Annotated in this window: 40 protein-coding genes and 1 pseudogene; 18 read left to right on the forward strand and 23 right to left on the reverse strand. The window is 70.7% G+C overall.

Annotated features, from left to right (window positions below; genetic code table 11):
• Positions 1–90: 90 nt before the first annotated feature.
• From ABZ794_RS31795 to ABZ794_RS31805, 3 genes are all read right to left on the reverse strand, one after another.
• Positions 91–267, reverse strand: a complete 177-nt coding sequence (locus ABZ794_RS31795; RefSeq protein WP_210784065.1) for a hypothetical protein — start codon at positions 265–267, stop codon at positions 91–93.
• Positions 268–776: 509 nt separating this feature from the next.
• Positions 777–998, reverse strand: a complete 222-nt coding sequence (locus tag ABZ794_RS31800) for a hypothetical protein (protein WP_030335934.1) — start codon at positions 996–998, stop codon at positions 777–779.
• Between the two features lie 301 nt (positions 999–1,299).
• A complete protein-coding gene (locus tag ABZ794_RS31805) occupies positions 1,300–2,394 on the reverse strand; it encodes a PIN domain-containing protein (protein WP_210784064.1) in 1,095 nt (364 codons plus the stop codon).
• 219 nt (positions 2,395–2,613) lie between these two features.
• Here ABZ794_RS31805 and ABZ794_RS31810 point away from each other — a divergent pair, with 219 nt between their 5' ends.
• Complete coding sequence (locus ABZ794_RS31810; RefSeq protein WP_357519042.1) at positions 2,614–4,650, forward strand: glycosyl hydrolase family 28-related protein; 2,037 nt, start codon at positions 2,614–2,616, stop codon at positions 4,648–4,650.
• Positions 4,651–4,695: 45 nt separating this feature from the next.
• On the opposite strand, the gene ABZ794_RS31815 is transcribed toward ABZ794_RS31810, so the two are convergent.
• From ABZ794_RS31815 to ABZ794_RS31830, 4 genes are all read right to left on the reverse strand, one after another.
• Entirely contained in the window at positions 4,696–5,331 is a 636-nt protein-coding gene (locus tag ABZ794_RS31815) for a hypothetical protein (RefSeq protein ID WP_357519044.1), read from the reverse strand.
• Between the two features lie 13 nt (positions 5,332–5,344).
• Positions 5,345–6,439, reverse strand: coding sequence for an SRPBCC domain-containing protein (locus ABZ794_RS31820; RefSeq protein WP_238688093.1), 1,095 nt, complete (start codon positions 6,437–6,439; stop codon positions 5,345–5,347).
• Positions 6,440–6,510: 71 nt separating this feature from the next.
• Complete coding sequence (locus tag ABZ794_RS31825) at positions 6,511–7,560, reverse strand: nitronate monooxygenase (RefSeq protein ID WP_210784060.1); 1,050 nt, start codon at positions 7,558–7,560, stop codon at positions 6,511–6,513.
• Between the two features lie 29 nt (positions 7,561–7,589).
• A complete protein-coding gene (locus tag ABZ794_RS31830) occupies positions 7,590–8,705 on the reverse strand; it encodes a hypothetical protein (protein WP_247669420.1) in 1,116 nt (371 codons plus the stop codon).
• Positions 8,706–8,851: 146 nt separating this feature from the next.
• On the opposite strand from ABZ794_RS31830, the gene ABZ794_RS31835 reads away from it, so the two are divergent.
• Both ABZ794_RS31835 and ABZ794_RS31840 read left to right on the forward strand, forming a co-directional pair.
• Complete coding sequence (locus ABZ794_RS31835; RefSeq protein WP_357519047.1) at positions 8,852–9,223, forward strand: hypothetical protein; 372 nt, start codon at positions 8,852–8,854, stop codon at positions 9,221–9,223.
• A gap of 65 nt (positions 9,224–9,288) precedes the next feature.
• Positions 9,289–9,561: a hypothetical protein gene (locus ABZ794_RS31840; RefSeq protein ID WP_210784059.1), complete on the forward strand. Its 273-nt coding sequence runs from the start codon at positions 9,289–9,291 to the stop codon at positions 9,559–9,561.
• A gap of 363 nt (positions 9,562–9,924) precedes the next feature.
• Here ABZ794_RS31840 and ABZ794_RS31845 read toward each other — a convergent pair whose 3' ends face one another.
• The gene (locus ABZ794_RS31845) at positions 9,925–11,193 is read right to left on the reverse strand and encodes an Nramp family divalent metal transporter (protein WP_112624877.1); all 1,269 of its coding nucleotides are present in this window, start codon (positions 11,191–11,193) and stop codon (positions 9,925–9,927) included.
• A gap of 267 nt (positions 11,194–11,460) precedes the next feature.
• On the opposite strand from ABZ794_RS31845, the gene ABZ794_RS31850 reads away from it, so the two are divergent.
• From ABZ794_RS31850 to ABZ794_RS31860, 3 genes are all read left to right on the forward strand, one after another.
• A complete protein-coding gene (locus tag ABZ794_RS31850; protein WP_112678633.1) occupies positions 11,461–11,868 on the forward strand; it encodes a GntR family transcriptional regulator in 408 nt (135 codons plus the stop codon).
• 85 nt (positions 11,869–11,953) lie between these two features.
• Complete coding sequence (locus tag ABZ794_RS31855) at positions 11,954–12,844, forward strand: ABC transporter ATP-binding protein (RefSeq protein ID WP_210784058.1); 891 nt, start codon at positions 11,954–11,956, stop codon at positions 12,842–12,844.
• Entirely contained in the window at positions 12,841–13,830 is a 990-nt protein-coding gene (locus ABZ794_RS31860) for a transporter (protein WP_210784057.1), read from the forward strand. The genes ABZ794_RS31855 and ABZ794_RS31860 overlap by 4 nt, the downstream gene beginning before the upstream one ends.
• A 147-nt stretch (positions 13,831–13,977) precedes the next feature.
• Here ABZ794_RS31860 and ABZ794_RS31865 read toward each other — a convergent pair whose 3' ends face one another.
• From ABZ794_RS31865 to ABZ794_RS31895, 7 genes are all read right to left on the reverse strand, one after another.
• On the reverse strand, positions 13,978–14,808 hold the full coding sequence (locus ABZ794_RS31865; RefSeq protein ID WP_357519050.1) for an ABC transporter permease: 831 nt from the start codon (positions 14,806–14,808) through the stop codon (positions 13,978–13,980).
• Positions 14,805–15,773 carry an ATP-binding cassette domain-containing protein gene (locus ABZ794_RS31870; RefSeq protein ID WP_357519052.1) on the reverse strand — a complete coding sequence of 323 codons (969 nt, stop codon included), beginning with the start codon at positions 15,771–15,773 and terminating at the stop codon, positions 14,805–14,807. The genes ABZ794_RS31865 and ABZ794_RS31870 overlap by 4 nt, the downstream gene beginning before the upstream one ends.
• A 177-nt stretch (positions 15,774–15,950) precedes the next feature.
• Positions 15,951–17,213: an ROK family transcriptional regulator gene (locus ABZ794_RS31875; RefSeq protein ID WP_210784054.1), complete on the reverse strand. Its 1,263-nt coding sequence runs from the start codon at positions 17,211–17,213 to the stop codon at positions 15,951–15,953.
• Between the two features lie 112 nt (positions 17,214–17,325).
• The gene (locus tag ABZ794_RS31880; protein WP_210784053.1) at positions 17,326–18,429 is read right to left on the reverse strand and encodes a sugar-binding protein; all 1,104 of its coding nucleotides are present in this window, start codon (positions 18,427–18,429) and stop codon (positions 17,326–17,328) included.
• A gap of 52 nt (positions 18,430–18,481) precedes the next feature.
• The gene (gene mmsB, locus ABZ794_RS31885) at positions 18,482–19,780 is read right to left on the reverse strand and encodes a multiple monosaccharide ABC transporter permease (RefSeq protein ID WP_210784052.1); all 1,299 of its coding nucleotides are present in this window, start codon (positions 19,778–19,780) and stop codon (positions 18,482–18,484) included.
• A complete protein-coding gene (gene mmsA, locus ABZ794_RS31890) occupies positions 19,777–21,324 on the reverse strand; it encodes a multiple monosaccharide ABC transporter ATP-binding protein (protein WP_210784051.1) in 1,548 nt (515 codons plus the stop codon). Before mmsA ends, mmsB begins: the two co-directional genes overlap by 4 nt.
• Before the next feature lie 721 nt (positions 21,325–22,045).
• A complete protein-coding gene (locus ABZ794_RS31895; protein ID WP_357519055.1) occupies positions 22,046–22,762 on the reverse strand; it encodes an SDR family oxidoreductase in 717 nt (238 codons plus the stop codon).
• 68 nt (positions 22,763–22,830) lie between these two features.
• On the opposite strand from ABZ794_RS31895, the gene ABZ794_RS31900 reads away from it, so the two are divergent.
• From ABZ794_RS31900 to ABZ794_RS31910, 3 genes are all read left to right on the forward strand, one after another.
• Positions 22,831–23,451, forward strand: coding sequence for a TetR/AcrR family transcriptional regulator (locus ABZ794_RS31900; protein WP_357519057.1), 621 nt, complete (start codon positions 22,831–22,833; stop codon positions 23,449–23,451).
• 113 nt (positions 23,452–23,564) lie between these two features.
• Positions 23,565–25,250 carry an ATP-binding cassette domain-containing protein gene (locus ABZ794_RS31905; protein WP_357519059.1) on the forward strand — a complete coding sequence of 562 codons (1,686 nt, stop codon included), beginning with the start codon at positions 23,565–23,567 and terminating at the stop codon, positions 25,248–25,250.
• Complete coding sequence (locus ABZ794_RS31910) at positions 25,240–26,706, forward strand: aminotransferase class V-fold PLP-dependent enzyme (RefSeq protein ID WP_357519061.1); 1,467 nt, start codon at positions 25,240–25,242, stop codon at positions 26,704–26,706. The genes ABZ794_RS31905 and ABZ794_RS31910 overlap by 11 nt, the downstream gene beginning before the upstream one ends.
• 19 nt (positions 26,707–26,725) lie before the next feature.
• On the opposite strand, the gene ABZ794_RS31915 is transcribed toward ABZ794_RS31910, so the two are convergent.
• Positions 26,726–27,124 (reverse strand): hypothetical protein, encoded by a 399-nt coding sequence (locus ABZ794_RS31915; RefSeq protein ID WP_112585399.1) that lies wholly within the window; start codon positions 27,122–27,124, stop codon positions 26,726–26,728.
• Positions 27,125–27,502: 378 nt separating this feature from the next.
• On the opposite strand from ABZ794_RS31915, the gene ABZ794_RS31920 reads away from it, so the two are divergent.
• From ABZ794_RS31920 to ABZ794_RS31935, 4 genes are all read left to right on the forward strand, one after another.
• Entirely contained in the window at positions 27,503–28,762 is a 1,260-nt protein-coding gene (locus tag ABZ794_RS31920; protein ID WP_210784045.1) for a glycoside hydrolase family 16 protein, read from the forward strand.
• Positions 28,763–28,929: 167 nt separating this feature from the next.
• The gene (locus ABZ794_RS31925) at positions 28,930–29,952 is read left to right on the forward strand and encodes a DUF4331 family protein (protein WP_357519063.1); all 1,023 of its coding nucleotides are present in this window, start codon (positions 28,930–28,932) and stop codon (positions 29,950–29,952) included.
• Between the two features lie 271 nt (positions 29,953–30,223).
• Positions 30,224–30,769 carry a hypothetical protein gene (locus ABZ794_RS31930; protein ID WP_357519065.1) on the forward strand — a complete coding sequence of 182 codons (546 nt, stop codon included), beginning with the start codon at positions 30,224–30,226 and terminating at the stop codon, positions 30,767–30,769.
• Between the two features lie 16 nt (positions 30,770–30,785).
• Entirely contained in the window at positions 30,786–31,769 is a 984-nt protein-coding gene (locus ABZ794_RS31935; RefSeq protein WP_357519067.1) for a hypothetical protein, read from the forward strand.
• Positions 31,770–31,982: 213 nt separating this feature from the next.
• On the opposite strand, the gene ABZ794_RS31940 is transcribed toward ABZ794_RS31935, so the two are convergent.
• The 3 genes from ABZ794_RS31940 to ABZ794_RS31950 all read right to left on the reverse strand — a co-directional run bounded on the left by ABZ794_RS31940 (position 31,983) and on the right by ABZ794_RS31950 (position 36,117).
• Positions 31,983–34,991: a fibronectin type III domain-containing protein gene (locus tag ABZ794_RS31940; RefSeq protein WP_357519069.1), complete on the reverse strand. Its 3,009-nt coding sequence runs from the start codon at positions 34,989–34,991 to the stop codon at positions 31,983–31,985.
• Between the two features lie 161 nt (positions 34,992–35,152).
• The gene (locus ABZ794_RS31945; protein WP_210784040.1) at positions 35,153–35,383 is read right to left on the reverse strand and encodes a DUF2188 domain-containing protein; all 231 of its coding nucleotides are present in this window, start codon (positions 35,381–35,383) and stop codon (positions 35,153–35,155) included.
• Between the two features lie 74 nt (positions 35,384–35,457).
• Positions 35,458–36,117, reverse strand: coding sequence for a M23 family metallopeptidase (locus ABZ794_RS31950; protein ID WP_210784039.1), 660 nt, complete (start codon positions 36,115–36,117; stop codon positions 35,458–35,460).
• A 158-nt stretch (positions 36,118–36,275) separates the two neighbouring features.
• Between ABZ794_RS31950 and ABZ794_RS31955 the strand changes: the two are divergent.
• The 4 genes and pseudogenes from ABZ794_RS31955 to ABZ794_RS31970 form a co-directional block, all read left to right on the forward strand.
• Positions 36,276–36,692: pseudogene (locus ABZ794_RS31955) on the forward strand (PEP/pyruvate-binding domain-containing protein); the annotation flags it as partial.
• Between the two features lie 64 nt (positions 36,693–36,756).
• Complete coding sequence (locus ABZ794_RS31960; protein ID WP_357519072.1) at positions 36,757–38,688, forward strand: PEP-utilizing enzyme; 1,932 nt, start codon at positions 36,757–36,759, stop codon at positions 38,686–38,688.
• Complete coding sequence (locus tag ABZ794_RS31965; RefSeq protein WP_357519074.1) at positions 38,685–39,350, forward strand: hypothetical protein; 666 nt, start codon at positions 38,685–38,687, stop codon at positions 39,348–39,350. Before ABZ794_RS31960 ends, ABZ794_RS31965 begins: the two co-directional genes overlap by 4 nt.
• A gap of 51 nt (positions 39,351–39,401) precedes the next feature.
• The gene (locus ABZ794_RS31970) at positions 39,402–39,968 is read left to right on the forward strand and encodes a TetR/AcrR family transcriptional regulator (RefSeq protein WP_210784036.1); all 567 of its coding nucleotides are present in this window, start codon (positions 39,402–39,404) and stop codon (positions 39,966–39,968) included.
• A gap of 82 nt (positions 39,969–40,050) precedes the next feature.
• Here ABZ794_RS31970 and ABZ794_RS31975 read toward each other — a convergent pair whose 3' ends face one another.
• The 4 genes from ABZ794_RS31975 to ABZ794_RS31990 all read right to left on the reverse strand — a co-directional run bounded on the left by ABZ794_RS31975 (position 40,051) and on the right by ABZ794_RS31990 (position 45,335).
• Positions 40,051–41,367 (reverse strand): hypothetical protein, encoded by a 1,317-nt coding sequence (locus tag ABZ794_RS31975; RefSeq protein ID WP_357519076.1) that lies wholly within the window; start codon positions 41,365–41,367, stop codon positions 40,051–40,053.
• 14 nt (positions 41,368–41,381) lie between these two features.
• Complete coding sequence (locus ABZ794_RS31980; RefSeq protein ID WP_357519078.1) at positions 41,382–42,908, reverse strand: alkaline phosphatase D family protein; 1,527 nt, start codon at positions 42,906–42,908, stop codon at positions 41,382–41,384.
• 121 nt (positions 42,909–43,029) lie between these two features.
• The gene (locus ABZ794_RS31985; protein WP_357519080.1) at positions 43,030–44,013 is read right to left on the reverse strand and encodes a hypothetical protein; all 984 of its coding nucleotides are present in this window, start codon (positions 44,011–44,013) and stop codon (positions 43,030–43,032) included.
• Positions 44,010–45,335 (reverse strand): MFS transporter, encoded by a 1,326-nt coding sequence (locus ABZ794_RS31990; protein WP_357519082.1) that lies wholly within the window; start codon positions 45,333–45,335, stop codon positions 44,010–44,012. The genes ABZ794_RS31985 and ABZ794_RS31990 overlap by 4 nt, the downstream gene beginning before the upstream one ends.
• A gap of 220 nt (positions 45,336–45,555) precedes the next feature.
• Between ABZ794_RS31990 and ABZ794_RS31995 the strand changes: the two genes are divergently transcribed.
• Complete coding sequence (locus ABZ794_RS31995) at positions 45,556–46,935, forward strand: DNRLRE domain-containing protein (RefSeq protein ID WP_357519084.1); 1,380 nt, start codon at positions 45,556–45,558, stop codon at positions 46,933–46,935.
• Positions 46,936–47,124 lie beyond the last annotated feature (189 nt).

Here is a 47,124-nt window from a genome sequence, read left to right on the forward strand (position 1 = left end):
TCGACAGCGCATCCCACTCGACGTCAGACAACTCGTAGCGACGACCCACGCCCTACATCATCCGACACCAAGATCCTTTGAAGACACTGCCTAGCCGGCGCTCTCCTCGGAGAGGGCTTCGTCCGGCGTCCGGGCGTCGTCGTCGGTCAGCGCGTCATCGTCGGTCAGCCCGTCGTCCGACGAGGTGGCCAGGTCGGCGAGCCGCCGCTCGGCCTCCCGGACCTCCTCGTCGAGCCTGGGGTTCTCCTCGTCGGGACCCTGCGACATGGGACCTCCATCGGGCGCGACCGGCAGACCTCCGGGTACCCGACCTAAGGGCGGAGACACGGATGTCTGCCGCTGCCCTTTGATCAAGTGATGAAAAACAGCTGTATCTGCCCCTCGAGACCTACTTCTCATCACTTGATCAAGGAGATCCCACGTCTTCCGCGACCCAGAGGCCACGGCCCTGAAGACCCACCACCAAGCCGCGTGTCTGAAGGACGATGATCGCCCGCTGAACCGTTATCACACTGACGGGTGTTGGATACGCACTGGACTCGGGCTCTGGAGAGGCCGTGGCGAGCGGGCGGTTGCCTTGAGTGCCAAGGTCGCGACATCTGCCCGCAACTGGATTGGGCGTTAGCGCTTCTGGCAGATGCTGCTTCCGTCATGCTTCAGAAGCGGTGACGCGTGAGCTGAGCGGTTTCGGCGGACCAACGTACCGAGCGCCGGGCCGGTCGGCGGGCGCGCCGGGCTGGAGCCCGGGAGCGTTGCCGACCCGGCCCGGTGCCGGATCAGCGCTGCTTCAGCTCGCGCCAGGATGGGTGGGTGCCGCGCCAGGCGTCGGCGAGGATGGCCGCCGAGGCCCGGCTGGGGCACTGCTGCACCCGCTCACGACCCGACGCCCCACCGATCTGGGCGCGGACCTCCCAACCCTGCCCGTCAGTACGGATGTACACGTCCCGGCGCCCGCGCGGGGTCGTGTCTCCGTTCCACCAGTGTTCCTCCACCTTCATTCGCCGACCGTATAGCAATTCCCGCGCCGAGGGTACGGCGCAGGTATGCCCGGACCGGGGCAAGAGCGACATTCCAGGCGCATTTCAGCCCAACCGTTGACGGTTCGAAACCATAACGGGCGGTTCTCCCGCTCCTGACTTGCGAATCAGGAACCCCGCCCCACTCTGCACCCTCCCCGCAACTCCCACCCCCAACCCTTGTTGATCAAGAGGTTCGCGTCACGAATCCCGTTCCCGGTGACGCGAACCTCTTGATCAACACGCGGGAGACACGCGGGAGACACGAGAGGGGGCAGCGCGGTCAGGTTTGGGTTGTCAGGAGGTAGTCGTCGGCTTCGGGGCTCCAGCGCAGATCCAGTACGCCGGCGGTGGCGGCGGCCTTGCAGAACTGCAGGAAGCTGCGGTAGCCGAGCTTCTTCTCGCTGAAGTCGGGGCGGGCCCGGCGTACCTGGTTCTTCAACCCGGACAACGCCACCGGGTTGCCGCCGCTACCCAGGTCCGCCACGACGCCCCGGAGTAGGCCGAACGCCACCTCGCGGTCGCCGTGCTCGGGCAGCGAGACCTCGGGGTCACCCTTCGCCGGGCCTTCGGCCAGCTCGATCACGTTGCGCTCGGCGAGGTGGCGCAGCAGTTCGCCGAAGGTACGGAAGCCGTAGTCGGACTCGCTGAAGGTGGGGTCCTTGCGCAGCAGGGTGCGCTTGAGGCGGGAGGCGGTGACCTCACCGTTGGCGCTGCCCTGCAACCCGGCGACCGACTGGGCGACGAGCACGGCGAGGGCGTCCACGTCGCGGCCGGGCTCCTCCCCCGCCGGCCGGCGGTCAACCTCCGGCTCGTGCTCCCGCTCCGGCTCGGGTGGGCGTTGCTCCGCGCCGGCCTGCCGGGTGGCGGGACGAGCGCGCCGACCACGGGCCGGCGGGATGTCCACGCCCTCCAGCCGGTCGTAGTACAGGAACTCGTCGCACGCCGGGGGAAGCAGCCCCGAGGTGGACCCCTCGACCCCGACGCCGATGACCCGCTTGTTCAGCTCGCGCAGCTTGTGCACCAGCGGAGTGAAGTCGCTGTCACCACTACAGATCACGAAGGTGGAGATGTAGTCGCGCTCGAACGCCAACTCGATCGCGTCGACGGCCATCTTGATGTCCGCGGCGTTCTTACGGGACGCGCCCATCCGCTGCGGGATCTCGATCAGCTCGACGTGGGACCGGGTGAGCATCCGGCGGTCCTCGTCGAAGTAGGACCAGTCGGCGTACGCCCGGCGGACCACCACCCGACCTCGTTCGGCCAGCGCGTCGGCGATGGGCCGGAAGTCGAAGGCCGCGCCGCCGCGATGGTCGCGCGCGCCCAACGCGAGGTTCTCGTAATCGAGGAAGAGGGCAATCCGGTCTTCTTGATCCACGCGGATCAGCCTACGCCGGGCATGAGCTGGTCGGGGTAGGCGACGCGCGACACCTCAACTCGACGACCGTCCATTTCTTGCGGCCTCATAGTCGTTTATTTTCGTTGTTCGATAGACGTCTTGCAGTGCCCTGTCCGGTGCTGCATCATGACGATCAATGTCGGGCGTTGGGGGAACGCCGGGCGGACCTCCACCACCACCCACCCAGGAGGGTCACCGATGTTTCGCAGCCTCACGCCGGCGCGGGGACGCCCCGGCCGGCCCAGCGGCACCGCCGTCGCGCTCGCGGCCGGTCTCGCCGTGCTGGTCGCCGGGCCCACCGCGGCCGCCGCCAGTCCACCCGCGCCCGTCGGCGCGCAGCCGGTGGTCACCCGGGCCGCACTCGATCCGGCGCTGGTCGCCGGACGCGGCGCGGACGTCGACTTCCTTGAGCAGGAAGCGGAGAACGCCCACACCAACGGCGAGATCATCGGGCCCGACCGGACCGCCTACACGTTGCCCTCGGAGGCTTCCGGCCGCCGGGCGGTCCGGCTCACCCCCGGGGAGTACGTGGAGTTCGTCCTGCCCAACGCGGCGAACGGGATCACCGTGCGGTACAGCATCCCGGACGCGCCACAGGGCGGTGGGATCACCGCCCCGCTGCGGGTCGCCGTCAACGGCAAGCACCTGCGCACCATGACGCTCACGTCGCAGTACTCGTGGCTCTACAACCAGTACCCGTTCACCAACGACCCGCAGGCCGGGCTGCTGCACCCGGACTGGTGGATCACCGAGTGCCAGTGCGTGCCGTCGGCCACCACGCCGTACCCGAGCATCGACAAGCCGTTCCGGCCCACCCACTTCTACGACGAGCAGCGGCTGCTGCTCGGGCGTACCTACCGGGCCGGCGACAAGGTCCGGCTCACCGCGCCGCCCGGTAGCGCCGCCGCCTGGACCGTCATCGACCTGCTCGACTCCGAGTTGGTCGCGCCGCCACACGTCCGGCTGCTCGCCGCGAACGTGCTCGCCTTCGGCGCCGACCCCACCGGCCGGCGGGACTCCGCCGACGCGCTGGACCGGGCCATCGCCTTCGCTCGGCGCGCCCACCTCAAGGTGTACGTCCCACCGGGCACCTACCAGGTCAACCGGCACATCATCGTCGACGACGTGACCATCGAGGGCGCCGGCAACTGGTACACCACCATCAAGGGCCGCGAGGTCGCCCTGCCGACCCCCGCACCGGACGGCTCGATGCACACCGGAGTCGGGTTCTACGGCCGGGACGCCACCGACGGCGGCAGCCGTAACGTGCACCTCTCCGGCTTCGCCATCGAGGGCGACGTGCGGGAGCGCATCGACACCGACCAGGTCAACGCGATCGGTGGGGCGATGAGCGACTCCACCATCGACGGGCTCTACCTGCACCACACCAAGGCCGGCTTGTGGTTCGACGGCCCGATGCGCAACGTCCGGGTCACCAACAACATCATCGTCGACCAGATCGCCGACGCGCTCAACTTCCACACCGGCGTGACCGACTCCCTCGTGTCGCACAACTTCGTCCGCAACACCGGCGACGACGGCCTGGCGATGTGGTCGGAGAAGACCGCCAACGCGCGGAACACGTTCGACCACAACACAGTGCAGTCACCGACCCTGGCCAACGGCATCGCCATCTACGGCGGCACCGACACCACCGTCTCGCACAACCTGGTCGCCGACCCGGTACGCGAGGGCAGCGGCCTGCACGCCGGTGCCCGCTTCGGCGCGGAGCCGTTCACCGGGTACCTGCGGTTCACCAACAACACCACCGCCCGCGCCGGCACGTACGAGCTGAACTGGAACATCGGGCTGGGCGCGATCTGGGTCTTCGCCCTGGATCGCAGCATCGAGGCGCCCATCGAGGTGACCGGCGACGCGTACCTGGACAACACGTACAACGCGATCATGCTGGTCAGTGACTGGCCGGTGAAGGATCTCTACTCGATCTCCGATGCGCGGTTCCGGGACGTCCGGGTCGACGGCACCGGCACCTCGGTGGTCAGCGCCCGCGCGGCCGGCTCCGCCTCGTTCGCCAACGTGGACGCCCGCAACGTTGGCGCGGTCGGCGTCAACAACTGCGGATCGTTCCACTTCACCCCGGCCGGTTCGGAGTTCACACTGACCGACCTCGGCGGCAACGACGGCGGGTGGCTCGCACCGTGGCTGCTGCCCAACACCATCACCTGCGACGACCGGCCGCCCGTGTCGCCGCCCCCGCCTCCGGCGCAGTGGTGACAGCGGTGGGCGGCCCGAGCGATCGGGCCGCCCACCGCACACCGATCAGCGCGTCCTGGCGTACGCCAAAGGCACGGTCGTGGACTGACCGTGCCATCTGCCGCGCAGCGTGCCCCCGGCCGGCCCGTCGGCCCCGGCTCCCGGCCGGCGCACGACGACCAGCTCGACGGTGTCGGTGTCGATGAGCGTGCGGTCCTCGTCGACCACCCGCCTCACCGCGCCGACGACCGGCACATGGGCGTCGGCGGCGCCGTCGACGACGACAGTCACCGTCGGCTCACGCACCTCGCGCCGGCCGCCGACCTCGAAGTACTGCTCCGCCTGGCCGCTGCCGGTGAGGATCGCGTGGGCCAGCGCGGCCGCGTACACCGGGTCGACGCAGCCGTCGTACACCCAGCGCCGGCCGAGCACCGAGTGCTCGGTGGTGCCGACCAGCCAGCTGTCCGCACCCTCGAGGGGCGCGGCGCGGTAGGTGAGCGGAACATGGTGGACCGGCCCGTCGGCGGCACCGACCAGCATCGTCTCGATGCCGACCTCGCCGGCCGGGTCGTCAAAGCGGTAGGCGCCCCGGCTCACCACCTCGACGCCGGTCGGTCCGGCGAACCATTGTCGGTCGGGCAGCCAGGCCGTCAGCAGGTCCAGCTTCGTGGGGTGCAGGGTCGCCCTGTGCAGCAGTGCCATGACGGCAGCCTAGTCAGAGGCCCGCGCACTGTTGCCCGCCGATCGTGCAGCCCTCCGGCTCCCGGGCGTTCGGCCGGCTGTCGCGGACGTCGAAGCTGATCGTCTGCGATCCCCCGGCCGCCAGGGCGGCTCCGGTGAAGGTGATCACCTGTCTGTCCTGTCGCCAGTTCGCGCCGTCGACGTCGTCGACTGTGGTGCCTTCGGCGAGGGTGACCACCACTGCCCAGTCCGCCACCGGTGCGCCACCGGGGTTGCGGACCACGATCTCGCCGGTGTAGCCGAACAGTCGGTCGGAGTCGGTCTCGTATCGGGCCGTGACGGGCGCCGGTGGTGGAGGTGGCGGTGGCGCAGCCGACGCGGGTGTCCGCGAGGGCTTCGCCGACGGGGTCCGACTCGGCGAGGTGGTCGCCGACGCGGTGGTCCGGGAGGGGCGCGCCGAGGGGGTCGCCGTGGGGGCGACGGTCACCGTGCCGGCCGTCACGGTAGGCGACGCGGTCGCGGTCGGCGCGGGCGCGGCGGACGGCTTCGAGTCGGGCGGCAACGTCACCCATGCCGCCGTACCCGCCACCAACACGGCACCCGCGACCACGGCGACCAGCGTGCGACGCCGACGAGGGTTGCGGCCGGCCCTGCCGCGTACGCCGATCAGCGGCAGTTCCGCGGTCATCCCACCGTCGGCCCGGCGCAGGTCGACCTGCTGGAAGGCGAGCCAGTCGAGGATGGCCGGCAGCCGTACCGTCAGTGCCTGCCGGAGCTGTTGCTCGCGCGGCTCGTGCTGCTCGGCGGACCACGCGCCGTGCGTGCTGACCTCCCGTAGCTCCAGCCGGCAGCCCTGCTTCGTGGTCGTGACCGTGCAGGTCAGCTCGCTGAGCCGGCCTGCCTCGTCGCAGGCCAGCACGAGCAGGTCCGGTTCCTGCCGCTCGGTCACCTCGACCTCGACGTTGGCCTCGAAGCCGGGCAGGCCGGCGGTGTGCAGCAGCATCCGGTCCGGTACGCCCTCGACCATCTCGGCCTCGGCGAACCACCGGCCGAGCAACTCCCGATCGGTCAGGGCGCGCCAGACCCGCTCAGCCGGGTGGGAAAGCTCGACCTGCGCACCGATCTCCATCACGGCGAGACTCTAACGGGTTGCCCCGCCCGGCCTGTCCCGCCCGCCCGAGACGGTTGCCGGCGTCCTGGTCAGCCCCAGCGGCTGGACCGCTCGACCACTGTGGCCAGCGCGGCCCGGGCGTGGGCGCTCACCTCGGCGACCACCTGCGCCGCCGGCATGTCCCGAGCCAGCGGGTGTGCCTGCCCGGCCCACAGGTTGACCACCGATGCGTCCGCGTCGCGCCGGGCGGCGGCGAGCAGGGGACGCGTCAGGTGCAGCACCTGGGGGTAACCGCGCGGTGCCACCGCGTCGTGCTCGCGCAGGAAGTCGTTGGCCACGCCACGGGCCCGCTTACCGGTGTACGCCCGGGTCAACGCGGTCGGCGCGGCACCGGCCACCGCCGCCCGGTGCATCGGCGAACTGCCCGCCTCCGGACAGCGCAGGAAGGCCGTGCCGAGTTGCGCGGCGGCGGCGCCGGCAGCCAGCACGGCGGCCACCGAGGGCCCGTCGACGAGGCCACCCGCGGCCACCAACGGCCGGTCACAGCGAGCGGCGGTCAGCCGGAGCAGCGGCAGCAACCCGAAGTCGTCGTCGTCCGGCAGGCCGCCGCGATGCCCACCGGCCTCGGTGCCCTGCACCACCACCGCGTCCACACCCAGGTCGGCGGCGGCGGTCGCGGCGTCCGGGCGGGTGACGGTGGCCCACACCTCGGTGCCCCGCTCGCGCAGGGCGGTCACCGCCGCCCGGTCGGGCAGCCCGAACACGAAGGACACGACCGGGACCGGGTCCGCGAGCAACGCGGCCAGCTTCTCCGGGTACGCGTCGTCGCCGCCCACCGGCTCGCCCAGGCTCACGCCGCGTTGCGCGGCCTGCGGGGCGAGCCGTTCGGCGTACGCCCGAACGGCGGCCTCGTCGACGTCGCCAGGGTCGGGCAGGAAAAGGTTCACGCCGAACGGCCGATCGGTACGCGCGCGGACGTCGGCGACGTCGGCGACCAGCCGGCCGGTGTCGATCATCCCGGCGGCGAGGAAGCCCAGCCCACCCGCGGCGGACACGGCGGCCACCAGCGCGGGCGTGGACGGGCCACCAGCCATCGGGGCGGCGATGATCGGGTGGCGCAACGTGGACAGGACGGACATCCCCCCATCCTGCCGCAGGACCGACCCGCTCACCGGCGCGCGGTGTGCCTCCACCGCAGCACGCCGGCCAACCCGAGCAGGATCAGCAGTGTTCCCGCGCCGAGGGCCAGCGGCCAGGTCCGCGCGCCCTCTCCGCCGTCGACCTCTCCGGCGGCCGGACGGACCGCAGTGGGCGACACCGGGTCGACGGACTCCGTGGAGGGCGCGGCGGTGACCGTGGTGGCCGTGGCCGGATAGCGCAGGATCGTCGGGCGGGTGCCGGCTGGTTGACCGGCGGACTCGGAGACGGTCAGCAACGACCGCCCGTCCCGGCTGTAGGTGATCGACTCGCCCTGGGGCTCGTCCGGCAACGGGGTGATCCGCGGGGTGCCGGTGGTCAACGCGCGAACCACGTCGCCGTCGGGCACGTCGTACTCGAAGGCGTCGGCGTAGCTGCGCAGCGCCACCCGCCGTCCGTCCGGTGCGCTCGCCGCGCCGGTGATCACCCCGCGGCCCAGGAACGAGAACGGATTGCTGGTCGTGGTCGAGGGCACTGTCACCTGGCCGAGCGCGGTCAGCGGCGTCGGCGCGTCCGGCCGCAACGCGGTGGTCGGCGCGTACAGGAAGACCGTGCCACTGCCGCCCTTGGTGACGATCAGCGGCCGACCGGACGCGTCGAGCAGCAGCGCCTCGGCGTCGTGCGGACGGTCCGGGTAGGTCATCCGGTGCAGCACCGGCTGCTTCGCCCCCGGCGCGAGCCGCCACACGCCGACAGTCGTCCGGGTGCGGTCGTTGTCGCCGATGTCGGCGACCCAGACGGTGCCGTCCCGGCCGATGGCCATGTCCTCGGTGTCGCGGGGCCGGGACGGGAAGGAGACGGTGCGCACCACAGCGCAGCGCTGGTCGAGGAAGAAGATCCGGCGGCGGGCCTCGTCGTCGGCCCCGTCGTTGATCACCACGTACCCGTCGTCGGTGGCGACCATCCCGGAGATCTCGCGCAGCCGGTCGTCGCGCACCTGGCAGACCGGCGTCCCCGCTGCCGCGCCCGCCGTGGCAGCGGCCGGCACCAGCACCACGGCCGGGGGCAGCATGCCCGCGAGCAACGCGGTCAGTACCGCCCCCGCACGAGCACGCCGCCCCCAGGTCAACCGTCCACGTACCCGCATCGCCCACCCTCCTCGTCGCGGCCGTGACCGGCCACCCGCCCATCCTGGCTGATCCCGGCCACGGTCGGCGGTCATCGGGGGGACGCGCCGGAACCCCTGGTCGATGTACTGTCGCTCCGCCTGATCTGCAAGCCGGAGGGTGGGACATGTCAGTGAGCGACACCCCGCCGGCCACCCGGTTCGGACGGCGGCTGCTGCGCCGCCCCGGCCGTCCGGCCAGTGGCTCCGCCGTCGCATGGGTGCCGCTCGCCGCGGTCGTCTGCGGCCTCTTCACCGGCGCGCTGGCCAGCCGGGCCGCCTGGGAGACGTCCCGACCGCAACCCGACCGGGCCGAGGCCGCCGCCATCCTCACCGAGGTCTTTCCCGGCCACGACCTCGACGAGATCGACACCCCGCCGGCGCTCTTCGTCGTTCACGGGCACCCGCTGCGCCTGGGAACTGGGGGCGGCCACCACGGTACGGAATCCGACCGCGGGCCACTGCCGCCGGTCGTGACGCTGACCGGCGTGCCGGCGTGAGTGCGGCGCTGGCGGGTAGGCAGCGGCCCGGCGGCATGTCGACACCCGCCGGGTGGGAGGCTCCGATGAGCACGTACCGGGACGAACAGGGCGGCACGTTCCCTCCGCCGGAGGCGGATGCTCTGGAACAACGGCAGGACGCGTTCGACGTCGGGCCGCCGGACCGGGTGTCGGGGGACGTGGACCCGGAGGCGGCCGAGGCCGACCTGGCCGAGCAGGGCGCCTTCCCGGCGGGCGCGCTCGAGGAGGTGACGTCGCTGCCGGCCGACGCCAACCCGGCGGACGCCCTCGAACAGCGCCAGGAGATCCCGGCCCGCGACGAGGGGCGTCGCACCTGACCACACCCGCCCCGAGCCGGCTTCGGCCGCCAAGCGGCTCCACCGCCAAGGCGGGGCTGCCCTCGGAACGGGCCCGGCCACCCACAGGGCCTGGCCCACCCACGCGGCTCCGGTCACCCACACATGGTCCGGCCACCCACACAGGTGCCGCCACGTACACGGATCCGGCTACCCACACGGGCTCCCGGCCCGACATGGTCCTCGATGGTTATACCTGTGAGTCATAAAAATGACTCACAGGTATAACGCTCGTACGAGTGTCCGGGCCCAGGCAGCCGGCCCGGCTCAGCCCGCACCGCCGACCGGCCGGCTCAGCCGGCACCGCCGACCAGCCGGCTCAGCCGGCACCGCCGACCAGCCGGCTCAGCCGGCGACGACCTGCCAGAGGAGGAACGCGTTGAGCGCGACCACCAGCACGGCCACCAGGGACGCGGCGGCGGTGGTGAGCGGGTGGTTGACCAGGTTGCCCATCAGGTCACGCCGACGGGTGAAGGCGACCACCGGGATCAGCGCGAACGGGATGCCAAAGCTGAGGATGACCTGGGACAGCACGAGCGCCCGGGTCGGGTCGAGGCCGATGGCGAGCACTGCCAGCGCGGGCAGCAGGGTGACCAGCCGACGCAGCAGCAGCGGTACCCGCCGACGCAGGAAGCCCTGCATGATCACCTCTCCGGCGTAGGTACCGACGCTCGTGGAGGCGAGCCCCGAGACCAGCAGGGCGACGGCGAACCCGAACGCGGCGGCGGTCCCGATGGTCTGGCCGAGCCCGGCGTGCACCCCCTCCAGGCTGTCCGCGCCGCCCGGGCCGCCGCCCCGGAAGCTGGCCGCGGCGATCAGCAGCATGGCGAGGTTGACCGCGCCGGCCGCGCTCAGGGCGAGCAGCACGTCGGTGCGCTGGCCGCGGAACAGGATCCGGCGCTCGGTGTCGTCGGCGGCGGGAATGCGGTCGCGGGTGAGCGCGGAGTGCACGTAGATGACGTGCGGCATGACTGTCGCGCCGAGGATGCCGGCGGCCAACAGCACGCTGTCCGTGCCTTGTAGGCGCGGCACCAGACCGGCCATGGCCGAGGCGGGATCGGAGCCGGAGGCGAGCAGGTTGGCGGCGAAGGCCAGGACGATCACCCCGAGCAGGACGGCGATGACGACCTCGAAGGCGCGGTACCCGCGCGAGCGCAGCGCGAGCACGGCGAACGCGGCAGTGCCGATGATGATCCCGCCGGGCAGCAGGGGGATGCCGAAGAGCAGGTACAGGGCGACGGCGCCACCGATCACCTCGGCCAGGTCGGTGGCCATGGCGACCAACTCGGCCTGCACCCACATCACCCGGTTCACCGGCCGGGGTAGGCGTTCCCGGCACAGCTCGGGCAGGCTGCGCCCGGTGGCCAGACCCAGCTTCGCGGTGAGCGTCTGCACCAGCATCGCCATCAGGTTGGCCACCACCACGACCCAGACCAGCAGGTAGCCGTACCGGGCGCCGGCGGCGGAGTTGGTGGCGAAGTTGCCGGGGTCGACGTAGGCGACGGCGGCGACGAACGCCGGGCCGAGCAGGATCAACCGCCCGCGTACGCGGCCCCGGGCGCGAGCGGCCTGCAGTGGAGTCGCCCTCGACGTCGTCAGTTCGTTGGTGACCACCGAACACCTCCCCGTCCACACAAATCGCTGCCGGTCCCTTCCCCGCGGACTGACCCTTGGGTGCCAACCGGTGGCCTGCCGGTGCCACCGGGGTCGGCCCGCCGCGCCGGGCAGGGTCCGATGCGCCGCCGGCGAGCGCGCGGCGCGCCGGACGAGACGCGCCGCTCCCGAACAGAACGTGCCGCGCCGGGCTTGACAGCCGGTGGGTCACCGATGAAGCTGTCTATTAGTCCTACTGTCGTAGGACAACAGGAAGGATCATCGGGAGTGATCGAGTTCGTACTGGACAGCCGGTCGAAGGTGAACACCTACATGCAGCTCGTGCAGCAGGTGAAACAGGCGCTACGGGTTGGCCTGCTGACACCGGGCGACCAGTTGCCGAAGGTCCGGGACGTCGCGCAATCCCTGGCGATCAACCCGAACACGGTGCTGAAGGCGTACCGGGAGTTGGAGATCGAGGGTCTGGTCGGCGGCCGACCCGGGGTGGGCACGTTCGTCCAGCGCACCCTGGCCAGCGCGTCCCTGCCCAACCAGGCCGAGCTGCGCGACGACCTGGTGGCCTGGCTGCACCGGGCGCAAGCGGCCGGTCTCACGGCCGAGGACGTCATCGCCCTGGTGGAGACGACGCTGCGCGCCACCCTCGCCGACGACGCCCCGCAGAAGGAGCCCGCGTGAGCGAGCAGAGCGAACGAACCATCAGGCACCGCAAGCGCTCGTGCGACCGCGAAGCGGTGGCGTGAACGGAACGAGAGGACAAGGAATGGACATGGTCTTGGAAGCAGACCGGCTCGGCAAACGGTACGGCAGCACCTGGGCGTTGCGGGACTGCTCGCTGCATCTGCCGACCGGCAGGATCGCCGCGCTGGTCGGGCCGAACGGCGCGGGTAAGAGCACGTTATTGCACCTGGCCGTCGGGCTGCTCAAGCCCGATGCGGGCACGGTCCGGGTGTTCGGTCGGTCCCCGTACGGCGACACGGAGGGGCTGGCCGACATTGGGTTCGTCGCCCAGGACACCCCGCTGTACCGGGACTTCACGGCATCCGAGTTGGTCGTCGCCGGCGGCAAGCTGAACAAGCGGTGGAACGCGGCGTTGGCCCGTACTCGGCTGGCGCAGCTCGGCATCCCGCCGGACAAGCCGGTCGGCAAGCTCTCCGGCGGTCAACGGGCCCAGGTCGCGCTGGCTCTGGCACTGGCCAAGCAGCCGCGGCTGCTGCTGCTCGACGAACCGGTCGCCAGCCTCGACCCCCTGGCTCGACGGGAGTTCCTCCAGTCGTTGATGGGCAGCGTCGCGGAGTCGGGCACCACAGTTCTGCTCTCCTCGCACCTGCTGGCCGACCTGGAACGCGTCTGCGACTACCTGATCGTGCTGAACGCCTCCCAGGTGCAGCTCACCGGCACTGTCGACGACCTGGTCGCGGGGCACCGGCAGCTCGTCGGGCCGCGACACGACGGCGGCGCTGTCGGGGGCGTCGCCGCAGTGATCCGGGCCAGCCACACCGACCGGCAGTCCACGTTGCTCGTCCGCACCGACGGGCCGGTCACCGATCCGGCCTGGACGGTCCGCGAGGTGAGCCTGGAGGACGTCGTGCTGGCCTACCTGGCCGACGGCACCACGAAGACCAGTCACAGCGAGTGGGGGGTAGCGGCATGATCTGGTTGACCTGGCGGCAACATCGCAAGCAGGCGTTCTACACCCTGCTGGGGTTCGCGGCACTCGCCGCGGTGCTGGTGCCGATCGGCCTGGCGATGCGGAACACCTTCAGCGACCTCGGGCTGGTGGACTGCGTCAGTCAACTCGCCCGCGCCGACGTGGCGCAGACGACCCGCGAGACCTGCGACGCGGGCTTCCGACGCTTTGGCAACCAGTACGGCAGCCTCAACCTGGTGGCCGTACTGCTGATCACCCTGCCGGCACTGGTCGGCCTGTTCTGGGGTGCCCCGCTGGTCGCCCGTGAGGTGGAGCAGGGCACGCACCGGTTCGTCTGGACCCAGGGCGTCGGCCGCAACCGGTGGGCCCTGGTGAAGTTCGGGCTGGTCGGCGCGGCTGTCGTGATCCTCGCGGCGGTCTACGGGCTGGGCATGTCCTGGTGGGTCGACCCGCTCAACCAGGCCGCCCACGAGGGCCGACTCGGCATGATCGTCTTCGATCTGCAGGGCATCGCCCCGATCGGCTACACCCTCTTCGCCGTGGCGCTCGGCATCTTCGCCGGCACGGTGTGGAAGCGGATGTTGCCCGCCATGGGCATCACCCTCGCCGGGTTCATCGGGGTACGAGCGGCGGTGGAGATCCTGGCCCGGCCGTACTACCAGGCAGCCCGCACCAAGACCTTTCCGATCGAGGGGGACGGGCCGCCGGAGGTCAGCCGGGGGGACTGGATCCTCACCCAGGGTGTCCGGAACCCGGACGGAACGATGATCGCGGAGGACACCCGGATTCAGTGCCCACCGGGCGGGAAGGGGCCGGACGGTCGGGTCTGCGGCGCCGAGTTGGGCGTCGAACCGGGCGCGTACAACTGGCAGCTCTACCAGCCGGCGGACCGGTTCTGGCTGTTCCAGGGCATCGAGACGGGCATCTTCGTCGCCCTCGCCGTGCTCCTGCTCTACCTGGCGGTGCGCCGGATCCGGCGGATCGCCTAGTTGGGCGACGGATGCTCGTCGGGGAGCGGGGGCCTCGGCGATCACCCGCCTGGGCCCGATCGAGTCGGTGCAGTCCACGCCGGTGAGCCTGACGACGGCCACCGACACCGATCGGGCCCAGAGAGTCGAACTCCGCGTCCGCGCGGCTCAGCCCGCCAGCCGTCGGTACCGGGCGACCGAGAGCGGCAGGAAGACCGCGACCAGGACCAGCGGCCAGAGCACCGCCAGCAACTCGTAGTGCTGCGCCGCCCAGGAGTCGCCGCCCCAACCGGGATTGCCGAACAGCTCACGGGTCGCGCCGACGGTAGCCGACAGCGGGTTCCACGCGGCCACCGCACCGAGCCAGGCGGGCATGGTGGACGGTGCGACGAACGCGTTGGAGAGGAAGCCGAGCGGAAACTCCAGGGTCTGCACGGCCACCACTGCCGTCTGCCCACGGGTGACCAACCCGAGGAAGATGCCGACCCAGATCAGGGCGAAACGCAGCAGCAGGATCAACCCCACCGCCGCCAGTGTGGCACCGACCCCACCGTGTGCCCGCCACCCGATTGCGAGACCGGTCAGCAGCAGGACCCCGAGGGTGACCAGCGCGAACAGCATGTCGGCCACCGCCCGGGCCGCCAGCGGCGCCAGCGGTGAGACGGGCATCGATCGGAGCCGGTCGGTCACCCCGCGCTCCAGGTCCTCGGCAACGGCGATCGTGGTGAGGCTGATGCCGAAGACCATGGTCATCACGAACATGCCGGGCATCAGGAACTCTCGGTAGCTGCCGCCGCCGGGCACCTGCAACGCGCCACCGAACAGGTAGGCGAACATCAGCACGATCAGGATGTTGAAGCCGAGCGAGGCGATCAGCGGGCCGGGATCGCGTCGCCACCGGGCCAGGCCGCGCCAGATCAGCGTGCCGCTGTCGGCCAGGAGGGTGGGCCGGCCGGGCGTCAGATCCACCGGCGGGGCCGGCGTGCTCACCGCGCTCATGCCGCCACCTCGGCCGACGCCGCCCGGTGCCCGGTGAGGTGCAGGAACACGTCGTCCAGGGTTGGGCGGCGCAGCGCGACGTCCGCCACCGGGACGTTCACGGCGTCGAGCGCCCGCAGCACGTCGACGAGCGCACCGGCCTGGTGACCGACCCGGACGCTCACCATCCGCCGGTCCACGTCGACAGTCGGTTCGTCGTCGGCCGCCCGGCGTATCTGGGCGACGGCTGCGGCAAGGTCGGTCGGCGCCGCGACGACCACCTCGATCCGATCGCCGCCGAGCCGGGTCTTGAGGTCGTCCGGAGTTCCCTCGGCGATCACCCGTCCGGCCTCGACCACTGAGATCCGGTCGGCGAGTTGGTCGGCCTCGTCCAGTTGCTGGGTGGTGAGCAGCACTGTGGTGCCGGTGCGCACCAACTCCCGGACCGACTCCCACACCTCGTTGCGGCCACGCGGGTCCAGCCCGGTGGTGGGCTCGTCGAGGAAGAGGACCGCGGGGGCCAGGATCATGCCGGCCGCCAGGTCGAGCCGTCGGCGCATGCCCCCGGAGTACGTGCTGACCGGCTGCTCGGCGGCGTCGGCGAGACCGAAATGTTCCAGCAGCTCGCCCGCCCGTTGGCGGGCCCGACGGCGACCCAGGTGGAACAGCCGGCCGAAGAGCACCAGATTCTGCCGGCCGCTCAGCGCCTCGTCGAGCGCGGGATGCTGCCCCACCAGTCCGATGCGGTAGCGGACCTGGTCGGGCTGGCGGGTCACGTCGAAGCCGGCCACCTCGGCACGACCTTCGTCGAGTCGGAGCAGGGTGGAGAGGATCCGTACCGCTGTGGTCTTACCGGCCCCGTTCGGGCCGAGCAGGCCGCACACCGTTCCCCGCGGCACCCGCAGGTCGAACCCGTCCAGCGCGTACCGGTCCCGATACCGCTTGCGCAGCCCTTGGGCCACTATCGCGTCGACTCTTGTCGTCACAGCGCTCCCCTCCCGAAACTGAACGGCCACCTTACCGTACAACGTACGATAGCGCGTACGGGAATGACGACCAGACCGAGTGAGGGCAGGGTGGAGCCAGCGGTAACCGTCGCGGCAGACGATGAGTTCACGCGCCACGCGTTCCGAACCCGGGCCGGCACCGGCAGGGAGTCGCGGCTACTCGGGCTCGGCTGTCCCGACCTGGCCCGCGACGCCGACGTTCAACGGGTCGGCCAGGAGTTTGTCGAACGCCAGCTCGGCGGCGCCGATCAGGACGGCGTCGCGGCCGAGCGCCGCCGCCCGCAACCGCAGGTGCTCGCGGGAGGCGGGCAGTGGCATGGTGTCGAGCCGGTCCCGGACCACGTCCGCACCGGCGGTGAAGATGTCGCGCAGCGAGCCACCGAACACCACTGCATCCGGGTTGACCACGTTGACCAGGTTCGCCACGCCGAAGCCGAGCCAGTCCGCCACCTGCTCGACCGCCGCGCGGGCGGTCGGGTCGCCCTCCGCCGCGGCGCGCAGCACCTCGGCCACCGCCGCGCGGTCGCTCGGGTCACGGCCGGCGTGCCGTAACAGCGCGGCTTCGGAGATCTCGGTCTCCCAGCAGCCGCGTGAACCGCAGCCGCAGGGCAGGCCGTTGGGGTTGACGACCATGTGGCCGACCTTGCCGCTGTGACCCCGGTGGCCGATCACCAGTCGGCCACCGACGATGATGCCGGCGCTGATGCCCAGGTCGCCGTGCAGGTAGATGACGTCGTCGATGCCGACCGCGACACCCCGGACGTGCTCGGCCAGGCCGGCGATGTCGGCCAGGTCCCCGGCCACGAAACCCGGGCCGGAGCTGAACTCCGCCTCCAGCGCGGCGCCGAGCGTCTCGTCGATGCTGGCGATCCGGAGCCTGCCGTCCGGGTCGCGGGTGGTGTCGGTGACCGCGGCGGCGCCGCCGACCAGCAGCGCGTCGCCGGCCACCGAGCGTTCCATGTCGCGGACCAGGTCGGCGAGGGGACCGACGGCTTCGATCGCCGACATGCCGCTGGGTCGGGGGATCTCCCGCAGATCGAGGATCTGCCCGCCGAGGCCGACCCGGGCGGCACGCAGCCGGTCCGCGTCGATGCTCAACGCGTGTGCGTAGACCCGGTCGGAGCGGGGGCTGACCACCAGCGAGGGGCGGCCGGCGCGGCGGGCGGTGGTCGGCGCCTCCTCGGTGACCAGGCCGCTGGTGACCAGGTCGGCCGCGAGGGCGCCGATGGTGCTTCGGTTGAGGCCGAGCCGGCTGGTCAGCTCGGCGCGGGACGTCGGTCCGTGCAGGTGGACGTAACGCAGCACAGCGCCGAGGTTCTGCCGCCGGATCTCCTCCTGGCTGGCGCCGGGGACCGACGGCAGCGGGGATTCGGCGTTGCGGCCGACGCCGGCTGGCCTGGCCCGTACTGGTGTCGCCACGGTCAGACCTCCTTCCGGGTCGAGGCCGGTTGGTGCGGGGGTGCAGGGACGACGATGGGTCCCGGTAGAGGAGACCCGGGACCCATCGGCGTTACTACCTACCGTGCGGTGATTACTTGGTGAGCGGCGCGAGCTTCGGGTCGGTGGCGTACGCCTCAGCCGCGTTCGCCTTGGTGACGGCGACCGGCGGGAGCAGGTACGTGTCGACGACCTTGCTGCCGTTGTTGTAGGACTTGGTGTCGTTCACCTGCGGCTTGTCGCCGGCCTGGAGAGCCTTGACCATGTTGATGGTCTCCTTCACCAGGTTGCGGGTGTCCTTGTTGATCGTCATGTACTGCTCGCCCTTGACGATCGACTTGACCGACTCGACCTCGGAGTCCTGACCGGTGACGATCGGGGTCGGCTTGCCAGCACCCTTGACCGAGGTCAGGATGGCGCGGGCCAGCGTGTCGTTCGGGGAGAGGACGCCGTCCAGCTCCTTGTTGCCGTAGGTCGAGGTCAGCAGCTGGTCCATGCGGGCCTGCGCACCCTCGGCCTTCCAGCCCTGGATGGCGGTCTGCTTGACGTCCTTCTGACCCGAGGCGACGACCACGTTGCCCTTGTCGATCTCCGGCTTGAGCACGTCCATGGCGCCGTTGAAGAAGACACCGGCGTTGTTGTCGTCCGGCGAGCCGGAGAACAGCTCGATGTTGTACGGGCCGTTCGGCTTCTTGGCCTTCATGCCGTCCAGCAGGGCCTGGCCCTGCAGCTGGCCGACCTTGAAGTTGTCGAAGGCGACGTAGTAGTCGAGGTCCGGGGTGTTCGTGATGAGCCGGTCGTAGGCGATGACCTTCACGCCGGCCGTGTGGGCCGCCGCGACCTGGGTCGACAGCTGCGCCGCGTCGGTCGCGCCGATGACGATGACCTTGGCACCCTTGGTGACCATGGCGGTGATCTGGGCCTGCTGGTCGGCGACAGTGGTCGACGCGCCGGCGTACTGCACGTCACCCTGGAAGCCGGCCTCCTTGAGACCGTTGCTGAACAGGTCACCGGCGAGGACCCAGTTCTCCGAGGTCTTGGCCGGCAGGGCCACGCCGATCAGCGAGTTCGCCGGGAAGCCCTTGGCGGCCTCGCCGCCGGAGCCGCTGTCGGCGTCGCGGCCGGAACCGCAGCCGGCGAGGGCCAGCATGGCGGCGGCGCTGATGGCCACCACCGACGTGCCGAAGAATTTACGCATGGTGAGGACTTGCCTTTCTAGATGGTGAGGCGGGTAGAGAGGTCGGTGGCCGTCAGCCGGACACCGCTGCCTTGGCGGGCTTGCGCTCCGCGTCCGGCGGTGAGGCGGGTGGGACGGAGTCCTCGCGGCGGAACGGCCGCATCAGGCTCCCGATGATGGAGAAACGCCCCTGGCTCTTGTTGTAGACGTCGATCGCGACGGCCAGCAGCAGGACCAGGCCCTTGATGATCTGGACGCGGTCGGTGCCGACACCCATGAGCTGGAGGCCGTTGTTGAGCACGGCCATGACGAGACCACCGACGATGGATCCGCTGATGGTGCCGATACCGCCGGCGACGGCCGCGCCACCGATGAAGACGGCGGCGATGGCGTCCAGTTCCCAGCCGTTGCCGTCCTGCGGTCCGGAGGCCGCCGAACGGGCCACGAAGATCATGCCGGCCAGCGCGGCCAGGACGGACATGTTCATCATGACGAAGAAGTTGACCCGCTTGAGCTTCACACCGGACAGCTCGGCCGCCCGGGAGTTGCCGCCCACCGCGTAGATGTGCCGGCCACCGGCCGTGTTGCGGGTGTAGAAGGAGTACGCGATGACCAGGACCAGCAGGATGATGCCGGAGATCGGGAAGCTGGTGCCGACGCGACCGCTGGCGAAGCGCAGCGCCGCGAAGGCGATGACGCCGACCATGATGGCCATCCGCAGGATGGAGATCCACATGGGCGCCGGGTCGGCGTCCATCGCCCGTCGGGTCTTGCGGGACTGGATCTCGCGCCACACCACCGCCAACGCCGCGGCCAGGCCGAGCAGCAGCGTGGCGTTGTTGTAGCCGGTGTTAGGGCCGAACTCGGGCAGGAAGCCGGAGCCGATCTCCCGGAAGCCCTCCGGCACCGGGACGGTGCTCGCGTTACCGATGAACTGGTTGCCGCCCCGGAAGAGCAGCATGCCCGCCAGGGTGACGATGAACGCCGGCACCCCGATGTAGGCCACCCAGAAGCCTTGCCAGGCGCCGATCACCGCGCCGATGGCGAGGCCGAACACGATGGCAGCGGGCCAGGGAAGGTCCCACTCGGTCATCGACTTGGCGACCAGGATGCCGGCGAAGGCGGCGACCGAGCCGACCGAGAGGTCGATGTGCCCGGCCACGATCACCATGAGCATGCCGATGGCCAGAATCAGAATGTACGAGTTCTGCTGGAACAGCGCGATCAGGTTGTCCGACCGCAGGGTGAGGCCGTCGGTCAGAATCTGGAACAGGACGACGATCGCCACCAGGGTGAAGATCATGCCGAACTGGCGAGCGTTGGAGGTGGTGCCTCCGAACAGGTTCTTCTGAAGGTCCTTCAATCGGCTCATCGTGTGGCCATCTTCTTCGTCGAGGTCATCTGCTTCATGAGGGTTTCCGGGGTGGCGTCCGCCCGGGCGATCTCGCCCGTGATGGCGCCTTCGAACACGGTGTAGATGCGGTCGCACAGCCCGATCAGCTCAGGCAGCTCCGAGGAGATGACGATGACGCCCTTCCCCTGGTCGGCGAGCCGCTGGATGATGCCGTAGATCTCGTACTTGGCACCCACGTCGATGCCGCGCGTCGGCTCGTCGAGGATCAGCAGGTCCGGGTCGGTGAACATCCACTTGGCCAGGACGACCTTCTGCTGGTTGCCGCCGGAGAGCTTGGAGACGCTCTCGTCGACAGTCGGGGCCTTGGTCCGCAACTCCTTGCGGTACGACTCAGCCGCCTGGTATTCCTCGACCTCGTTCAGGACGCCGTGGTGCGAGATCTTGGACAGCTTGGCTGCCACCGTCGACGTCTTGATGTCGTCGAGCAGGTTGAGGCCGATCGCCTTGCGGTCCTCGCTGACGTAGGCGAGGCCGTTGTCGATGGCATCCGCCACCGACTTCAGGACGATCTCCTTGCCGTCCTTGATGATCGTGCCCGACTCGAACACCCCGTAGGAGCGGCCGAAGACACTCATCGCGAGTTCGGTTCGGCCCGCGCCCATGAGACCGGCGAAGCCGACGATCTCGCCGCGGCGCACCACGAAGCTCTCGTTCTTGCAGACCTGCCGCTCGGCGGAGATCGGGTGCCGGACGTTCCAGTCGCGGACCTCGAAGAAGACCTCGCCGATCTTCGGCGTGTGGTCCGGGAACCGGCTGCTCAGCTCGCGGCCGACCATGCCCCGCACGATCCGGTCCTCGTCGACCCCGTCCGCCTTGACGTCGAGGGTCTCCACGGTCCGGCCGTCGCGCAGGATGGTGATCTGGTCGGCGATCGCCTCGATCTCGTTGAGCTTGTGCGAGATCATGATCGAGGTGATGCCGCGGGAGCGGAACCCGCGCAGCAGGTCCAGCAGGTGCTTGGAGTCGGCCTCGTTGAGCGCCGCGGTGGGCTCGTCGAGGATGAGCAGCTTCACGTCCTTGGCGAACGCCTTGGCGATCTCGACGAGCTGCTGCTTGCCGACCCCGATGTCCTTGATCAGGGTGTCCGGGTCCTCTTCCAGACCGACCCGGGCCATCAGGTCCAGCGCCATCCGGTTCGCGGCCTTCCAGTCGATCGCGCCCCGCTTGCGCGGTTCGTTGCCGAGGAAGATGTTCTCGGCGATCGACATCCCGGGAATGAGCGCGAGCTCCTGGTGGATGATCACGATGCCGGCGTTCTCACTGGCCCGGATGTCGGAGAACTTGCTCTCCGACCCCTGGTAGGTGATCTTGCCGTCGTAGGTGCCGTGCGGGTACACCCCGCTGAGCACCTTCATCAGGGTGGACTTGCCCGCGCCGTTCTCGCCGCAGATGGCATGGATCTCGCCGGCGCGAACCACCAGGTTGACGTCGGAGAGGGCCTTGACTCCGGGAAACTCCTTGGTGATGGAGCGCATCTCAAGGAGGATGGGCACGTCGCTCATCGCTCGTACCACCTCGCCAACGTCATCGGTTGCCTCCGGAAGGTTGAACCTTCACTTGGTTTTGTTGTTGACGGCAACGTATTGCGGCCGAAGGGCCATCCGCAAGGCGAGGGACTGTTGAAAAAGTAACAATCCGGCAATATAGATGTCGCACAGTGTTCGTCCGCCACAGCGACCACGGCAGCCCCTCGCGGTACCCCTGGCATGACTGCAGCACCCACGCCCACCTGCGACAACGCGCCAATTGACCCCGGCCGTTCCCGCAGCTTTCCCACCAGGCAAGATGCCTCGGGGACGGTGCGTCCGGTAACGCAGCGCACACGTCAGGCCATCGAACGATGGGAATCGGGCGTCAGCCCGGCGCCGTACGCGAAGCGCACCACGAGCCCTCGGGCGGCTGATGTGACCCACGCCTCTACCGGCCGCACGCATCGATGGTCATCGTCCTGCAACGCCGTGCACCGGACGACGGGTCAGTGCCCTGACGTCCCCTACGCGCAGTTCGTGACGGCACACTGCGCGCCGGGCCCTGGGTGTGGGTCCCGGTCCGGGTACACACCGGCGACCCCGATCGCACCAGCGGCGTTGACCAGCCGGGCCGCGTCGGCGATGACCTGGTCGCGCGGGGTGTCTCACCGGCCGCCGCCGGGCCGGATCCGCACCGGCGGTGCGGATCCGGCCCGGCACATCGGCGGGTTCACGGACTGGGTGTGGCGGGGGATCAGTGACCGGCGTTCTGCCCGCCGTCGACGTGCAGGGTCTCGCCGGTGACGAACGGGGCGGACTCGAGGTAGAGGACGGCGTCGACGACGTCGCTGGTCTCGCCCATCCGGCCGACCGGGTGCAGGCCCGCGAGCGTCTGGTGCGTCTCGACCGGGTGCATCGGGGTCTTGATGATGCCGGGCGCGACGGCGTTGACCCGTACGCCGCGAGCCGCGTACTCGATGGCCAGGGACTTGGTGGCCGAGCTGAGGCCGCCCTTGGTCAGCGACGCGAGCACCGACGGAACGTGCGAACTGGGCTGGTCGACGAAGCTGGTCGTGATGCTGACGATGTGCCCCGAGCCCTCAGCCAGCAGGTGCGGCAGGACGCGTCGGGTGAGGTGGAAGAAGCCGGCGAGGTTGACCCCGGTGACCAGGTCGAACTCCTCGTCGGTGTAGTCGGTGAACGGCTTGGCGACGAAGACACCGGCGTTGTTCACGAGGGTGTCGATCCGCCCGAATCGGTCCAGTGCGGCACGCACCACCCGTTCGGCGGTGTCGGCCTCGGCGATGTCGCCCCGGACCGTGACGATCTCCGGGTCGTCGGACGCGCCGATCGAACGCGAGGTCGCCACGACGCCGTACCCGAGCTTGCGGTAGGCGGCCACGAGGTCGGCGCCGATGCCCTGCGAGGCGCCGGTGATCACGACGACCTTCTGGCTCTGACTGCTGTTCATGAGAAAACCACCTTCACTAGACGACTGGTCTACTAAAAGCTAGCCGACCGGTCGTGTATCGTCGAGGCATGGGTCGAACCAGTGACGCGAAGAACAAGATCCTCGACGCGGCCGCCACGCTGATCGAGCAGCGCGGCTACACGGCGCTCGGCGTGGCCGAGATCTGCGCGGCGGCGGGCGTGCCGAAGGGCAGCTTCTACTACTTCTTCGAGTCCAAGCAGGCGCTCGCCCGCACCGTCATCGACGAGCACTGGATCATCCAGCGCCGCCAGTGGGAGCAGTTGCTCGGCAGCGAGCGCGACCCGCTACAGCGGCTCCGGGACCTGTTCGAGGCCACCGAAGAGGTCCAGCGCGTCGGCCAGCAGAAGGCCGGCGTGGTCGCGGGCTGCCTGTTCGGCAACCTCGCCCTCGAACTCAGCAACCAGGCCGAGGAGATCCGCGGCCGGCTCCAGGAGATCTTCGAGGAGCAGATCAGCCTCATCGAGCAGGTCGTCGTCGAGGCGAAGGAGCGCGGCCTGGCGGGCCCGGCGGTCGACAGCCGGGAGGCCGCCCGATCGATCGTCGCCCAGATCGAGGGGCGGGTCCTGCTCGCGAAGTTGCTGAACGATCCGACCCAACTGGAGACGCTGTGGCGCAACTGCCTCGATCTCCTCCAGGTGCCGGCGCAGGCACGGACCACCACCGGCTGAACGGACGACGGTCGCTGACCGTCCACTCCGGGCGCACTGCGCGGGCCGCTCAGTAACATCGGCGAGGCACGATATTCAGGCGGACCACTCCCCGACCGGATCGAGCACTCGACATGACGACCGAGCAGACCACGTCTCCCCCGCGTGCCGGTGTCGGCATCGCCGCTCAGGGGCTGGGCCAGAGCGTCCGGAGCGGTCGCCAGATCCTGACCGACATCTCAGTGAGCATCGCGCCGGGCGAGCTGGTCGCGATCATCGGCGCCAGCGGCGCCGGCAAGACCACCCTGTTGGAGATCCTCGCCGGGGTACAGCGACCGGCAGCGGGCACCCTGACGTACGACGGCACCACCGCGGGCGGCACCATCGGTGTCGTTCCGCAGGACGACATCATCCACCGCGAGCTGCCCCTGGCCCGCACCCTGCGCTACGCCGCCCGACTGCGTCTGCCCTCCACCACCGGGCCGGCCGAGATCAGTGACCGGGTCGCGGAGGTGCTCGCCGAGCTGCGGCTCACCGACCGGGCCGCCACGCCGGTCGGTCTGCTCAGCGGCGGTGAACGCAAGCGCGCCAGCATCGCCGTCGAGCTGCTCACCCGACCCGGCGTGTTCTTCCTGGACGAGCCCACCTCCGGATTGGACCCGGCGATCGCCGTGGAGCTGCTCCGGGTGCTCCGCGCGCTGGCCGACACCGGCGCCACCGTCGTGCTGACCACTCACCAGATCACCGACGTGGACCATTGCGACCGGGTCGTCGTGCTGACCCGTCAGGGCCGGCTGGCGTTCACCGGCACCCCGACCGCCGCCCGGGAGTTCTTCGGCCTGCGGTCCCTGGCCGAGGTGCACCTCCGGCTCGACGAAGCGACGCAACCCGCCGAGTGGCCCGATCGCTTCGCCGAGCAACGCGCGGCCGAACCGCCGCCGCGTACCACCGGCGACGGTGACGCCGCCGCGACGCCGCCCCGGCGCGTCGGCCGGCTGCGCCAATGGGCGGTCCTCACCGCGCGCAACACGGAGATCGTCGTCCGCAACCGGCTGACCCTGGCCATCCTGCTCGGCTCGCCGCTGATGGTGCTCGGCATGTTCGCGCTGCTGTTCCGCCCGGGGGCGTTCGAGCCGACCAGACCCAGCCCGACGGTGACCGTGATGATCCTGTTCTGGATCGCGTTCGGCGGCTTCTTCTTCGGGCTGACCTACGGGCTCCTCCAGATCTGCACCGAGCTGCCGATCCTGCGCCGGGAGCGGCTGGCCGGTGTCCGACTGGTCCCGTACCTGCTGGCGAAGGTCGCGGTGCTGCTGCCGCTGCTGGCCGTGGTGGACCTTGCCCTGCTCGGGGTACTGCGCGGCATGGACCGGCTGCCGCCGGTCGGCGGCGCCGACTTCGCCGCCCTGTACGCGACGCTGCTGCTCTCCTCGGCGGCGGCGCTCGCCCTCGGTCTGCTCTGCTCGGCGGCCGTGTCCGACCCGGCCCAGGCGACGCTCATGCTGCCGATGCTCTGCTTCCCACAGGTGCTGTTCGTCGGCGCGATCCTGCCGGTGCCGGCGATGGCGGCCGGCGGTCAGTGGCTCAGCTACGCGATGTCGAACCGGTGGGCGTTCGAGGGCCTGGGGCACACCGCCGGGGTGGAGCGGCTCTGGCGCGACGGCGGCTCTCCGCTCGGCCCGCCGCTGCTGGCCACGTACGGCGACAGCTTCTCCCGGCCGGTGTGGGTCGACTGGCTGGTGCTCGGCGGTTTCGTGCTGCTCTTCCTGGGCGCCGCCTGGGCGGTCCTGCTCCGACGGGATCCCCGTCGTGCGTCCTGACCCGGCGCCGCCCGCCTCCCCCACTGCGCTGCCGGGGTACGCCGCCACCGGCCGGATCGACGAACTGCGCGCCACCGAGTACCGACACCTGGACACCGACGGGCAGGTGTACCTCGACTACGCCGGAGCCGGGGTGGCCGCCCAGGCCCAGGTTCGCTCCCACCACGACCGGTTGCTCGCCGGCCTGTACAGCAACCCCCACTCGGAGAACCCCACGAGCGTGGCGGCGGGCTCACTGGTGGACTCGGCGCGACGCGCGGTGCTCGACTTCTTCCGCGCCGACCCGGCCGAGTACGCGGTCATCTTCACCCCGAACGCCAGCGGCGCCTGCCGGCTGGTGGGCGAGGCGTACGACTTCGGCCGGGCCGCGCCGCTGGTGCTCACCTGGGACAACCACAACTCGGTCAACGGCATTCGTGAGTACGCCCGGTCGGCTCGCGCGTCCGTACGCTACCTGCCGCTGAACGGGCCGGAGCTGCGAGTTGCCGAGTCGGACCTGGTCGCGGCGCTCGACGCCGGCAGTGGCGGGCTGGCCCGTCGGTGGGGTTGGCCCGGTCGACGCGGGCTGTTCGCCTATCCGGCGCAGAGCAACTTCTCCGGTGTGCAGCACCCGCTGGGCTGGGTGGAGCTGGCCCACCAGCGCGGCTACGACGTGCTGCTCGACGCTGCCGCCTTCGCGCCGACGAACCGGCTGGACCTCAGCGTCGTCCGGCCGGATTTCGTCTGCCTGAGCTGGTACAAGCTCTTCGGCTACCCCACCGGGGTCGGCGCGCTGCTGGCTCGCCGTTCCGCGCTGGCCCGGTTGCGCCGGCCGTGGTTCGCCGGCGGCACCATCCGCGCCGTGAGCGTGCAGGGCGACTGGCACCGGCCGATGGACGACGAGTCGGCGTTCGAGGACGGCACACTCAACTTCCTGAGCATCCCGGACGTGGAGTTCGGGTTGGGCTGGCTCGACTCGATCGGCGTGGACCTCGTCCACGCCCGGGTCGGCCTGCTCACCGAGTGGCTGCTGGAGCGGCTGGCCACCCTGCGGCACGACACCGGCGGGCCGCTGGTCCAGGTGTACGGGCCGACGACGGGTGCGGGGCGCGGTGGCACTGTGACCTTCAACCTCCGTCACCCGGACGGCACGCTGGTCGACGAACGGCTCGTGGCGCGGGAGGCGGCAACGGCCGGTCTCTCCCTGCGTACCGGCTGTTTCTGCAACCCGGGCGCGGCCGAGGGCGCGTTCGGGATGAGCCGGACGTCGATGCGGCAGCGGCTGTTGGCGGGGGTCGACACGATCGACCAGTACCTTGCCGCGCTGGGGCTGCCGACGGGCGGCGCGGTCCGCGTCTCGTTCGGACTGGCCTCGATTGCGACCGACGCGGAGCGCCTCGTCGACTTCGTCCAGTCGACCTACCTCAATCGGAGCGCCGGTACGGAGTCACCACTGCCACCTCGGCTGCGCTGCTGACCTGCCCCGACCCCGCCGACTAGCTGACCTGGGCCACCGGCGCCGGGCGGTGCTTGATCTCCTCCATGAACGGGAACCGGGCGGTCAGCTCGGCGAACGTCAGGCCGGCCCGCCAGGCGGCGGCCACCTGGGCAACCTGCACCAGATCCATGACGTCACCGCGGGCGAGAACCTCTCCCGAGACGCGCAGGTCAATCATGAAGTACCGGGCCTGCGAGCCCAGCCCCACGCAGACCACGCCCTCGTCGGAGTGCAGCTCGGCGCAGGTGAACCGGGCCCGCCCCTGCTCCGGCGCGGTCACCCGGCCGACGTCGAGCCCGTGGCGGGCAGCGGTTTCGATCAGCGCGGGGGCCAGGCCACCCCGCTCGACCAGATCCGGGTAGAGGCGCACACCCAGCGCCGTCGACGCCTCACTCATGACTGACTCCCACTTCCTTGTGACAGAGACCAGCAGCGCGCAGGTTACGGGAAAGTTTCCGGCACGCCTCGTCATCCTGTCCCGCGTGGACGCCCCACGGCAATAGGAAAGGTCGATTCGACCGCTATCGAGTAACCCTCGGCCGCGCCGAACTCCCTCGATGGGTCAGCCTTGTCCATCTCGGAGGCATCGAGCGATGCCACGGCGACGACCGGTGTCGGCGCTCGACCGCTCACTGGTCAGCATCGGGCGGTAACGGACGGTCGTGATATTGGAAACACTCTTGACAGAAAGAAATGATATCGACATGCTTCGCTTTAGAGAGCGCTCTCTATCCTGGTCAACCGCCTCCATCACCCCCAAGCTGAGGAGCCTCCCGTGTTCACAGACCGGCCCAGCCTCCGCTTCCGCCCCCTCGTACTCCTGGCGGCCGCCCTCGTCGCGACAGCGACGGCGCTCGTCGTCCCGGCGAACCCCGACCGGGCCGAGGCCGCCATCGGCCCCATCAGCTGGCAGGACGAGTTCAACTCCCCCGCCGGCACACCCGTCGACCAGAACAAGTGGCGGTTCGACACCGGTGGCGGCGGCTGGGGCAACAACGAGCGGCAGTACTACACGAACAGCACCAGCAACGCCGTCCACGACGGCCAGGGCAACCTGGTCATCACCGCCCGCCGGGACAATCCCGCCAACTACCAGTGCCACTACGGGCGCTGCGAGTACACGTCGGCGCGGTTGCTGACGGCGGCCACCTTCACCCAGACGTACGGGCGGTTCGAGGCCCGGATCAAGGTCCCGCGTGGTCAGGGCATCTGGCCGGCCTTCTGGATGCTCGGCACCGGCGGCGGGTGGCCCGACGCCGGCGAGATCGACATCATGGAGAACATCGGCCGGGAGCCCAACACCGTCTACGGCACCGTGCACGGGCCCGGCTACTCCGGCGGCGGCGGCATCACGGGCAGCCGCACCCTCGGCGCGCCGCTCGCCGACACCTTCCACACCTACCGGGTGGACTGGGAGCCGAACGTCATCACCTGGTACGTCGACGGGGTGCAGTACCACCGGGTCGATCCCGCTCGGCTCGGCGGCAACCGCTGGGTGTTCGACCACCCCTTCTTCATGATCCTCAACGTGGCGGTCGGTGGTAACTGGCCCGGCTACCCCGACGGCTCGACCCAGTTCCCACAGCAGATGCTCGTCGACTACGTCCGGGTGTCCAGCTACACCTCGGGCGGCGGGGGCGACCCGACTCCCGGCACCAACCGGATCCGGGGCGCGCAGAGCGGTCGCTGCATCGACATCCCCGGCGCCAACCCGGTCGAGGGCGCCAAACTCCAGATCTGGGACTGCAACACCACGGCGGCCCAGAGCTGGACCTTCGCCTCCGACGGGACCGTCCGCGCGATGGGCAAGTGCATGGACCCGGCCTGGGCCGGCACCGCCAACGGCACCGAGGTCAACCTGGTCAGCTGCAACGGCAACACCGCGCAACGCTTCACCCTCAACGCCTCCGGCGACCTGGTCAACCTCAACGCCAACAAGTGCGTGGACGTACGGGAGGCCAACCCCAACAACGGTGGCAAGCTGCACCTGTGGGACTGCCTCGGCGCCGCCAACCAGAAATGGTCTCGCATCTGATCACCCGAGCACGAAGGCGTGGGCCGTCCGAGGAGAACTCGGGCGGCCCACCGCCGTTGGAGCCCCGCCCACCTCCTCGAACCAGATTGACTCGATGGGCGGGAGGCCAGGCTCATGCCCACTATGTTCGGATTAGTCCAGAATCCGGCAGTTCCGGGAGTGAGCTCATGTCGCACCACCTCGATACGCCCCTGGCCGCCCAGGACGGCCAGTTGCACATCGACGACCTGTACGTCTTCAACGGCGACCGCGCCACGGTGTTCGTCATGGACGTCAACAGCTCGGTGACCAAGGCCGACATCAAGCGCGGCTTCCACGCCGAGGCGCGCTACGAGATCAAGATCCACATCAATGGCACCGCCGTGGAGGACCTGACCTACCGGTTCGCCTTCGGTGAGCCGGACGGCGAAGCCCGGCAGGCCCTCCAGTTGTACGAGCTCCCCGGAGCGGACGCCCGCGACGACGCCGCGATGGGCACCCCCATCGCCGAAGGCCGCACCGGCGAGGTGACCACCGGCGGCAACGTCCGGATCTGGGCCGGCCGGATCACCGACCCCTTCTACGTCGACCTCGACGAACTCGCCACCATCAACGGCGCGGTCAAGAACGGTTCGCCTGTGGACCGGTCGGCGTGGCGAGTCGACCAGGCCAAGAACAGCTTCGCCGGCACCACAGTCGAGTCGATAGTCCTTGAGGTCTCCCACGACGAGCCGCTGCTGCGCGACGGCACCGAGATCGGCGTGTGGTGTCGCACCATGCTGGCCACCGACGCCGGCGGATGGCGCCAGATCAACCGCGCCGGCCACCCCATGATGTGGCCGATCTTCTGGCCCCACGACACCGACTTCTCCGACCCCGCCAACTTCCGGCACCCCAGCAACGACCTCACCGAGGGCGGGGAGGAGATCGCGAACGCGGTCGCCGGGGTGGTCAAGGCGAACGGCACCGCACCGGACCCGCAGGCGTACGGCTGGAGCGTCGCCCGGCAGCTCTACCCCGACCTGCTCTCGTACAAGGTCGGCACGGCCGCGAACTTCGGCTTCGCGGTCCGCAACGGGCGCACCCTGGCCGACAACGTGCCCGAGGTCATGTTCTCCCTGATCCTCAACACCGGCACCACCGCCGGCCTCACCTCGGAGGTCACCAAGGCCGCCCGTTCCGCGACGTTCCCGTACGTGGTCGCGGCCTGAATTCGCTCGCAGGGCTCGGCGGCCGGCAGGGCGCCGAGCCCTTGCCGTGCGCGCCCTCCGCGAGGGCCGAACGCACATGACTGGCCGATCCATGATCGTCCTTGATTGAGGAAAGTAGCCCTTCCCGCGCACGCGACACCACTACGTCCCGGACCGAGCGCGATCTTCGAACGCCCACCGGGTGACGCACGCACCATTCGGCCAATATGGGCGTTTTGCGTAGTTATTCTCTTAAGTGCTCACCAGGGCACTTTGGGACATAGGAGACTCGATGCGCAGAAAGATTCTCGCAGGCTTGGCCGGCGTTGCCGCCGTCGTCGCGCTCGCCGGACCGGCCGCCGCGGACACCACGGGCGACACCATCGTGACCCTCACCGTCGACGCCGCCGGCGGCCTGTCGATCACGGTGCCGGCGACGGCGAACATCGGCCACGGCGTGGAGGGCTCGACCGTTTCCGGTCAGCTCGGCCCGGTCACCGTGCTGGACCAGCGCGGATCGCTCACCCCCAACTGGACCGCCAACGTCATCTCCACCGACTTCGTCACCGGCGGTGGCTCCTCCGGGGAGACGATCCCCAACATCAACGTCCAGTACTGGTCGGGTCCCCCGACCGCGACCGCTGGTGGCGGCACCTTCACACCGGGTCAGCCCACCGCCACCCAAGCAGTGATCATCAACGTCCCCCAAACGGCGATGAGCCACACCGGCGGCACCGGCAACAACTTCGCCACCTGGAACCCGACCCTGGTGGTGGACGTGCCCGTCGGCACCGTCCAAGGTGTCTACACGGGGACGGTGACACATTCGGTGTTCTGAGCCGCTCGGCCGGCTGGTGCTGCTGGCCTCGGTCGCCCTCGTGGCGCTCGGGGTTTCGGCGGCACCGGCCGTTGCCGTGCGGGAGCAGCGACAGGAGCCGGCCGAGGAAGCCGCGATCAGCATCCGGATGCTGGACATCCCGGCCAGTCGGGTGCAGGACCCCCGGGCCCAGGTCTACATCGTGGATCACCTGAAGCCCGGAGCGACGATCAACCGCCGGGTCGAGGTGCAGAACACCTCCGCCGAGACGCAGAAGATCGAGTTCTATTCCGGCGCCGCGTCGGTCGAGAACAACGCCTTCACAGTGCCCGAGGGGCGTACCGGCAACGAACTGAGCGGGTGGATCCGGCTGAAGACCGCCACGATCGAGTTGGACCCGGGTGAGCGACGACCGGTCGAGGTCGAGCTCGCCGTGCCGAAGAAGGCATCGAAGGGCGAGCGGTACGCCGCGATCTGGGCGCAGGTCACCAGCGCGAAGGAACGCACTGGCAACGTCACCCAGATCCACCGGGTGGGCATCCGGGTCTACCTCGACATCGGTCCGGGTGGTGAGCCGCCAACGGACTTCCGGATCGAAGGGTTGGCCGCGGAGCCTGGCACCGGCGAGTTCCCCGTGGTCACCGCGAAGGTCACCAATACCGGCGAACGCGCGCTGGACATGACCGGCACTCTGTCGCTGACCAAGACGGCGGTCCAGGCCGGTCCGTTCAAGGTGACAAACGGCGTGACGATCCTGCCCGGCCAGAGCGGTCAGGTTCGGATCGAGGTCAACCAGGCCCTGCCCGCCGGGACCTGGGACGTGCACGCGAAGCTCGCCAGCGGCACCGTGGAACGCACCGCGACCGGGAAGATCGTCCTACCCGTCGCGGCGCCGATGACGGTCGCGACGTCCGGCGGGCCGAGTTGGCTGGTCTACACGGTCGGCGGCGTCGCCCTGCTGGTGCCGGTCACCCTTGGCGGCTGGTATCTCGTCCGGCGGCGCCGGACCCAGCTGGCCTGACCACCGCCCCTGCCAAGCAACCTGCCCGGCCGTTCCCCCCGGAACGGCCGGGCAGCACCGTCCGTTCCCCCCGGAACGGCCGGGCAGCACCGTCTGACCGAGTCGATCATGGACTTGTGGTGGTCGACTCGGGCGCCACCAGAATGATTTGTCCCCCACCACAACTCCATGATCCTCGAGGCGGGGGCAGTGGGCGAGGGTGTGGGGCGGGGTTCAGATGACGGAGTGCGTCACGACCGCCACATAGTCGCCGACCACCACCTCGGACGGGAGGGTCACGAACAGCGTGGGGTTCCAGGTGGCGGAGTTCGGGCCTCCCGTTTGGCCGGACCACCCGGCGGCCGTACGCGGCGTGTTCAGCACCGCCCCGGGCTGCGGGACGAAGGATCCGACTCCGGTGCTGGCAAGGAGAGGCCCGGAGGCGTACGTGATGGTGCTGTTGGGGATGGTCTCGCCACCCGAGCCGGAGCCCGTGGTGAAGCTCGTACTGGAGACGACGGTGACCCAGTTACCGGAGAACGGCCCCCGGTCGTCGGTGACGGTCACCGGGCCGAGTTGGCCCGAGACGCCGGTCGCGCCGGAGGTGACGGTGCCGAGCGCCGAGATCGCCGGGACGCTGATCGAGAGCCCACCGAGCGGAGTGATGACCAGGTCGACCGGTCGGGTCGCGGACTGGTCGAACGAGTCGGTCACCCGGACGGTGAACGGGAACGTGCCGGACACGGTGGGCGTGCCGGAGAGCAGGCCGGTGACCGGGTCGAGGGTCAGCCCGGCGGGCAGGCTCCCGGCGCTGACCGACCAGGCGAACGGGCCGGTGCCGCCGGTCACCGTGAGCTGGTACTGGTACGGGTCGTACGCCCTGCCGGGTGGAGGCGGTGGGAAGGTCAGCGTCGGCGGCGCGTTGACAGTCACCGACCCGGAGGGGTCCGACTGTGGGCCGGTCCCGCCGGCGTTCGTCGCGGCCACCCGGAAGGTGTACGTGGCACCGGCGCTCAGCCCGGTGACGATCTGGGTCGTGGCGGTTCCGCTGAAGACCCGGGGTGTCTGCGCCACCCCGGCGAGGTACGGCGTCACTGTGTAACCGGTGATCGGCGACCCCCCGTTGGCCGGGGCCGTCCAGCTCACCATGGCGGCGTTGGTTCCGGCGGTGGCCGAGGTGTTCGTCGGCGCCCCCGGCACTGTGTACGGGACCACCGCCGCCGAGGGTGGGCTGGCCACACCGGTCCCGTACGCGTTCACCGCCGCCACCCGGAAGGTGTACGACGCGCCGGCGGTCAGCCCGGTCAGGGTGCGGCTGGTGGCGGAGGCGTCGAAGGTGACTGTCGCTTGGGTGACGCCGTCCCGGGTCGGGGTGATCAGGTAGCTGGTGATCGGGCTGCCGTTGCTCGCCGGCGCGGTCCAGCCCACCGTGGCGCTGGTGACGCCCGCGACCGCGGTGGGCGTGGCTGCCGTGCCCGGCGTGGACGCGTAGACGTAGGTCGCCGACCCGGCGGAGCCCCGGGTGACGACGCTGACCGTGACCGTCGCCGGGCTGGACCGGGCCGGCATGGCGGAGATGCCGAGGGTGCCGTCGGGGTTCACTGTGAAACAGCCGGCGGCGGGGCCGGAGGTGCACGGCACCAGCAGCACCGACGTGCCGGCCTGCTGGTCGGCGGCCGTACCGATGGTGATCGCTGTTGCGCCGGTCAGATTGCTGCCGCCGACGGTGACCGCGATGCCACCGGCGATGGAGCTCTGCGCCGGGGTGACGGTGACGCCGCTCGGTGCGGCGGCCGGCGCAACGGGTGTGGTGACGGTGGAGTAACCCGGGTTCGCGTCGATCGACGATGAGGTCGCCACCGTCGCGGTCTGGATCAGCGCCGGCGTCACGCCGGTGCCGGTGACGGTCGCGACGACCGTGAGGGGTGCCAGAAAGCTGCCGCCGGCGAACGGCCCGTTGCTGTTGGTGCAGGTGATGGTCTGCCCTGACGGTGCCGCACAGACCCAGCCGGAGCCAGACGCGCTGCGCGGTACGACACCGGTGGGCACGGTCTGCGTGACCGAGATCGGCGACGTCTCGGCGGCGCCGGCATCGACCCCGGCGGTGATCGAGTAGGTGACCGGGTCACCGGGCTGCGGGGTGGCTCCGACCGCGCTGGTCTGCGACACGTTCAGGTCCGGCACCTGGTTGAAGCTCACCGTCCGAACGTTGTCGATCTCGTGGAAGTCCGTGACCGAACCGGTGGAGCCAACCCAGCCGAAGGCAAGCTGCCGGGGGTAACCGCTGGCGTTCAGCCAGGACGGCGACGGGTACAGGTTCGGCGACACGACCGGAAGACTGCCGGCCAGGGTCCGCGCCGACCCACCGACCGGGGTGAACCTGACCCGGTACTCCCCGGCCGGAACGGTGATGCCGCTGTCGGTGGTGAACGAGGACGCGGTGGTGTTGGCGACCACCTCGACCGGCACCACCGAGGCGGCCCGGGTGCTGGCGCGCAACGCCACGGCGGGCGACGAGGTGCTGGTGGCGGTGCTGTTGATCGCGCAGTACCCGACCCCGTTGCGGCCCGGACCCCGGATCACCACCTGGCCGGGGACCCGCGTGTTCGTGGTCGAGATGTAGGGCGGATTCGTGCAACCGGTGCCCTGGTAGAGGCTGTTGCTGAAGTTGCCGAAGACGTCCAGCCCGATGCCCAGATAGCCGTTGGACAGACCCACCGAGCCACCGTTGAACGCCGCCGAGTAGCCCAGGGATCCGCCCGACTGGCCGATCACCGCCGGGGACCGCGGGTTGGCGGGGTCGACAGCGGCCAGCGCGAACGCCAGGCCGTCCGCTCCGATGCTGATTCCGCCGTACTGATAGGTGTTGAAGGTGACGTGCAACCCCTGGGAGGTGGGCACGCTCACCGCGCCGAACACCCCGCCCTGCCGGTTCGCGACAGCCGGGGTGAGCCGCAGCTTGCCCGAGCCCTGCGGATCGGTTGACGTTGGGCAGCTCAGTAGCGGGCCGATCGTCGAGTTGCCTGCCGCACTCAGGCAGGCGACGTTGCTCGCGGTGGCGGCCGGCACGCCCGGCACCGCCACCGCGCCGACGCCGTTCGGGGTGTTGTTGTGGAACGGCTGGTCGAACAGGACGGACCCGGCCGCCGAGGCGGGGAGCGGCGCGACCGCGAGAACTCCCACGGTCACGGCTACCGTCAGCGCTGTGATGCTGCTCGGACGACGCCGGCCCGGAAACGACATGCCCCACTCCCAGCTTTCACTCCAATCCCGATTTGGACTATATCCCCCAAAAAGCCCATATTTCTCGTACGGGGATAAAGCCGGTTGGCTTCCCGCCGCGCAAAAGCGGACCGACCCCCACGGTCACGCCGGGAAGGTCGGTCCGCTGGGACGGGAAGCTGTCAGCCCTCGATGTCGCGGGGGTCACGGCTGCGGGGGTAGGTGTTCTTCTCCCCGATCGTGCCGTCCTGCTTCTTGATCACGTGTTCGACGCCGCGGTCGGCCGCCATCTCGCGGCCCTGGGCCTGCGCGTCGGCCTTCACGTCGTGCGTGCTGCTGGCTCGCTCGTGGCCCTCCGGCTTGTTCTTCCACTGCCCGTCCTCGTGGTACGTGTCGACATCACCCTTGGCCATGGCCCGCTCCCTCCCTGCGTCTGAACTGTCTCCCGAATCAGTGCCCCCGAGCCGTGCCGGGCAAACTGCGGTCCTCAGGAGACGGCCGGGCAGTTGTTGCTCACCCGCCGCAGGATCTGTTCGCGTTCGTCGGTGGTGATGCCGGACGGCGTACCGTCGAAGTGGGTCTCGACCTTGTCCCAGCCGCGGCGCTGCTCGTAGTGCAGGTGCGGGGCTCCGGAGTTTCCGGTGCTGCCGAGCCGCCCGATCTGGTCCCCCTGGGCGACCTTCTGACCGACGGTGACCAGCGGCGGTTCGAGCAGGTGCAGGTACTGCGTCTCCCACTTGCCGCCGTGGTCGATCTTCACCCAGTAGCCGCCGCCGCGCCCCCGTGGGCCGTCCGGGTTCTCCGGGGTCCGGCCACCCAGCGAGCCGTTGATGCCCGCCACTGTGACAGTGCCGGCGTACGAGGCGAGCACCGGCCGCCCCCACGTCTCGCCCTCGACCGGGAAGAAGTCGACGTCGTAGTCGTCGTGACCGGGGTAGGTGCTGAGCTGCCACGTCTCACCGCAGGTCACCGGCATCTGGAAGAGCGGGCGCGGCCCGGCCGGTCGCAGCATCGGCACCGCGACCACCGCGACACCCAGGACGGCCGCCGCCGCGACGAGCACGAGCAGGACGCGGATGGCACGGCTTCGAGGGCGGCGGTGGGAGCGGGATCTGGTGGGGCGACCGGTCGTCACCGGCCCGAGCATGGCAGATCCCGGCAACGTTCCGATCCCGAGGTGGCGTACCCGCAGCGGTGACATTGCAGTCGCATCGCAAACGAGATACCGTCAGGTGCAATGCAGTTGTATTGCAACGAGAGTGGGCTGCCATGCACGTGATCGCGTTGTCCGAGGTGATCGCCGCCATGACCGCCCTGGTCGGCGGCAAGGCGGCCGGGCTGGGCGAGCTGATCCGGCACGGCGAGCGGGTCCCCGACGGCTTCTGCGTCACCACCGAGGCACACCGGCTCGGCGTCGTCCCCACGGCCGAGGTCGTCGCCGCGTACCAGCGGCTCGGCGCGGGCCCGGTGGCGGTGCGCTCCAGCTCGACCGCCGAGGACCTGCCGGATGCGAGCTTCGCCGGGCAGCAGGACACCGTCCTCAACGTCACCGGCACCGCCGAGCTGATCGCCGCCATCGAGAAGTGCTGGGCTTCGCTGCACGGCGACCGCGCTACCGCCTACCGCCACGCCCACGGCATCGATCACCAAACGGTGCTGATGGCCGTCGTCGTGCAGCGCATGGTCACACCCACTGTGGCGGGAGTGCTGTTCACCGCGAACCCGCTGACCGGGCGCCGCGACGAGATGGCCGTCGACGCCGCTGCCGGCCTCGGCACGACAAGTGGTGGACGGCGCCGCAGCCGTCGACCACTACATCCTCGACGACGTCACCCGCACCGAGGCCGGATGCCTGACGTCCACGCAGCTGGCCCGTCTCCGCGGCACCGGCGAGCGGTTGCAGGCCCACTTCGGCTGCCCGCAGGATGTCGAGTGGGCCATCGACGCGGACGACGTACTGTGGCTCCTCCAGTCCCGGCCGATCACCAGCCTGTTCCCCGCCCCGCCGCTCAGCGAGAAGCCCCTCCCCCGCGTCTACCTGGAGTTCGGGCACGTTCAGGGCATGCTGCAGCCGGTCACCCCGATGGGCATGTCGACCCTGCGCACGCAGATCGCCGCGATGCTCGCCGCGCTCGGGGTGCGGGTCGAGATCGTCGACATCGGCGGCCGCCTCTACGGCGACCTGACCGACCTCGCCCGCGACCGGTCGTCCCGCAAGCGACTGGTGAAGCTCCTGGCGGTCGACTTCGGGCCGCGCGCCCAGGCGGCGATGCAGCACGTGCTGGCCGATCCCCGGTTCGCCCCGACCAGCGGCGGCACCCGGCACGGTGGGGCACCGGGGGCCGCGTCGCTGCGGACGGCCCGCCGCGCGGTCGTGGGGATCCTGCGGGCGCTGGCCCGTCCCGAGGCCGCGCGGACCCGGATGTTCGAGGCGATCGAGCAACTGAGGGTGAGCTCAGCGGCCCCCGCCGACCTGCGTACCACAGCCGACCGGCTGCGCTTCGTGCAGGCGCAGGACGCCGACGCCGACGCCGACGACAGCGCCGACGCGATCATGTGGCCGATCGTCGCCGGGATGCTCGCCGCCGCTCTGCCGACCGCGCTGCTCAAGGGCGTCGCCGGCCCGGACGAGATCCACACCGTGCTCGGCGGCATGCCGCACAACATCACCATCGAGATGGACCTGGCCCTGTGGCGGCTCGCCCAGGGCGTGGGCGAGCACCGCCAGCTTCTCCTGGACACCCCGCCGGCCGAGTTGGCCGCACTTTACCTGCGCGGAACGCTGCCCGACATCGGCATGGCGGCCTTCCTCGACGTCTACGGGCACCGGGGCGTCGCCGAAGTCGACCTCGGGGTGCCCCGCTGGGCGGAGGACCCCACGCCGGTCTTCGCCGCGGTCGCCAACTACCTGCGCGTCACCGATCCGCAGCAGGGTCCCGACCAGCGCTTCCAGCGGGCCGCGTCAGCGGCGGAGACAGCGCTGGAGGAACTGGTCACCCGAACGCGCCGTCGGCGGCCGGTGCGGGGCAGGGCCGCCGCTTTCCTGTTGCGCCGGGCGCGGTCGCTGGCCGGCCTGCGCGAGGCCGGCAAGTTCGCCGGGCTGTACCCGCTGCGCGAGACCCGTCGCCAACTGCTGCTCATCGGCGCCGACCTGCACGGCGCCGGCCTGCTGGACCAGCCCGACGACATCATGTTCCTGACCCTCGACGAGGTGCACACCGTCGTACACCAGGGTGTTGATCTGCGCGGCACCGTCACCTCCCGACGGACCGTGCACCGTCGGGAGCTGCGGCGTCGGACGGTGCCGGTGGCACTGCTCTCCGACGGTACGGATGTCGAGACCGTCCTGACGGCCGCACCGGCCGGCGACGGGACGCTCGCCGGAGTGGGTGCGTCGGCGGGCCGGGTGACCGGCCCCGCCCGGGTGGTGCACGACCCGAGCACCGCCCACGTCGAGCCCGGCGAAGTCCTGGTGGCCGCGACCACGGACCCCGGCTGGACCCCGCTGTTCCTCACCGCGGCGGCGCTGGTCACCGAGACCGGCGCGATCATGGCGCACGGCCCGACGGTGGCCCGTGAGTACGGCATTCCCGCCGTCATCTGCGTGCCGGACGCCACCCGGACCATCACCACCGGGCAGCTCGTCACGGTGGACGGCGGCGCCGGAACCGTCACGCCGCACGGACCATCGGCCCCCGAGCAAGAAGGACGACAATGACCGACACGAAGACACCGACCAGGGCACGGGTGGGCCCGCTGCTGCGCCGGGCGGCCGAAGCCGAGGCCGCGACGTGGCGCAGCCTGTACGTGTGGGCGCGGCGTCGCCCACTGCCGCTGGGGCCCGGCGACGAGCCGTTCGGCTACCTCGGCGTGGTCAAGCCGATCCTGGGCATCTTCATCGGCCTGTCGGTCGTGGAGATCCCGATCTTCGACGTCGTGGTCACCCACGTGGTGCCGTGGCGGCCCGCCCGCTGGATCGTGCTCGGCCTCGGCATCTGGGGTCTGCTCTGGATGATCGGCCTGTTCGCCAGCATGACGATCCACCCCCACGTCGTGGGCGACCGGGGCCTGCGGGTGCGGCTCAGCTGGGGCATCGACGTCTGGATCCCGTGGACTGACGTCGAGGCGTTGCGAAAGCGCTACCGTTCGCTGCCGTCGAGCAGATCGGTACAGGTCGAGCAGGAGGGCGACCGGCGGGTGGTGTCCATCTCGGTCGGCAGCCAGACCAGCATCGACGTCCTGCTGCGCCGGCCGCTGACCTTCGACCTGCCGAAGACCGGGTCCACGCTGGTAAACGAGCTGCGACTGTACGCCGACGACCCGGACGGCCTGCTGCGCAGCGCGCGGGGCACTCCGGTGAGCCAGACCGTCAGCCGGTGACCGCCGCGCTGGCGGAGTCCCCGGGCCACCCACTGTGAAACGATCGAGGCCATGCCCAAGAAGGTCGATCACCAGGAGCGACGCACCCTCATCGCGGACGCGCTGATGCGGGTCGCCGCTGATCAGGGCCTGGAGGCCGTCAGCCTCCGACACGTGGCCGCCGAGGCCGGCGTGTCCGCCGGGATGGTCCAGCACTACTTCCGGACCAAGGACGAGATGATGGCGTTCGCGTTGAGCGTGGTGCGCGAGCGCAGCCAACTCCGGGTCACCGAGGCGGTGGCGCGGCTGGGCGAGACCCCGTCGCCTCGACTGCTGCTGCGCACGATGCTCGCCGCGCTCCTGCCGCTCGACGACGGCACCCGCGACAACGGACGGGTGGCGCTCGCGTTCCTCGCCTACACGGCGGTGCGACCGTCGGCCGCGCCCAGCCTGCACGAGGACACCGCGCAATTCACCGGGTTCATCGCCGGCGTCCTGCCCGACCGGCACGGCCCCGCCGCCGCGGCCGGCCTGCTGGCGCTGATGGAAGGGCTCGGTGTCTACCTGCTGGGCGGGCAGTACACAGCCGAACAGGCGCTGGGCGCGCTGGACGCCCACCTCGACCTGCTCTTCGGCTGATCGATTCGGTGGTGCCGAAGTCGCGGTGCCCCCGGTAGCGGGACACCGCGACTTCACCCGACCCGACTGGATCCCGCCCGGCTCAGTGGGTCGTGACGCCCGCCCGAGCCTTCAGTCGGCGCAGCTCGTCGGCGGACATCAGCCAGGTGGAGTTCGTCGTCCCCAGGCCGAGGAGCACCTGGTCGAAGGTGTTGCCGTCGTTGTCGTCGGTGTAGCAGACGCTCACCTCGCCCCAGGGCGACGCGGCGACCGCGAAGTGCTCCTGGCGGCCCGTCGTGGTCTGGCTCAGCGCCTGGGCCGCCAGCCGGCCGGTGGACGTGCCGTCCGGGTTGAGGCCGCGCGCCCAGACGTCCGGGTTGGCGCCGGACACCGTCCAGCCCACCACCACGTTGTCCTGGTCGTCGATGCCGATCCCGGGAGCGATGGCACCGGTGCCGGTGGAGACCGGAACCTCGCCGTGCCGTGCCGTGCCCGCTGCGGTGAACGATCGAGCCCAGACACCCCGGGTGCCGGTGTGGTCGGATTCCCACCCGACTGTGAAGTCACCGGCGAAGTTCGCCGCCACCGAGGCACGCTGCTGCTGCCCGCCGCTCTGGGCGTTGGCCGTCCGCCGCGACAGCGCCACGGCACCGTTGGACCGCGCCAACCGGGTCAGCCCGATGTTGTACGAGCCGTTGGCGTCGGCATCCTCGTCCCAGACCACCAGCGCCTCGCCGGAGGCGGACACCGCGACGTCGGGGCGGTGGTGCGGGCCCGTCGTCTGCGAGGCGGTCACCTCGTACACCTTGGTGGTGGCGGCGGTGAAGCCGGCGGCCTTGACGGTGGCGGGAGCGGTGCCCTGCACGTCCTCCCAGACCACTGTGAAGCCGACGGCGGCGGCGTTGGTGGGCGCGCCGTCCGGGTCGACCGCGACCTTCGGCCAGATCTGCTGCCCGGCGTCGCTGGCGTTGGCCTGCCCCGAGCCGAGCACCGTGCCGGCGGGTGACACCACCCGGTACTGGATGTTGTAGACGCCGTTGCCGTCGCCGTCGGCGGCCCAGACCACCACGGCGTTGCCCCGGTCGTCGAGCCCGACGTCGGGGCTGAGGTGCCGCCAGGCGGCCCCGCTGGTTCCCCCGGTGGAGAGCTTCAGCTCGTACGCGGACGTGCCGTCGCGGAACAGCCGCAGGTAGATCTCGCTGTGGGTGTCGTCCTGCGGTGCGGTGCCGTCCCGGTCGTCCTCCCAGACCACGGCGACGTGGCCGTTGCGGTTCATGGCGATGGAGGGCAGGTCCTGGTCGCCGGTGGCGACGCTGTTCGCGGTGGTCCAGGTGACCGCCTCGGCGGTCATCGCGGTCGGGCCGAGAACCACGTTCGGGACCAGCAGGGACGCGGTGAGCAGTGCGGTGATCGCGGTCATTGTGGTTCTCTCCCTTACCCGGCCTGCAGGCCGGGCTGGCCGTCGAGGATGACGAACGAGCGCACTGTGGACGCCGCCGCGCCGTGCTCGGTCACTGTGTTCACCGCGCGGAAGTCCGCGCGGACCTGGCTGCGGCTGATCGTGGTACGGACGTAGCCGCGCCGGTCCGAGTAGAACTTCAAGTGCGGGTTGGCCGCCGCGTTCGGGACCGTGGTGCTGCCGCTGCCGTTGCCGGTGGAGCTGATCGAGGTGCAGACCAGCTCGGTGCCGATGGTGGCCGAGGCGGGGTTGGCGTAGTCGGCCTTGAGGTCGTTGGCCCACGACCGGTGCACGTCGCCGGTGAGCACCAGCGGGTTGCGTACCCCACGCTGCTGCCAGCCGGTCTGGATGCGGCTGCGGGAGGCCCGGTAGCCGTCCCACGCGTCCATGCTCGCCGCCCCGTTCGCGTCGAGTTGCTGGGCGAAGAAGACCTGCTGGCCGAGGATGTCCCAGGTGCCGTAGCGCTGGGCCAGCCCGTCGAGCAGCCACGCCTCCTGGGTGGCGCCGGTCAGCGACCGGGACGCCAGGTCCGCGTCGGCGCAGACCTTCCAACCGTCGCCGCAGGCCTGGTCGTCACGGAACTGCCGGGTGTCGAGCATGTGGAAGGTGGCGAGCTGCCCCCACCGGACCCGTCGGTACAGCGGGATGCTGTTGCCGTTGGCGGCGGACGCCGGTCGCAGCGGCATGTTCTCGTAGTAGGCCCGGTACGCGGCGGTGCGCCGGGCGGTCCACTGGGCGGCGGTCAGCGTGGGGCTGCTGTCGTTGCGGACCATGTTGGCGTAGTTGTTCTCCACCTCGTGGTCGTCCGGCACCACCAGCCAGGGCGCCGCCGCGTGGGCCGCCTGCAGGTCCGGGTCGGACTTGTACAGCGCGTACCGGCGGCGGTAGTCGGCCAGCGACACGATCTCGGCGCCGACGTGCTGCCGCACCGTGGAGCTGCCGACGCCGCCCTCGTAGATGTAGTCGCCGAGGTGCAGGACCAGGCCGGGGTTGTCCTCGGCCATCCGCCGGTACGCGGTGTAGTAGCCGGCCTCGTAGTGGGCGCAGGAGGCGAAGGCCATCACCAGGTCGCGGCCGAAGGCGCTGGGCGCCGGGGCGGTCCGGGTCCGCCCGACCGGCGAGATCTGGCCCTGTGCCCGGAACCGGTAGTAGTAGTCGGAGTCGGCGGCGAGCCCGCCCGCGATGGCGTGCACGGAGTGCGCGTCGGCGTACCGGGCGACCACCGAGCCGGAGGCGACCAGCGAGGTGAACCGGTCGGTGGCGGACACCTGCCACTCCACTGTCACGTCGGCGTTGGCCATGCCACAGTGCCCGTCGGCGTTGAGCGGGGAGGGTGCCAGCCGGGTCCAGAGGACCACGCTGTCGGGCGCCGGGTCACCGGACGCCACACCGAGTTTGAAGGGGTACGGCACCGCGGCGCGGGCACCCTGGCGGGGTGTCACCGCTGCTCCGGCGGTCACCAGTCCACCGAGGACGAAGATGCGACGGCTCAGCCTTGTCATGGTCAACAGCCTCGGGAACGTCGATGAACGGCGATGGCTGCGCGGCGGAATCCGGCATGACGGAATGCTGTCCGCGCAAAGGCGTTCAGGTGTCCGGACGCCGGGGCCGGGGACCGGACCGTCAGGTGAGCGGGGACGGCGACTCGGCGCCGGGGATCACCAGCGCCGGCGTGCCGGACCCGTGCGCCGGAACGCTCCAGACGTCGGGCTGGCCGTCGTCCCGGCGCAGCGTGTAGGCCAGCTTTTCGTTGTCCAGCCACGCGGCCTGGTCATCGACGCTGCGGACCTCGGCGGTCGCGGTGACCCGCATGCTCGACAGGTCCAGGACCGACAGCCGCCAGCCCTTCGCCGGGTCGGCGTCGACCGCCTCCTTGAACGCGAGCCGGGTGCCGTCCGGTGACAGCGACGGGCACTCGACGTTCTCCTTCAGCGTCTCGACGCTACGGGCCGCGAGGTCACCCCGGACGAGGTACCTCCTACCCCCGGTCGCCATTGTCGCGTAGAAGCGGTTGTCGTCGGCGGTGAAGGTGACGCCCCAGTAGTTGACGTCCGCGTTGCGGTAGGCCCGGCCGTCCCGGGTGATCCCGAACTCCTCGAGGGAGGCCACAGTGGTGCCGGTACGGGTGTCGAGGATCCCGGTGCGGGTGGAGAAGCCACTGGAGGTGTACGAGTCGCCACCGACGAACGTCGTCCAGGAGACCATCCGGCCGGACGCCGAGACCCGGGCCCGGTTCGGCAGCCCCGGCACACTGACCGCCCTCGTCTGGCGCAGCGTCGCGTCGAGCACGACAACCTGGTACGACCAGGCGGTCTCCGGCTTCAGGCAGACCCCGGTGCCGGCCGCCGCGTACACCCGGAGGCACTCCAGGCCGGCGACGGTGCGCGGCCCGGCGGGGTCGGTCGCGGCGACTGTGGAGACGTGCCGGTCGGTGATCGCCAGCAGGCGCGGCCCGGGTGCCAGGGTGACCGCCTGCTCGCCGCCGGCGGGGGGCGGCGTCCGGGGAGCCTGCGCGGCCGTGGCGGCGTAGCCGGCCGCCACGGTGCCCAGCAGCACTGCCGAGGCGACCACCACGCCGAGCTTCGCTCGGGTCGACATCGCTGTCATCGGAGCACCTTCCGGGTGGTGAGTCGGGACGGGGAGGCCAGCAGGAGCAGCGTGCCGACCAGGACGCCGGCGACGGCCACGGCCGCCGCGCGGATCGCGTTCTCCGGCCCCCACGCCTGCCAGGCCAGACCGAACAGCACGGAGGAGACGAGGTACGCGAGGGCCTGCCCGGTCTGCACCAACGCGATTCCGGTGGTCCGCAGACGCGCCGGCAGCACCGGACCGGCGAGCGCGATGAGCACGCCGTCGGTGGCGGCGTAGAAGGCGCCGTACAGCGTCAGCGCCAGGGCGATCAGCGGCCAACCGTCGACCGGGCCGGCCAGCAGCAGGTACGTCGCAGCGAGGGCGGTGTAGCCGCCGATCACCACGGGCAGGCGACCGATCCGGTCGGCGAGTACGCCGAGCGGGGCGGCGAGCAGCAGGTACGCCAGGCTGGTCCCCACCGCGAGCAGCGGGAACCAGCGCAGGCCGAGGTCCATCCGGCGTTGCAGCAGCAGGTAGACGAAGCCGTCGCCGATGGTGGCCAGCCCGAGCATCGCGGCGGCAAGCACCAGCCGCCGGGCCGGTCCGCCGCGCAGCAGCCCGAACGCCTCGCGGACGGAGACCTTGGCGTCGCTGGCCTCGCCCGCCGCCTCGCCGCCCGCCGCGTCACCGCCCGCCGCGTCACCGCCCGCCGCCTCGCCGGACGGCTGCTCCCGGACGAAGAGCACGAGCACCACGACGGCCAGGGCCGCGATGCAGAAGCTGGTGACGAAGACCGCGTCGTACGACTGCCCGACGACCAGCAGGACCGCGAACGCGGCGAGTGGCCCGAGGAACGCCCCGACGCTGTCCATCGCCCGGTGCACCCCGAACGCCCGACCCAGCGCCTCGGGTGGCGTGGAGAGCGTGATCAGCGCGTCGCGCGGCGCGCTGCGTACACCCTTGCCGAGCCGGTCGACGGCGATGACGGCGCCGATGGCGGGTATCGACCGGCCGGCGAGCAGCAGGCCGAGCTTCGCGACCGCCGAGAGCGTGTAGCCGATGCCGGCGATCAGCTTGCGCCGTCGGAACCGGTCGGCGGCGAAACCACCGACGACCCGCAGCAGCGCGGTCGCGCCGGTCTGGACACCGTCCAGCACGCCGAAGGCCACCGGGCTGAGGTTCAGGCCCAGCACCAGATAGAGCGGCAGGACCGCGGCCACCATCTCGGCCGACACGTCGGTGATCAGACTGACCGTGCCGAGCGCGACGACGTTGCCGCTGACCATCGCGAACCGGCGGCGTCGGAGCCCCGATCCGGGTTCATCGGCGACCGGTCGGGAGACGGTCGACAGGTACACGAGCATCTCCTCTGATCGGCGGTCGACGGTCAGCCATCGTCCGTACTCAGTGGAGGGGGCACAACGGACCGCGGGTGGCATCCGGACGAGGGTCGGGTGAACGGACTTCCAACACCGAGGTGTTCGCCTGCCGGGACGCACTGTTCATCCGCCCGCCGCCCACCGTCTCATCGACCTTCCTACATTCCTTGCGCTCTACCCACGAGGCAAGGAGTCCTGGATGGACATTCGATTCCCCCGTCCGTCGGTGACGCTGGGGGTGGTCACGGTGATCGTCGCCGCGACCGCCGCCGTCGTCGTGACCGGCGCTGGCGCGGCGTCGGCGGCGAGCATGACCTTCACGCCGGTCGCCGACACCTACGTCCAGAGCGACACGGCCGCCACCAACTACGGCACGTCCACGCAGGTAGTGGTCGACAACTCGCCCGTGCGGCGTTCGTTCCTGCGCTTCACAGTGAGCGGTGTCAGCGGCACGGTGACCGGCGCCAAGCTGCGACTGCGCACGATCAGCGGCAACAGCGGCAGCGACGCCGGCGGCACGTTCCGCCGGATGTCCAACACGACCTGGTCGGAGACCGGCACCACCTGGAACAACCAGCCGACGATCGACGGCGCCACGCTCGGCACGATCGGCGCGGTCAGCGGCAACACCTGGTACGAGGTCGACGTCACTGCCGCGGTCACCGGCAACGGCACGTACAGCTTCGGCGCCACCTCGACCAGCGGCGACGGCGCCTACTACGACACCCGAGAGAGTGGCGCGGACGCCCCGCAACTGGTGGTCACCACCGGGAGCACGACGCCACCCCCGTCGGGCGACCCCGTGTTCGTCGGTGCCGGCGACATCGCCGACTCGGGCTCCGGCGACAGCGCCACCGCGACGCTGCTCGACAGCATCCCGGGAACGGTCTTCACCACCGGCGACAACGTCTACGACAGCGGAACGGCGTCGCAGTTCAACAACTACTACGAGCCCACCTGGGGTCGGCACAAGTCCCGCACCCGCCCGTCGCCGGGCAACCACGACTACAACACGTCGGGCGCGACCGGCTACTACAACTACTTCGGTACGTCGGCCGGCCCGAGCGGTCGCGGCTACTACTCATTCGACCTCGGCAACTGGCACGTCGTGTCGCTGAACTCGAACATCAGCATGTCGGCCGGGTCGACTCAGGAGCAGTGGCTGCGCGCGGACCTGGCCGCCAGCAGCAAGCCGTGCACCATCGCGTACTGGCACCACCCGCTGTTCACGTCCAGCTCCAACCACGCGCCGTCGACGTCGACGCGTCCGCTGTACCAGGCCCTCTACGACTACAACGCCGACGTCGTGGTCTGGGGGCACAACCACGTGTACGAGCGGTTCGCCCCGATGAACCCGGCCGGTGGCGCCGACTCCAGCCGAGGTCTGCGCAGCTTCGTCGCCGGGATGGGCGGCGCCGGCCACTACGGCTTCGGCACCATCCAACCCAACAGCGAGGCGCGCAACAGCTCAGCCTGGGGCGTCCTCAAGTTCACCCTGCACTCCACCAGCTACGACTGGCAGTTCGTGCCAGTAGCCGGCCAGACCTACACAGACACCGGCACCAACACCTGCCACTAACCCCACCCCACCCCACCCCACCCACCCACCCCGTCGATCTTGCACTTTCTGTCCCGACTTCTGCCGCACAAGCCGCAGATCGTCGACACAAAGTGCAAGATCGCGGAGTCGGGTTGGAACGCAGGGGGGGGGGGGGGGCGGGGGCGGGGGGGGGGGGCCGGGGGGGCGGGGGCGGGGGGCGGGGGGGGC

It is taken from the genome of Micromonospora sp. NPDC047187, assembly GCF_040643355.1.
GTDB lineage: Bacteria > Actinomycetota > Actinomycetes > Mycobacteriales > Micromonosporaceae > Micromonospora > Micromonospora salmantinae.

Excerpts from the sequence above, each read along its gene's own strand:
- ABZ794_RS31880 (WP_210784053.1), bottom strand. The coding sequence starts at position 18,429 with ATGCGTAAATTCTTCGGCACGTCGGTGGTGGCCATCAGCGCCGCCGCC.
- mmsB (WP_210784052.1), bottom strand. The coding sequence starts at position 19,780 with ATGAGCCGATTGAAGGACCTTCAGAAGAACCTGTTCGGAGGCACCACC.
- ABZ794_RS31835 (WP_357519047.1), top strand. The coding sequence starts at position 8,852 with ATGTCAGTGAGCGACACCCCGCCGGCCACCCGGTTCGGACGGCGGCTG.
- ABZ794_RS31900 (WP_357519057.1), top strand. The coding sequence starts at position 22,831 with ATGGGTCGAACCAGTGACGCGAAGAACAAGATCCTCGACGCGGCCGCC.
- ABZ794_RS31865 (WP_357519050.1), bottom strand. The coding sequence starts at position 14,808 with ATGAGCGCGGTGAGCACGCCGGCCCCGCCGGTGGATCTGACGCCCGGC.
- ABZ794_RS31895 (WP_357519055.1), bottom strand. The coding sequence starts at position 22,762 with ATGAACAGCAGTCAGAGCCAGAAGGTCGTCGTGATCACCGGCGCCTCG.
- ABZ794_RS31795 (WP_210784065.1), bottom strand. The coding sequence starts at position 267 with ATGTCGCAGGGTCCCGACGAGGAGAACCCCAGGCTCGACGAGGAGGTC.
- ABZ794_RS31980 (WP_357519078.1), bottom strand. The coding sequence starts at position 42,908 with ATGACAAGGCTGAGCCGTCGCATCTTCGTCCTCGGTGGACTGGTGACC.
- ABZ794_RS31815 (WP_357519044.1), bottom strand. The coding sequence starts at position 5,331 with ATGGCACTGCTGCACAGGGCGACCCTGCACCCCACGAAGCTGGACCTG.
- ABZ794_RS31915 (WP_112585399.1), bottom strand. The coding sequence starts at position 27,124 with ATGAGTGAGGCGTCGACGGCGCTGGGTGTGCGCCTCTACCCGGATCTG.
- ABZ794_RS31950 (WP_210784039.1), bottom strand. The coding sequence starts at position 36,117 with ATGCTCGGGCCGGTGACGACCGGTCGCCCCACCAGATCCCGCTCCCAC.
- ABZ794_RS31855 (WP_210784058.1), top strand. The coding sequence starts at position 11,954 with ATGGACATGGTCTTGGAAGCAGACCGGCTCGGCAAACGGTACGGCAGC.
- ABZ794_RS31945 (WP_210784040.1), bottom strand. The coding sequence starts at position 35,383 with ATGGCCAAGGGTGATGTCGACACGTACCACGAGGACGGGCAGTGGAAG.
- ABZ794_RS31860 (WP_210784057.1), top strand. The coding sequence starts at position 12,841 with ATGATCTGGTTGACCTGGCGGCAACATCGCAAGCAGGCGTTCTACACC.
- ABZ794_RS31995 (WP_357519084.1), top strand. The coding sequence starts at position 45,556 with ATGGACATTCGATTCCCCCGTCCGTCGGTGACGCTGGGGGTGGTCACG.
- ABZ794_RS31825 (WP_210784060.1), bottom strand. The coding sequence starts at position 7,560 with ATGTCCGTCCTGTCCACGTTGCGCCACCCGATCATCGCCGCCCCGATG.
- ABZ794_RS31840 (WP_210784059.1), top strand. The coding sequence starts at position 9,289 with ATGAGCACGTACCGGGACGAACAGGGCGGCACGTTCCCTCCGCCGGAG.
- ABZ794_RS31930 (WP_357519065.1), top strand. The coding sequence starts at position 30,224 with ATGCGCAGAAAGATTCTCGCAGGCTTGGCCGGCGTTGCCGCCGTCGTC.
- ABZ794_RS31965 (WP_357519074.1), top strand. The coding sequence starts at position 38,685 with ATGACCGACACGAAGACACCGACCAGGGCACGGGTGGGCCCGCTGCTG.
- ABZ794_RS31925 (WP_357519063.1), top strand. The coding sequence starts at position 28,930 with ATGTCGCACCACCTCGATACGCCCCTGGCCGCCCAGGACGGCCAGTTG.
- ABZ794_RS31970 (WP_210784036.1), top strand. The coding sequence starts at position 39,402 with ATGCCCAAGAAGGTCGATCACCAGGAGCGACGCACCCTCATCGCGGAC.
- mmsA (WP_210784051.1), bottom strand. The coding sequence starts at position 21,324 with ATGAGCGACGTGCCCATCCTCCTTGAGATGCGCTCCATCACCAAGGAG.
- ABZ794_RS31830 (WP_247669420.1), bottom strand. The coding sequence starts at position 8,705 with ATGCGGGTACGTGGACGGTTGACCTGGGGGCGGCGTGCTCGTGCGGGG.
- ABZ794_RS31975 (WP_357519076.1), bottom strand. The coding sequence starts at position 41,367 with ATGACCGCGATCACCGCACTGCTCACCGCGTCCCTGCTGGTCCCGAAC.
- ABZ794_RS31810 (WP_357519042.1), top strand. The coding sequence starts at position 2,614 with ATGTTTCGCAGCCTCACGCCGGCGCGGGGACGCCCCGGCCGGCCCAGC.
- ABZ794_RS31800 (WP_030335934.1), bottom strand. The coding sequence starts at position 998 with ATGAAGGTGGAGGAACACTGGTGGAACGGAGACACGACCCCGCGCGGG.
- ABZ794_RS31985 (WP_357519080.1), bottom strand. The coding sequence starts at position 44,013 with ATGACAGCGATGTCGACCCGAGCGAAGCTCGGCGTGGTGGTCGCCTCG.
- ABZ794_RS31820 (WP_238688093.1), bottom strand. The coding sequence starts at position 6,439 with ATGGAGATCGGTGCGCAGGTCGAGCTTTCCCACCCGGCTGAGCGGGTC.
- ABZ794_RS31905 (WP_357519059.1), top strand. The coding sequence starts at position 23,565 with ATGACGACCGAGCAGACCACGTCTCCCCCGCGTGCCGGTGTCGGCATC.
- ABZ794_RS31940 (WP_357519069.1), bottom strand. The coding sequence starts at position 34,991 with ATGTCGTTTCCGGGCCGGCGTCGTCCGAGCAGCATCACAGCGCTGACG.